Source organism: Alteromonas sp. RW2A1 (genome assembly GCF_001886475.1).
Classification (GTDB): domain Bacteria; phylum Pseudomonadota; class Gammaproteobacteria; order Enterobacterales; family Alteromonadaceae; genus Alteromonas; species Alteromonas hispanica.
This window is the reverse complement of sequence record NZ_CP018031.1, coordinates 2,978,740-3,036,410: the sequence shown is the minus strand read 5'-3', so window position 1 is coordinate 3,036,410 and position 57,671 is coordinate 2,978,740. Positions and strand designations below refer to the sequence as shown.

Sequence of the window (57,671 nt, the reverse complement as noted above, 5' to 3'; positions counted from 1 at the left end):
CATACCCTCGGCTACAGTGGCAATAATGCCCAGTGTGCCAAGACCTCTGAGCACAGATCCGCCGGAAACCGCATTAATTTCATTAATTGTTAAATCAGTCATCGTATTTATTTCCTTATAAGTCATGATTTACCTTTTACAGAGAACGTTTCTATAAAAAGCTTTTTTGAAAGGCTGCTTTAAGATTAAAACGCCTTACAGCAGTGCTGTTGCAGACAGAAGTCTTAACACCAAACACTGTGATAAAAATAGCAGCGGGCTAAACAGCGCGAAACTGTACTACCTATGGTTTTTTTAAGGGGGCAATGCATCTGCCCTCTATTATCGTTAATTGGTCGCTTGTTCCATTGAATACAGACGCGCTTGTTTGTACTTTCGATGACGAAAAGTCCACAAATTAGGCAATAACAATGAAAAAAATCCTTAACGCTGCAGTGGCTGTAACCATGGCACTGTCCAGTGTGCCTGCATTTGCAGATAAATCAGAGACAGACAAGAACGCCCCTTTCAGTAGCAGTACTTTCAAAGCAATGGAAATGAGAAGTATAGGCCCGGCTTACATGTCTGGGCGAATCGCAGACATTGCTATCGATCAGAATGATCCTTCAACTTGGTATACCGCGGTAGGCTCAGGGGGTGTTTGGAAAACCACTAATGCAGGCACCACATGGAAGCCTATTTTCGACGATCAAGCTGTGTACTCTATTGGCGACGTGACCATAGCGCCCAGCAACTCAAACATTATTTGGGTAGGTACTGGTGAGAACAACGGCGGCCGCCACATCAGTTTTGGCGACGGTGTTTATAAATCACTAGATGGCGGTAAGACTTGGAAAAACATGGGGCTTAAAAAGTCGGAGCATGTTTCCGATATCATTATTCACCCTGAAAACCCTGACGTGGTCTGGGTATCAGCGCAAGGGCCATTGTGGTCTGAAGGCGGCGAGCGGGGGCTCTATAAAACTTCAGATGGGGGGGCTACTTGGAAGCAAGTACTTACTCCAGATGATGAATGGACAGGAGTGACGTCTTTACTTATCGACCCAACCAATCCAGATAAGTTATACGCGGCAACATGGTCAAGACAAAGAACGGTGGCTAATTATGTAGGTACAGGTCCTGCTGCTGGCATTCATACGTCCGATGACGGCGGTGAAACTTGGACTGAATTAAAAACCGGCTTGCCCACTGGTAATATGGGTAAAATTGGTATGGCTATCTCGCCCATAGATCCTAGCGTACTCTACGCCACTATTGAAATTGACAACCGCAAAGGTGGTTTTTATCGCTCATCAGATAAAGGTCAAAGCTGGGAAAAAATGTCTGACGAGGTAGGAGGCGGTACTGGTCCTCACTACTACCAAGAGATTTTTGCTGATCAACACCAAATGGATCGTGTTTATATTGCCAGCAATTACAGCAAAGTGTCTGACGATGGCGGAAAAACGTGGACGCCTATAAACACAAAGCGCAAGCACGTAGATGATCACGCCATGGCATTTCACCCCACCGACCCCGACTTTGTTTTAATGGGGTCTGACGGCGGTATTTATATGTCCCATGATCGCATGGCGAACTGGCGGTTCATGGCAAACTTGCCACTAACTCAGTTTTATAAGGTGGCACCAGATGACTCAAAACCCTTCTACAACGTTTATGCTGGTGCTCAAGATAATTCTACGCAGGGTGGTCCATCTCGTACCAACCGTTCCGAAGGCATTAAGAATAAAGACTGGTTTTTAACCTTAGGTGGCGATGGTCATCAGCCTGCGGTTGAGCCGGGCAACCCAGACATAGTGTATTCTCAATGGCAGCAAGGCAACTTGACTAGAATAGATATGACAACGAAGGAAGGGGTGTACATTAAACCTCAGCCTTTGCCTGGCGATCCGGCAGAGCGATTTAACTGGGATGCGCCTATAAATGTGTCTGCTCACGATCCAAAACGCATTTACTTCGCGTCTCAGCGCGTATGGCGTTCAGATGATCGCGGCGATAGTTGGACTGCCTTATCCGGCGACCTCACTAAAAACGGCAATCGTATGCATATGCCTATGATGGGCAGAACCTGGTCGGTAGAGGCTGGCTGGGACTTATACGCCATGTCGGAATACCACACCATTGCTAACTTTGCAGAAAGTCCGGTAGACGAGAATATTCTTTGGGTTGGAACCGACGACGGTATCATTCAGGTAACGACAAATGGCGGCAAGTCTTGGAAAAAAATAGAGCTTGATGATATTCGAGGCGTACCTGCAACAGCCTATGTTAACGATATTCGTGCCGATCTTTTCGACCCGGAAACTGTTTACGTTGCTCTTGATAATCACAAGTACGGCGATTACAAACCGTATTTAATTAAGTCGACCAACTTAGGCAAAAAATGGACATCCATGGCTGATGATTTGCCAGAAAAACATTTGGTTTGGCGTATTGTGCAAGATCACGTGAACAAAGATCTGATGTTCATTGGTACTGAGTTTGGTGTTTTCTTTACCGTTGATGGCGGTGAACAGTGGGTAGAACTTGAAGGCGGTATGCCGACTATTTCAACCCGTGACGTAAAAATTCAGCGACGTGAAAACGACTTAGTAGCGGGGACATTTGGCCGTGGCATTTATATTCTAGACGACTACGCGCCCCTGCGCGGCTTAACTGAAAAATCGATGCAGCAAGATGCTTTACTGTTTGCACCAAGCCGACCTGTAAAGTGGTTCCAATTGGATGACAACCATACTGATTCAGACGGAGACGATCGCTTTGTTGCTGAAAACCCAGAGCATGGTGCCACGCTAACGTACTACCTCAAAGACAGTTTGCTTACTGCTAAAGAAAAGCGTCAAGAAGCTGAGAAAAAACTCATCAAGGACAAAGAGAAGTACCCTAAATATCCTAGCTGGGAAGAGGTCGAAGCTGAAAATCAAGAAGCCGAGCCAGCGGTTTATGTTGAAATAAAAGACGAAGAAGGCGATGTGGTTAAGCGTGTGTCGGGAAGTACCAAAAAAGGTCTACACCGAGTAACGTGGGATATGACTTACGCTAACTTAATGCCGATTACAGGCAAAGAAGGCTCTCGTCGTTCACGAGGCGCACTCGTGGCTTTACCAGGGACGTATTCTGCAACGTTATTTAAGCGAGAGGGCAACACGGTGACAGCACTATCTGAACCCGTTAGCTTTGAACTTGAATCGATTTACGAAGGCGCGCTAGAAGGCGCTACCGATGAGCAAAGAGCTGCCTACGATAATGCTGTAAGTGATGCTCAAAAACGTGCTGTGACCACAACAACAGTGCTAAGTAGTGTAGAAGAAACTATGGAAGCGCTACGCAGTGCAATCGACCGCACGCAGGGGGACATTACTGGTCTAGAAGCTCAGTATGCCGATGTACAGCGTGAAATCAACGCCGTTAATCGAGAGCTTTATGGATTAGAGTCTCGTAATCGCAAAGGCATTAAGCCTGCAAACATTACCAGTCGATTAGGTTATGCTCGTTCAGCAGTAGGCTCGTCTTATGGTCCAACGCAGCAGCATAAAGACCAGTTGCGTTTTGCAAACGAGGGCCTAGATAGCGTGAGCGAGAGAGTGAGTGTTCTGCAGCAAACAACGTTACCTGCGCTTCAAAACGCAGTGGTCAATGCGGGTGGTCCATGGACTATGGGACTACCAGTTATTACCCAATAATAACCCGTTAATGACCCAGTAACGAGCTTTTACAGGCCTTCTACTGTTAACAGACAGTTTATAGGCCTTTAATTTAATAGCTAGAAAAACGGCAGTTTTTACAACTGCCGTTTTATTTTTTTATCTTTTTTATCTGACTTTGCATTTTAAAGCTGTATGTTCCATTTTCAAATATTCGTTCCTTTCTCCTCTCTGCAAATTATTGGCATGGCAGTGCTGTTGTCGCTTGCGTGTCCTCTTTCTGCTAACCCTGCAAAGGGCTCTTCTTCAGAGGAAGAACGAAAGTCTGTAACAGATAAAGCCAATGGAAAGGCGACAGAAAATGCACAGGCCATAGAAAATATAGCGGTAACGGCTAGGCGGCCTTACTACCATGAAACGCTCACCAAAATTTTTCCGCTTTATCAATATGTTCAGCAAAACCTTACTGAGCCTACCACTGTTAACGACGTGTTAGTGCAGTCTCCGGTAGTGAGCTTGAACGGGCAGGGCGGGCAAATTCAAAATATCAGCATTCGTGGTTTTTCGCGCTGGCGCATTCAAACATTGATAAACGGTGTGCCTATAATAAGTGACAGAAGAGCGGGGTCTAGCACAGGCTTTTTGCCGCCGAGGTTCATTAGTAATATCTCAGTAATTCCTGGGGCGGCATCAACCTACTTAGGCTCAGGCGCAATGGGAGGTGCGGTCAATATAAGTCTATCTGAACCAAATGGTCATCAATTCCAAGCGGGCCTTCTTAACAACGCAGCTACGCAGGAAATTGCGTATTCCGGGCATAACATTAACACCGACTGGAAACTGTCATATCGACATGCTAGCAACGCCGAAGATGCCAACAACAATGTGCTTTACGACCAATTTGAGCAAACGGCGTTATTTGTTCGCCATCAATTTGAAAAAACACCAATCACAGAAGCGTGGTCCCTTTACTCGCAAAATAGTAACGTAGGTAAGTCTAGCAGTGACTTTCCTGAAGATAGAGTGACAACATACCCCCAAAATACCCATTGGCTCGGCAAGGTCAGCGCTAATTTGGGTGCAATTACCAGCAATGTATGGTGGCATCAGTCGCAGCTAGATACCGATACTTTGCGCCCTGAACAGCGCTTAAACGAGAGTCGTAGTCGCGCGTTTGATTATGGCGGGGACATGGGAAGTAAAGTACGCTTGGCAAACTGGAACATAAACTGGCAGGCCCAGATACAGGGGCGCAATGGAGTGCGTATTGATGAACGCGAATTAGCATTTAATTCTCAAGCCGCCCCAAATCAATATAACTACAGCGAAGAAACGTATAGCGTTGGGCCTCTTGATGCCAGTGAATTTGCTCTTGCTGGTGTATTTGATGCTTCACGAACCGTGGGAGCGTTTTCGCTTGCAGTAGGAGCACGGTTCGATTGGCAGCGCCAAAGTACTACCGATCAGAATGCTGGTGATCGTAGCATCGCAAATTCGAATATGAGTGGATTTGCTGGAGGAAGCTACTCGATAACGCCCCATTGGAGAGCTAGCATTTATGTCTCGAGCGCTTTTAGAAACCCCTCACTTACCGAACGTTTTTACTCGGGAGAAACACCGCGAGGCACTGTAATAGGCGATGCCGAATTAAACACCGAAAAATCCCTCAATGTGCAGGGCGTAGTGTCGTACGCAAATAAGACAGTGACAGCAAGTGCTGAGGCATTTCATCAGAGCATAAAGCAGTATATTGAACGCATTGCTACTAACGATAACCTGTTACAGTACGTTAATTTAAACAGGGCACAGATTGACGGAATAAGCTATAGCGCGAAGTGGGCGCCCGACACCTCGTTGCTTTCCCTAAAACTAAGCGGAGCTTTGTTGCAAGGTGAAGATTCCACTGGCAGTCCTATCTCTGATATTCCACCAAACAATCATCGACTCGATATAGTTTACGACCTTGGCCGAGTTCGTGCTTTTTCAAGCCTGCTGTATCGCGCAAGTAAAATAAGCGCTGCAGACGGTGAGCGGTCGCTTAGAAGCACACTCAGCTTGGATGTGGGCGTTTCTTGGGAAGTGAATGAAAATGTGACTGCGAAAGTAAGTGCGAACAATCTCACAAATCAGTTATTTTATGTAAGCGCAGATGATAGAGCAGCGTTTGCGCGTGGAAGAAACTTGAATTTCTACTTAAGTGTTTTGCTGTAAACGAGCCTGTCTTTTGCGGTATTTGCTTTTAAGCGTAGTCACTAGCATTACCATTCCCGTAAGCCAAATAATCAACAATAAAATGGCGGCGGGTAGAAAAAGGTAGAGCTTGGCGCCTTCGAAAAACCAACTTCCGTCGTGAATAGACTCTATGGTATCGGCACGTCGATAAGCCGTTTGTAGTACCTCACCCGTGTAGGCGTTCAGTTGAACTTCCCAGTGATTGTTACCCCGTACCTTTATCACGCCTTTATTTGGTCTAATGTCTAGTCTGTCGATATCTTCCCACTGCGACAACTGCGCTTGTGGAGCGGCAGTAACCGACTGCAAAATTTGCTCGGCGCTGATTATTGCGGTTGATGTGTTTGCGGTGACTTTTTGAGTTGGAGGTTGGACCCAATCAACTTCTTTTTTTACTTGTAACAAAAGGCCGCTGCCTATCACAATGACGACAGGTATAAAGACACTGAGCGTTATCCAAAGATGAAGTTGGCGACTGATTTTGCGTAGTTTATTGGGCATTAGTTCACATATTTAACACGGAGTTTAACTATACTGCATAAGGTGTAAGTAGTACAAAATACAGCGAGTTTAGATCTAAAATGAAGACACTAGGTTGCTACCAACCACATCCCCACGCCTACCATTAGCGTACCTGCAATTCGGTTCATAACCTGTACGTTATCACTTTTCATCAACATCGAGCGTAAAGTGCGCCCCCCAGATGCATAAATTAGCAAACAGGTAAATTCAAGTACTAAAATAATGGCAATTAAGCTAACTAACTGACTTGTTAGCGAGCGTGTGGGCTCGATAAAGGGAGGCAATAAGGCAATAAAAAAGGCCCACCCCTTGGGGTTTGCAATTGCGGTAATGAAGCCTTGAGATATTAAAGCAATACGAGAAGCCTGTTGGTTTTCACCACTGTGCTTTAGTGCCATTTTTCCTCGTGAACGCCACATTTGAACACCAATATAAAACAAATATGCTCCACCGATATATTTGAGCGCCGTGAATATATTTGGATAGTTAAGCAATAGCGCTGCAACGCCAATGGAAGAGAGTGTAGCAACTAAACCTACTCCAGCAAGCTCACCTAACATCATCCATAGAGCGCGTTTTACACCAATGCTCATTCCTAGTGTTAGAGCCAGCGTCATACACATACCTGGTGTAATAGATACAAAGAAAAATGTCGGTATAAACAGTGAAAGAGTGGCCCAACTCATAAGTTACGTCCAAAGGTAAAACGATGAGAAAAAACGAGCGGAAAAATGCCAGAAAAAGTACTCGGTAGCAATGAAAAATATAGCCACCTGAGACCAACAGCCCCTGTAAGCGATACATGGGTTGTAGATAAGCGTACTCGCTGTGTAAATCCTACCTGCTTTTTTGAAAATTAAGCCAGTAAATACACTGGTTGTTCTTTCTTTTTTTATAAAATTATTATTTTTATCAGATGGTTAAGTGTTTTTCTTCGAGTGTTTACCTGGTTTGTTTTTTGCACCTGTTTTGCTAGAACCTACGCCTTTACACGAAAAGGGCGTTCTCTACGTATTTTGCCACATATATTAGGAGATTATTAATATGAGTCGTGATCACACCGCAAGCAGTAAAGCAGGTCAAAACAAAAACGGTGAATCTAAAGTCGTTGTTATTACCGGGGCCTCTAGCGGTATTGGTAAGGCAACGGCAACAGCGCTTGTAAATGAAGGCCATCGTGTTGCACTTATTGCTCGAAGCGAAGATAAGCTGAATAAGCTAGTTGACGAGCTGGGTAGCGAAAATGCTTTCTCTGTAGCTGCGGATGTCAGTGAATACGAAGCGCTGGAAAACGCTTTTGAAAAAATTAACACGCATTTTAGCCACATCGATGCGGTTTTCGCTAATGCGGGTAAAGGCGCAAACCAACCAGGTATTGAGCAGGGAAGTGTTAGCGATTGGTCTACCATGTTAGGAGCAAACGTAAACGGGCTTTTATATACCGCCAAAGCAGGGCTTCCGTTTCTTAGAGAGAGCAAAGGACACTTTTTGTTAACGGGGTCTGTTGCAGGAAGAATTGCACTTAAAGGTTCGGTTTACGGTGCAAGTAAATGGTTTGCTTATGGTTTCGGCCTAAACCTCGCCGAGGAAATGCGCGAGTGGGGTGGTAAATGCACCACCATTTGCCCGGGAATGGTGAATACACCGTTTTTCGATGAACCCAAAGAAGACAAACTTGCCCCAGAAGACATTGCCGATGCCGTAATGTATGCCTTATCGAGCAGTGATAAGGCTTGCGTAAGGGAAGTTTACGTAATGCCAACCTCGTAATTTCTAGTTGCCATTAATGAGCCATTATAGCCGTCTGCGTTGCCTGAAAAGTCCGAACTTGATGGCAATGTAGATGGCTATAAAACCTAGATTGAAAAACCAAATCACTGATCAGAAGGCCGTTTTTATTTAAACGCTGAAGTATGCACATCGCTTTTCTAGCGTCTGTGCAGTTGCGGTAAGTTCCGACACTTTTTCATCGGTTTTTGTAGCAGTTATTGATGTCTCCTCGGCAAGTGAGTTTACGCCTACTATCAATTCGTTTATTTCTTTAGCCACCGTCGCTTGTTCTTCAGCCGATGAGGCAATTTGTTGATTCATTGAGTTAATTTGATTAACCGCATTATCTATGGCTTCGAATTCATGCTGAGCCCGTTGTGATGCAGTTTGTGTGGATTGAGCTTCTTGCGAGGTTTCCGCCATTAAACGCACAGCACTGTCAGATTCGCGCTTCAGGCTAATGAGCTTGTTTTGAATGTCGTCAGTGCTTAAAGGCGTCTATTCATACAAATGATACTAGACCGAAAAGTCCTGCCGTTGGTCGGTTTTCAACAAAGTAATGCTGGATAAATTTTGTCCAATCAAGCACCTTGAGTCATGTGTATTTGCCTTTCACTGCAGAGAAAAGTCCAATACGCCAAACTTGAACGACAGATTATTAATAATGAGTTGCTGCCATTTTTCTAAGCCAATAAAGCCCTGTAGGTACAATCTTGGTAGGTAAAAGCTCAATAGATAAAAGCTCAATAGGTAAAGATAATGAAAACAAATGAAGAAACACTAGCCATTCCACAAGAAGCATTCGACTGGTACGACGAATATGCGCATGGCGATATAGACAGGCGCACTTTTTTAACGCGTATCGCGTCATTGTCTATAGCCGGCTTGTCAGCGGGTGTTATAGGCAGCGCGCTTATTCCAAACTATGCCAAAGCTGAGCAAGTATCTTTTAACAACCCGGCAATTAAAGCTACCTATGAAGAGTTTCCATCTGCCCAAGGCCATGGCACAGGCGGTGGGTATTTCGTGGTTCCTACCACGCCAGCTGACGACAAACCCATGCCAGCGGTGCTAGTTGTTCATGAAAACAGGGGGCTAAATCCCTACATAAAAGACGTGGCAAGACGTTTAGCAATGCAAGGCTTTATTGCTTTTGCACCAGATGCGCTTTTTCCATTAGGTGGCTACCCTGGAAATGATGATGAAGGTAGAGCCATGCAGCGAAGTCTCGATAGAGATAAAATTGAGCAAGACTTCATTGCTGCGGCACAATGGCTGAATGCGCATAAAATGACAACCGATAAGCTAGGAGTTGTGGGCTTCTGTTTTGGTGGTTACATCAGTAATTTACTGGCAGCCACACTGCCGAGTACAATAAACGCTGCAGTGCCATTTTACGGCACGCCTGCATCATCAGAATTACAAGGTAAGGTAAAGGGGCCGCTATTGTTACACTTTGGTGAAAACGATAAACGAGTCAATGCGACCTGGCCCGAATACGAAAAAGTGCTTAAAGCCAATAATGCCCAGTATACCGCCCATGTATACAGTAAAGCTCAGCACGGTTTTCATAATGATTCGACAAGTCGCTATAGTCCGAAAGATGCTGAGCTTGCTTGGCAAAGAACAGTCGATTTCTTCAATACCCACCTTAAATAATCCAAAAGCTTAGCGCCTTGCAATGGCGCTAAGCAGGTTTGATGGTTTTAGCTCTGTTAAATGGATGATGGAAGACCGAGATAGCGGTAAATTCGTAATTACGTTAAACTATTACAGTGGCAAACAAGCCCAGTATTTACTCATTCACTAGCACTTCCATCTCTATTTAAGGTTTCCATCCATGTTCCACAACGATGTTTTACGCCGTATTCGCTATGCGCTTGCGATAAACGATACCGCCGCTATCAGTATTTTTAAGCTGGTGGATTACGATATGGACATAGGTTATCTGCATAGCATTATGAAGAAAGAAGACGAAGAAGGTTATTTGCCTTGTAGAGATAAAATTCTTGCGTTGTTTTTAGATGGTTTGATCATCAAAAATCGTGGGAAGCAAGAGGGACAAGCTCCAAAAATATTGGGCCCGAAAGAGCGCTTAAGTAATAACGAAATCTTGAGAAAAATTCGTATAGCAATGAGCTACAAAGACGAAGATATGATCAACGTTTTGCTGTTAGCCGACTTCAGAATAGGCAAGAGTGAACTGTCAGCCCTATTTAGAAAACCGGACCATCGCAACTATAAAGCAGCAGGCGATCAGGTAGTGCGTAACTTGCTTCAAGGTATGGTTATCAAGTATCGCCAAAATATAAAGCCCCGTTCGTCTAGTCAAAACGCATTTGCTTCAAAGAGCAAGGCGGTTAAAAAACCGCAAAAAACGGCTACCAAGACAAGCAATAAGTACAAGGTGGTAAACAAACCATCTGATTCAGTGTGGGGTAAAGGATAGCCTTTGTTTTGAATTGCATGTAATCGAGGGGCGCCAGGTGGCAGGGAAATGTTGTTGAACAACAGTTGAACTCTGGCTGCTCGCTATCATATCTATAAGCATCTTACTTCAATAAGGAAATAGTTCATGAGTAGACATTTTGATAGTGCAGAAGGTCTTTGCGAAGAAAAAAGCGATGCCACACGGGGTTTCGTATTCAATCAAACCATGCTGCGTATTGCTGACCCAAAGCGTACCTTAGATTTCTACACCCGTATTATGGGTATGACGTTAATAAAACGGCTCGACTTTGAAGATATGAAATTTACCCTTTATTTTCTAGCCGCCGGTGATGACTTTTCCGATGTAAGCCAAGATGCTGAAACGCGAACAAAGCAAACCTTTGGCCGCCCTGCTATGTTAGAGCTTACCCATAATTGGGACGATACCCCAGAAACTGTGTCCTATCACAACGGTAACAGTGAGCCTAAGGGGTTTGGACATATTGGGTTTCATGTTCCCGATGCTGAAGCTGCCTGCGAACGATTTGAGACGCTAGGAGTACCTTTTCAGAAGAAACTCAATGATGGGAGTATGAAAGGAATAGCCTTTATAAAAGACCCTGACGGTTATTGGATAGAAATATTCGATGCCAAAAAAGTGGCAGAAACTTGCGCCCCTCATCTAAAAGCCTGAACGGTCGAGCTTGGCGAATAAAGTTCGAGCCTACAAAGCTTTCGGTTGCTTTGGCGACATAGTCTTATTAAACAATAAGTGGAGAAAGAGAAGAGCGTTATTTCTCAGTGAACAACGGTAAAACTTAATTCAGTTGACTCTAAAAACTCACCTAGAATACGAGACTGCTGATTACCTCTGGGCACCATGACATAGCATTTAGGCTTGGGGGATACCTCTGAAAGTTCGTACCACAAGGTGTCTAGAACATCGGTACCATGCTTTAAAAATGTTTCTCCCCACGATGTGTTATAAAGTACGTATACGTCTTCCACCGTGGGCTTTTGGCGCAAGGTAGGGAAGTTCACCAGAGCCATACAGGTTTCAATGCGCTCAGTAGCCAGTAAATTATGCCGAGGTAAAGCCGACACTCGTACTGGAGGAAAGAGTGTGCATAGCTGTTTTAATATATCGTTGAGGTCAAGCTCGCTTATTTCGCAGTAGTTGTAATCGAGAAGAACCTTGGTGTTGGTGTCCATTATGCGGCTTGAGACACACCACACTAACAGCGCAATAGCATTGGACGCTTGGGATATTTTTTGCGACTCGTCGATAATGCCCGACTTACTTAATTTATCGCCTGCGTAAGCGGTCCACACTTCATCTCCATTTTTAAGTGATTTCACCGATATGGTGACGGTGGGGCAGTATAAGCTTTCATCGAATGCTCTGCGTAAAAACTCAACCTTATCCTTTCTCTTGCCATAGAATGTGCTTAGCCGGCGCCCTAGAACGGTCATGTCTTTTTCGTCCATAATTTGGGTTTGACCGTCTAACTGGGTGGATATTCGGCGGTAACACTTGAGTAAAAAGCGATGTATGCGGCGACTTAACTGAACGCGCTCGTTAAAGTTCCAGTTTTGAATGTTGTCTAAATGCGCTAAGCTTTTACGACTCCAACCCCAACTTCTGGCATAAGCAGCTATAATTCTTCGCTTAAAGTCCGGCTTTTCCCCTTCATACAACGACTGGCTCAGCTTACAGCCGCATTTTAAATAAAGGCACTGCTGCAAAATTAGAATATCTTCTGGCTGTCCCTTATCTGTATAGTGTGCAATAAGTTCGTTGAACATTAATGCATAAGGATCTATATCTGGGACTTTGCCAGGAGCATCGGTCCCCAAGTGCACATGTTTTTTAAGCAAGTTACATAAAGGCTGGTCATTTTCTATGTTTGCAAGGTACACCTCTAGCTTTGCCATTTTAAGTAGTGACTTAAACGGCGAATCCATAGCCTTGCCCAACTGCCAAATAGCAGCGCCAAACAATTCTCTGGCGTCTAGTCGTTCTAGGTGACCCAAATCCATAAACCAGTCGAGATCCGGAGAGCCACCTTTCTCAAGACTGTTTAAAATACCTTCGTACTGTTTACTTGTTGCCTTTTCCGGGGTTAGCCACCAAAACGGTGCTTTACCAGCTACAACAATATTAGTGCTGTAAAATTCTGCTTTTAAAAATAATGCTTGTGCTGACCCAGCACTTTCACCGTCGGCAACCCCGAAATCATTGCTTTTTACTTTCTCAATATCAGACAAGAAAAAGTGTACTTCTATGCCGAATTTGTTGTCAGCCCATTGCTCTATTGCCTGGAGTTTTTGCGAGAGTAAATCCATTGATTTTGAGGAAAATTGTTTGCCATCAATGCATACCCAATAGTCGAAATCTGAATCGTCGGTTTGCGCAATAGTGCCAGTGCTTCCCATCAGTACTAATGAGTCGATACAGCGCTGGCGCGGCCACACAGACTTTATATCGGAAAACAGCGCGTGCAAGGAGGGAAAGCAACGATTGAGTGCCCGCTCAATGTCTTTTCTAAAGGAGTAATTATTAATACCAAAAGGAACGCTGTCTGCTTCAGATGCAGATTCAATATACCCAGGTAATTCTGGGTGATTGACGTGGATTAAAAATGGAAGGACATGAAAAAGTGGCCTGTGCTCGTTTGGCAGAAGGCTAAGTGCACGCTCTATTCGTGCTTTGTTATACCGCAATACACGCAGTAGCCTTATTGTAAGGTTTTGCTGCAACGAGAGCGACTTGGGCTCATTCATATCTTATTTAGTGCCTAAATTTTGTAGCAAGTTTTTCTTCTCAAGCGTAGCGTAAGTTTAAAGCATAGCGCTATCAGAACCCGCCTGCCTGTTATTTGTCTTTTATGCTAGGGTAGCTATCGAGTAGCGATAACACCAACTGATTCAACGCTTGTTGAACGGCAATAACATCGTTAGATTCAATTTCGATGCTTCCCGATGCACTGTAAATAACGGTGCTTTTGTTAATCACCTCAATTTGAAGGTTTTGATAGTCGGTGAACTGTTCTCCAACGGGAACACTTAATACACCGCCCAGCATAATGGCTCCAGAGCGACCAAATGTTCCAGTACCAAGCCCAATATTTAATTGAGCTCCACCTTCTTTAGTTTCTGTGTAAGGGAAAAAGCTTACTACTACGTCAGCTAAATTTTCAGTAGTAGAGGAAAGCCCTTTTTCTGACAATGCCGAGGTAATGTCTTGTGCAATACTGTTTTCAAGCGTTGGGTTAACACTGTTAAGCGGTGACTTTACGAAAAAGCTATCAATTTCTTTAAAGTCTTGTGATTTATCTAAAGAGACAGTAGGGCCACTTGCTGCACACCCGCTCAAACTCAGACAAAGAATGAAAAAGCAAAAGATGCGCTGAATTTGTTGCCATCGTCTATCCATAAATACACACTCCCAATGATAATGTGCTCATGATCACGCAAGATAGCGGCAATGTAAACGATAATGTTTTACTCTCAGCCGTATAAATATTAGACAAAATAACAATTGCAGTTAAATGGCGTTTATTAGAACATGAAGACATCTTATTTGCCCTTTTTTGAACCATGTCTAAATTCCCTTTTGTCATTTTCATTTTAAATCTATTTTTAATAAGCAGCATGAATGTAAACGCGGTTGGTTTCTCTGTTGGCGGCGCTCTTACTGTTGAAGCTGAGACTGGTTTTGATGCAAAAAAAAGGGTAAGAGAGAACCAAGAAAAGGGCATAAGTGAAGAGGAACGGCTATCAATCACATGGGCTGTAATCCCTGCACCGCCTTTTTTTATTCTCGAAGGAAAGTATAGGGCTCAGGGAATTTGCGATGCGCTCATTAATCAATTAAAGCCCACTATGTCTGATGTTAAACACGAGACAGTGGTTATGCCTCAGTCTCGGGTTAACTTACATACCGAGGAAAATGAAAACCTTTGTTTTCCGTGCGTAATTCAGCGAGAGCACAATACCACATGGCGCTTTTCCGATGTGACTACCTTGTATCCTCCACTGGGTATTATCGCGCTCCCAAAGACGATTGAGCCATTTTTAGATGAAAATAGGCGCGTGTCTCTGAAAGCACTGGTTAAGAGCAATAAGCTCACGTTTGCACAACCTATCTCGAGAAAATATCCAGATGCGCTTCAAGTTTTGGTCGATAGCCTGAAACAAACACCTCGTTATGCACCTATTGCTGGTACAGAAGCTACTACTCGTGTTCTTCGTCAACTGGAATACGGCCGTGTAGATTTTACTTTGGAGTATCCGTCAATTCTGAAGTATTTCACCTTAACGGAGGGTGATAGCAAGTTGCAATTTTATTACACCTCAGAGTTGGGCGAAGAGAAGATTCCAGGCGCAGTCGGGTGTACCAATAACGCGTGGGGAAAAGAGGCAATAGATCGCATAAACGCAGCATTAGATGAAGTCGTTAATTCTCCTGTCTACAGGGCGTCACAAGAATTCTGGCAGAATTAACTTTCTAGACTCTTTGCCCTTTCAGTGAGCCAAATTGAATGATTTCCTTGAACGGTGTGGTGGCAGGCAAGGTGCCGAACGCCAACCCATGTTGACCTGCTAAGCGACTTTCGCAAAAGCTTTCCGCCAAGATTTTCATATCGACAAGCTCATTGTTTAGTAATACACAGGCTTGCAGGGCCAAGGCTGTTTTCTCTGTTAAGAGTCGGCTTCGTATTTCTATAGAATCAGTGTTGCTAAATTCTTTTATCAAGTCTTCGACGAATACATCGAAATGAGGATTTTTGCCTGCCGCTGTTTTTAATTCTGCAAACAGGGCCTTTTTGGTTGCCGGCTCTTTTGACAATGCGCGCAATACATCCAGACATTGCACATTACCGCTACCTTCCCATATCGAATTCAATGGCGCCTGACGATAAAGGCGGGGCATTGCATTCTCTTCTACGTAACCAATTCCGCCAAGGCACTCTTGTGCCTCATTAACGAAGGTGGCTGTGCGTTTACACACCCAATACTTTCCAATAGCGGTAGTAATGCGGGCAAGTGCAGCTTCGTGAGCATTAGTACCGCTTGCGTCTACGGCTTTCGCAACACGCATGGTAAGTGCAGTTGCCGCCGCACTTTCAATCACTAAATCTGCTACTACATTTTGCATCAGAGGTTGGTTAATCAGCAGCTTACCGAATGCTTCTCTCTCGCCCACATGATGCAGAGCCTGCACGAGGGCTTGTCGCATTAGGGCTGAAGATCCAATCATACAATCTAGACGCGTGAGCGATACCATATCAATGATGACAGGAACGCCGCGCCCCTCTTCGCCAAGTAGGAAAGCGGTTGCTTCTTGAAACTCTACTTCTGATGAAGCGTTGCTCCAATCACCAAGTTTATCTTTAAGTCTTTGAATGCGAACGTGGTTTAAAGCGCCATTCTCTAAGATTCTAGGGAGAAGAAAACAGCTTAGCCCTCCTTCTGCTTGCGCAAGAATAAGGTGTGCGTCGCACATTGGTGCAGAATAGAAAAACTTGTGTCCAGTAATGGCATAACTGCCATCTTCTCGTTTTTCTGCCCGCGTGCTGTTGCGTCTTACGTCGGAACCACCCTGTTTTTCAGTCATCCCCATACCCACGGTTATTCCTTCCTTTTTGAAGGCAGGAAGCTGTCGGGGGTCATACTGTCCGTTTACTAACTTGGTTAACCAATACGAGGGCAAGTTTTTCCCTTGTTGTATGGCGGGTACTGCGGCATGAGTCATGGTTAGTGGGCACGTGGTACCCGCATCGGTTTGACTGTGAATATATAAAAGCGCCGCCCGCACAACGTGGCTGCCCGGTGTATCTAAGTTCTGCCAGGAGTATGAGTGCACCTTATTAGCCATAGCCGAAGACATTAAGGCATGGTAGCTTGGGTGAAATTTCACCTCGTCTATTTGACGTCCATACCGGTCAAACGCGTGTAAAACGGGCTTGTTTTTATTAGCGTCTTCACCGTGCTCAAATTGATCATGGCCAGCGAGGTGCCCAAAACTTTCCAACACAGAAGGTAGCGGCTTATCGCAATGCTGAGAAACAAAGCACTGAAGTAGTTCGTCTGCAAGCCAGAGGTTGTAGGCCGGCAGGGGCAGAGGTTGGTTTTCTACCTCATGAGTTTGAAATTTATTTGGTGATGTCATTTTCTTGCTCGCCTCTGTGAATGATGTCATTAGCCGGTAAAGTCTTACCCACTCTCGCTGACTACTTGTATTTTTATTACCTATATTAGAAATTACACATAAAGGTAAATTAAGTCAAAGTAAGTAATGTTTGTGTAATTTTCAGATTTACGGGTTATAAAAGTAACTATTGCTGCCTTATGAGAGACAGATTCTATAGGTAAGGTGCTGAAACCGTGTCGCAATGAAATCCGCAGTGGTAAAAAAATAACACGCAAAGGTAGGGTAGGTGTTTTGAAACAAACAGGCGCAAAAAAGCCGGTGGCGCGAAAGTTACTACTAAAATTGTTGGGCTCGCGAGACAACGTGCAAATGACGGCAGCCAGTGCCGTGCGTGTAGGCCAGTTGTTTGGAATTTCTGAAAACAATATAAGAGTGACATTAAATCGGCTTCAAAGCACAAAAATGTTGTCATTGCTTGATAGAGGATATTATCAACTGGGCAAAGGTGGAGAAAAGTTTGCTCGTGAGATAAATAGTTGGCGAGATGCTGAATCTTCTTTACTACCTTCTTGGAACGAAAGCTGGATTGCAGTGCAAACCAATATGCTGTCGAAAAGCGACAAAAAGCAAACTCGAGAAAACGAACGCGCTTTAAAAATTGTTGGCTTGAGAAAAGTATTCACTGATATGTACGTGAGGCCTGCGAATATAGCTGGTGGTGCGGCAGTGGTTAGAGAAAAACTCTGTACGTTAGGTTTAAGCAAACAGGCCGTGGTGTATTGCGCTAGTGAGTTTGATCTAAAACTGCAATCTAAAATTCGTAATCTGTGGAACACCGAAGAACTTGAAAAACAGTATAAGCAGGGCATATCTGATGTAGAAGCGTCACTATTGCGGTTACCAAACCTAACGTTAGAAGAGGCGACATTTGAATCATTTCACGTGGGAGATTACGCCCTGCACCAGTTGGTTTTTGACCCTCTTTTACCCTCGCCACTAACAGATGAAGCTTTGCGCAGAGAGTTTTCTGAATTAGTAAAACACTACGATGATGTTGGCGCTCAAATTTGGCATCGCTTTCTATCGTTGGATCAGTAAACAGGAGGGGGGATTTTCTAAAAACTCATAATTTTAATAGCCTCAGTCATGCTGCCAAGAGCTGCATATGTCATCTGAATGCGGGGCTAATATTACACACAGTTTTATGCAACGCATTTAACCATGTGCATTATCATGACAACATGGTAATTGCGTATAAGTACAAGGAAAAGTTATGTCTCCATCTCGCCCATTATTTAAGCATATTCGAAACCACACAGCGCTTTTTTCAGAATTGTCGCAGTATCGAGATAATGCATTGGCCCCATTAGGCGTTGAAAACTATGAGTTTCACAAAGTGCCCAAGTTTGTTACGGCAGATGGGAATAGGCTTACTATAGAGCCAGAACGAAGTATTGTGTTGCCAACTGTCAATATTTTGAAAGGAGTTAAAGCCAAGCTAGAGGCGCAAATTCCATCGTTAAAAATGGTAGAAAACAGCGAAATTGGCTACCGCTACCCTACTGCTGCGCTTGCGGGATTAGATGCACCTTTTATAAAACGAATGCGTTCAGAGTATTTTCATAAGGTTGATGAAGATCGCAGTATCTGCCGTCCAGTGAACCTATCGTACGGCATAAAAAGCCGGGGTAAAGCCGATAATCGTCAAGAGTATGAAGTATGGATGCCAGACGAAGCCCCCAATCAAAATCCACTTCCTTTGCTGATTGAACGTTATGGCGAGGATTTACCTGAAGATGTCCGTCATTTCGTTGAACAACCTTCAAAGGTTCATGGCTGGATGGGCGTAAAAAGAGCAGCTTTTGAGGCGCTTTACTCGAATAAAAAAGAGTGTGGAGACCTAATTATTTGTATTGCTATGAGTGTAGACGCATACAATATTGGGGCAAGGCCAGACTTATCGTTTTCTCCAGAGGCTGATAGCTCAATAGCGGTAAGTAATGCCGAACTTGAGTGGGAAATAGAAGGGTATTATGCACCTCGCGGCTGGCGGTTTTGTCATGACGCTGTGTGGCATGCTATTCAGCATACCCTTGAGGCTGTCAATGAACCACTCGCTGATATGTTTAGCAACGATCTTATTCTAATTGCAGAGAGCAAAACAGAGCGAATACTGTCTACGCTTCACGGTCTTGGTGTCACTCAGGAAGAAATTGACCACCTTAACCTACAGCCCTGGGAATTTTTGCAAACAGAGAGTGAGCATCGCAGAAAACCGAAAGAGCCTCATCATTCTGTCAATTTACTTGGTCGGCTAAACCGGCTTTTCTATCAGCCGCAAAATCCATTGCCATCATTAAATTGGATGCACGACCTGATAAGTGACATATCAATGGTTACCTCTTCTTTTTACCAATAAAAGCCCAGTGAGTTTTTCTGCTGGGCTGTTTGCTTTGTAAACAATTCGAAAACGCTGATCTTTAAATGTAAATTAATTTCATTAATTGCGTTATTTGTAGCTTTTATTACCGCTAATTGTAATTTAATTACATAATTTGCTTTATTTTATGATTTTGTTGGTCATAATATGGACATTGCTCCAGCGAAATCTAATTAAGTTACAACATAGGGTTTATTATGAAACTGTCTACATTTGCTATTGCTCTTATCGCTTCCGTTACGGTTGCTCCATCTTTTGCAAAAAATATCCAGTTGCAACCTGTAACTGAAAATATTGAAACACAAGCGTGTTTAACCGCAGCCAATCAGGGCTATCAAAAAGCAATGCGTTTGGTGCGAGCTAATGGGTTTGATGCTGACGAGTTTAGTGCTTCTGTAAGATGTAATGGTGAATCGCTTAGAACATTTGCTTTCATGTACAGAAATAACGTTGCTTCTACAGATGCTAAGAAAGTTGCACTTGTAGCTAAAAACAAAAATGCAGCGTCGCAAGCCTGTTTAGAAGCTTTATCCATCGGTAAAGACGAAGCATTAGAAAAATATGGTTTAAGCGGTGAGACCGTGATTTGTAATCATAAAGATATCGCAGACTTTGTTCGAGCTTACAAATCTAAGAATGTTGAAGTTCGCATGACTGAAGAATAAAAATTATTTGAGGAGCTCATATCTGATCTCACAGTTTCGATGGATAGGTTTAAACTCCATCTGACAGGCAGCTATGAGGCGTGAATAGGACATTGGCATCTTGATTACTTTATAGTGTCAACGCGAGAATTTCTGACATTTCCACGATTGAAACCAACTTTCTGGTTTAAGTGCCTGTCTGGATACACAGTTTTAGCAGCCTTTCCCCTATATTCAGGAAAACGACGCAATCGCGCGTTTTTGTTTTTAAACACTTTATCCAGATCGCCAATTTCCCATTATGTAGCAATGTGATAACGAGTTTGGAGTTAATAATGAAAGTATAAAATTGAGCGATGCGTTGGCAGAAAAATGCGCAGTTCGCACTATATTAAATTGTTAGTTCTCTTTTCAAAATTATCTAACTTTAACAAAATCTATCTTTACCTTTAAGCAATTCACTGCTATCCTTTAAGTATTGTTTTTTCTTAAAGGATAAGACGTGGTATCTCATAGAGAACGTGGGGTAATGATTAGGCAGCAGATCATTCGGGACGTAAAACATCACCCCAAAGATATAGCAAATCACATTGCTGCAATTTTTAGCATTACTCCTCAAGCGACATATAATCACCTTAAAAAATTAGAGTCTGAGGGTTGGATTTCTACGACAGGTCGAGGAAAAGGCAAAACCTATTCATTAGGGGATAAACGGGAATATAAGCAGTTATTCGAGCTTACAAGTGATTTCGCAGAGGATAAAGTATGGCGCAATCACTATTCATTCATATTCGAAGGTTTGAATGAGAATGTAGTCGATATTTGTCATTACGGTTTTACCGAAATGGTAAACAATGTAATTGACCATTCAAATGGAAAGTCAATTTTTATTTCAGTTAGAAGATCAACTGAAGAAGTTACCATTTTCATAATTGATGATGGTGAAGGGATTTTTAGAAGAATTAAACGACTTTGCGATCTTCCAGATGACCGTCAAGCATTGGTAGAACTGTCAAAAGGTAAGTTAACTACTGATCCGGAAAACCATAGTGGTGAAGGAATATTTTTCACTTCAAGGGTATTTGATCTATTTGAGATTGATTCTAAAGGACTAAAGTTCAGTCATCAGGATAATGTGGATTTTGATTTTTTAGTTGATTCTGATTTCATGATTGATGAGCCTGGTACAATGGTATTTATGAAAATCAATAAAAACGCTTCACGTACTATAAAACAAGTATTTGATGATTACACTGCTGGCCCTGACGACTTTCAATTCAACAAAACGGTAATTCCTGTAAAGCTAGCTGTATATGAAGGTGAGAAGTTAGTATCCCGTTCGCAAGCCAAAAGACTGCTCGGAAGAGTTGAAAAATTCAGCTACGTTGTTTTTGATTTTGATGGTGTAACTTCTGTAGGTCAGGCTTTTGCGGACGAAATATTTAGGGTTTATGCAGCTAAACATAAAGATATTAATTTGATTCCTATGAATATGAATGAGGATGTTACTATGATGGTTAGAAGAGCAACTGCGAAGAACAAGAACTAACAAATTGATTATGGCGTGCGCCAAGGCGCACTGGGGCGCAAACACGCAGGCGGCTTCGCCATTATCGCGCATGCCTGCGCCCCAAATTTGTCGGTAACCAACGTCCGCTTCTGGTCATACACGAGTGTCAGATTTGATTGAGTTCTATTATTCGAATCTGACAGAGCAAGTTGAGACTAATTCACCTCATGCTGTTCACCTCATGCTAATTCACCTCATGCTTGTTCACCTCATGCTTCTCGAAATTACATTCCCATGCAGTGTTCTAATACATCGGAAGTGCTTTATACATCGAAAGTGCTAAAGTTTAGTTTGAAGGGGATGAAATCAAATGAAACTTTGTTTGCCTTCCATCTAGATAAGACACAGACTTTCCGTCAAAAAAAGCATCTTCTTCCAACATTATTCTCACCTCTTTATTCCACTCTTTAACCATTGTTGCTGCATTTAATTCAATGGAATAAACCGTATTTTCATACATGGGATAGTCCCCTTTTACAGGAACGCCTTCCTGAGCATCCCACATGCCAATAGTGGGGCCTGCTGCGTGACCATGAAAACCAAGAGGGTGAGTATAAATTGCCGGCTTAATACCCTCACTAATAGCTTGGTTACGTGAACGCATTAGAATTTCATTGCCCGAGAGTCCTTCGCTAAAATTGCCTGTCAAGATATCTTGAAGTCTATTCGCATTGGCTAAGGCTTTTTTAAGATAACTCGGTGCGTCGGTCTCTCCAGGCTTTAAGATGTAGGCATGTTGCTGCTGGTCGGTATTTAACCGCAGGTAGGTAATGCCAAAATCTACATGAATAAGGTCGCCAGGCTGAATAATATTTTTTTCAGGGCGTTTACTAAATGCCTTAATCTGATCAAACTCTTCAGTATCTGCTCTTTGAATAGACACTGTGGGGTGAAACCAGTTTGTTAATCCTAACGCGGTAGTTTGGTCGCGAAGCCACCAAACCACGTCGTCTGTGGTGGTCACGCCTGGTGTAACTACCTCGTTTGAAAACGCAGTTGCAATAAGATTGTGTCCAATTTGAGTTAAAATTGGATAATACTCCATTTCCATATCACTTCGCGTTTCTAACCAACCAATAGCTAATCTCTCACCGGAAACTACTCGGCTTTCGAATTTATCGGGTAGCGAAGCCATGAACTTACTTTTCTCAGAAGATGACATGCCGTCGGCAAGGGCAAAGTCTTCCGATACATTTATGGCAATTTTCTTAGGATTTCTTTTTTCAATAATATCGGCGAGTGCTTTGAATTGATTTGGCTGTTTTTCTTTATCCCATGCTTTCTCAAAACTATCTGCTACCGCATATCGCGCCACTGCGAGTCGCTCAAGTGGTTTGCCTTCACCTTGGTCGTAAATAACGAGCATAGTATGACGTCTTGCCGATATCCAAGTAGAAGGCAGCATGGTTTTGAGTACAGGGTCTTCGTTATATTCTCGGGACATAATAACCCACATATCGATGTTTTCTCTTCGCATAATATGGGGCAATACGGTTTCAAAACGCTGGGATAACGTTTGGTCAATAATGTCGCTACGGGCTTTCATACTTAAAATTTCGCCCTCTGCATTCGCAGAGGAATATACGTATAAAAACATCATAGAACAGACTAATAACGCTCTCATAAATTTCCTTTTTTGTGGTACGATCTGTAAATTGTTTATCGTTGCAATGTGATCATTGTTTAACCAGTATGCGACATTTTTCAATCCGCCGCAGCGAAAAACTTGTACCTTAATTTTGATTATTGTTTTGCGTTATTATTGCCCATCTGATTTAGGGGCTTTATCCATTTATGAAAAGTGGTTATAGATGAAACAGATAATTTCGATTGTCTTATTAATGTTGTCGACAAGTATCTTTGCACAGCCATCGCCCCAGTTTATTAAGTGGGGCACAGATGTGTGGGCCAATTTTACCGAGCGTGACGGAACCGGGTTTTATCACGAGCTCTTGTCCGAAATTTTCAAAGAATCTCAGTACACAATGTCAGTAGAGTACTTTCCTTGGAAGAGAACGTTAAAAAATCTCGCAACGGGAAACATAGATATGACAGGCGCACTTCCCCAAAACACTGTGTTTTATCAATCAGAATGGCCTTTATTAACCGAGGACGTTTATCTTGTATCGAGAAAAGGTGAATATCTCACTAAAGACGCCTTAGCCAATAAAGTAGGTGCATACAGAGCCGGCTATGAATCAGATATCTTTTATGTTGCGTTACCCCGCAACGCAAAAGGGATCCCAGTGAATGACCCAGAGCAGGCAGTCTCTTTGCTGCAAAAAGGAAAAATTGACTACTATGTAGACATACACAGTATTGTTTCTCCACTGCTCTCAAGCGAAAGTAAGTCAAGCGAAACTAAAGATGCCGATTCGTCTTTTACGACCAGCAAGATTGGCAATTATAAGCTGTATTGGTCTTTTGTTATGAACGAGCGTGGCAAGCAGTTAAAGCGGCACTTTGATAGTCAGTTGAAGACGCTGAAGGATAGTGGCAAATTGTCAACGTTGTACGCAAAATACGCACTTAATATACCGCAACAACAGTAGAAGTGTGCGATTGTTAAGCGTCACAGGTTTACACAGCTATAGGTTTATAAAATGCACCCTCGCAATTATCACAAAGACGGCTATCCTATGGCGGCACTTTGTGAGTCATATCCGGCGCTCAGGCCCCACGTCATAAACGCCAAAAGTGGCAAAAAAAGCATAGACTTTGCAAACCCTGATGCCGTTGTCGCGCTAAATGGCGCTCTTTTGGCACACTATTACAATGTAGAACGTTGGCAGTTACCAAAAGGCTACTTATGCCCGCCTATACCGGGGCGCGCCGATTATATACATGGCATCGCCGATTTATTGGCTGAATCAGCCGTTGATGTGCGCAGTAATGAAAAAGCAGAAGCCGTAAAAGGAGCGCATATCAAGGGGCTCGATGTGGGAGTGGGCGCAAACGCCATCTATCCTATCATTGGCTCGCAAGTTTACGGCTGGTCTTTTGTGGGAAGTGATATCGATAAAAACTCTTGTGACAATGCGTTGAAAATAGTCAAAAGCAACAAAGTTTTACGCCCACTGATCAGCATAAAACAACAGATAAAGCCCGAGCACATATTTAAGAATATTATAGAAAATAACGAGCGCTTCGCGTTTACTATGTGCAACCCTCCTTTTCACAAATCTAAGCGTGATGCACTTGCCGGCAGTACCCGCAAGAGCAAAAACCTCGCAGCAAATAAACTAAAGCGTTCGGGTAAAGGCTCCTCTGCAAGCTCTCGTGAAAGTAACGCTGGTACTAGTTTGAATTTTGCAGGGCAAGCCAACGAACTTTGGTGCGAGGGGGGCGAGCTGGCGTTTATACAACGTATGATAAAAGAAAGTATTGAGGTTAGAGACAATGTGGGTTGGTTTACCTGCTTAGTGTCTAAATCTGAACATTTAGCGCCGATAAAGAAAAGCCTTGAATATTACTCTTATGACAACGATTGCGAATTAGTGCACAAAGTTATCAATATGGGGCAGGGGAATAAATTGAGTCGTTTTATTGCTTGGAGTTTTCAATAGCCTAGTGAGCTAGATAGTTGATAGGTGTTGGGCATACAAACTTAATTAAACGAGATAAAACCCTAATAACTGTGTGAGGTATTGCTAAAGTCAGAGGTCTTGAATCAGAGCTCCACTGCTAAATCAGACCTCGACTATTTGGCATTCTATACTGAGTGTAATCTAGCCTTTCATTTTTTCTATTGTCGCTTTTCTCAGTTGCATTTTTGATTCTGCAAAAGCGGCTCGCGGAAGCATTTTTAATTTTTCTGCATAGCCCATGGCGGTTCGTAACACTTGGTCTTGAGGCACTGCAGCGTCAAGAAATCCCGCCTTAACGGCTTCTTTGCCTTCAAAAATACGAGAGAAAAGTAACGCTTCGGTTTGTGATGTGAGCGAAAGTCTCGCTTTGGCCAATTCCATACCAAATGGTGGGAGTACCATACCTATTGCTGTTTCGTTCAGGCCGTATTTAGTGCCGCCATCTTTGCCAATGCGCAAGTCGGCAGCCATCAACATAATGGCGCCTAATGCGATACTGTGTCCCTCTGCTGCAACAATTACAGGTAGGGGATATCCATATAGACGAACTATGAGATCAGCACCGGCTTGAACCAATTTGTTCTGCTTTTCTTCATCGCCGCTTTTCATAACCGAAAGGTCAAAACCGCCGCAAAACTTGCCCTCGCCACCATGAAAAACTACCGCGTTTGCGTGTTGTTCTGCTTCATCTAGCGCCTTATTAAACTGCTCGATAAGGTTAAAACCGACCGCATTCACTTTACCGTCATCAAACGTAATTAATGCAATGTCGTTTTCTATTTTTAAATCGAAAGCCATAATGAGTGTCCTTTACATAATACGAGCCGCTTAAAACAGGGAGCGTGTACTGGTATTACCAGATGTGTGGCAAAGCATACGTTGCTTTGGTTCACTGATCAAATTCTTCATTTATATAAAGCTCGTTAACGAGATGGGTTACAACCTTTTTCTTATAGCGCCGCTGTCTGCGTCTTGCTTTTGCATTGTTTGCGCGCCAGTGTGCTCGTTTATCTACCACCACGTCTTCTAAATCTGAAGCTGAATGTATTTTACTTGCATCTTTCGGGTAAGTTCGCTGTGGCATGAAAGTCCTCCCAAAATCCTTAATCTAATGGATTGCACGTTATGACTTAAACGTTGCGGTTTAGACGTTATGGTTTAACGACAGTGATCATCCAGTTTAATGTCATTAGCAAGAGCTAAAAAGCGAAGCTGGCCTGCTTTTTTCGCCATGCTTTCGATTTGTTGTTCAGCGTATTTACACACTCTAAGTTACCTGCAATTCGCTCGCACAAGTTTTTTGCTGCGAGTGCCTGCGTCAAAGAAAGGTTTTTATACGCGGGCGAAGGAATAACTTCATACCAGGCTTTTTGACAAACAGTGTCTAATACAACACGCTGAAAGCAATGGTCGTTTTTGATTGGCCAAGCTCTGATTTCACCCTCAGATTGAGCGAGTTCTGGTAACACAACTTTTGTATAGTGCAGATAAATTGTTACCGCTTCCTCTCTCATTTTTTCTTCTGTGACTTTTGTACAGTTGCTAGGTGCTGCAGTAGTTTTAAAAGAATAAGCATTGGCGGAAGGTGAATTCGTCATTGTTGTACATTTGTTTAAAGAGACGTCGTAAGAATACAAAAAAATAGTGAATTAAGGCGTTACATTTGTTTAAGAGTAATGGGTATATCCATGCTTAATCTTGTATTGGCGTTATTATCGACTTGAGTTTTCATTCACATAACTTAAACTTGCGCGCATCAATTGAAAAGGGCTAGCGACAATGAAACTAAGTGATGTGAAGAAGCTGCATCAGAAAAAGTATCGAACTCAGTTCGGGTTTTATCTGGTGGAAGGAGAGCATTTAGTTTTAGAGTTGCTGAAGGCCAATAGGCAGGATGTTAACTTTAATACCATACCCAATGAGACGTTGAGTATTTATGTAACTAACGAATATGAAGTTTGGTTAGAGCACGCCCTGTCTAGAGAGGCCGCGGTGGAAAGCGGGCAATCGAAGATTTCTCCAAATGAGCGTGTGCCTGCTGTCAAGGTCGAGCGCTTAACATCGATACAAATGCAACAGTTAAGCGATACTAAATCGCCTCAGGGAATTATTGCCAGAGTTCCTCTTAAAACAGCATCTTCAAACAAAGATATTAATAGCGTTAGCGACGAAAGCGCAAATAGTCAATTAAACCAACAGCGATACATTTATCTTTATGAAGTACAAGATCCGGGCAACCTTGGTACAATACTTCGCACGCTGGCATGGTTTGGTAACTTTAAACTTTTGTTGAGTCCCAACAGTGTAGATCCGTTTAACTCCAAGGTAGTTCGAGCGAGTATGGGCGCTATTTTCCACGTCGACATGGAGCTCAACGTGACGTTAAAAGATTTAGCATCGCGTTTTTCTCAGTTCGCTTACCTAGATATGCATGGCGATGAGATAAAATCGCAGCATTTTGGCAACTTCCAGTGTTACCTTTTTGGTAATGAGGCAAGGGGCGTCCCCACTGAAGAAATCGCTCGATTAAACGCAACGGCATTTACAATCACTGGCAGCGGTAAAATAGACTCCCTGAATTTAGCCAGCGCTGTTAATATTTGTACTTACGAATTATCTCAATAATTTAGTTCGCTTCCACTTTAATTCAGCAATTGTTGTTCACGCACTTTTTGTTTAAGTATCAATAAAATATAGGATTTACGCATGGCTCTTCAATGGTTTCCAGGTCATATGCACAAGGCACTCAAAGAAATAAAAGAGTCGCTAAGCAAGGTAGACATACTCATCGAAGTTCTCGATGCGCGAATTCCATTTTCGAGCGAAAACCCTGAAATTGCCAAAATACGCGGTGATAAGCCCTGTATTAAAATACTGAATAAATACGACCTGGCAGACCCTGAAATTACCGCTCGATGGCAAGAAAGCTTAGAGAAAGAGCGCGGTGTTAAAACTATCACCACATCAAGCGATAATCCGGGCAACAGTAAACAACTGATGCAGCTTATTCGCAGCATTTGCTCTCACAAAGATGGTCAGGCAAAAGTGATTAAGGCTATGATTACCGGAATTCCGAATGTCGGTAAGTCGACCCTTATTAATATATTAGCCGACAGGATCATAGCTAAAACTGGCAACGAGCCTGCGGTGACAAAAAGTCAGCAACGCATTAATTTGGGCAGTGGTATTATTTTGTTCGACACGCCGGGAGTACTTTGGCCTAAGTTAGAAAATCCTAATTCTATATATCGTTTAGCCTCTTCTGGTGCTGTAAAAAATACAGCTATGGAGTATGACGACGTCGGTTTTTTTGCTGCTGACTATTTAATAAAGGCCTATCCTGATGTTCTCAAAGAGCGATTCAAGCTTGATGACCTCCCCGGCACGGAAATAGAGTTCCTTGAAGCTGCCGCAAAAAGCCGAGGTGCCATAATGGCAGGTGGGCGGGTTAACCTGCATAAGATCTGTGAAATTTTGTTAAAAGAACTGCAGTCAGGAAAGCTAGGGCGGGTTACCCTAGAAACTCCGGAAATGCTGGTTGAAGAAAAAGTTGAGATTGAAGAAGCGGCCGCAAAGAAAGCAGAAGCAAAAGCGAAGCGGAAGCAAAAATTTAAAACTGGCTCGCTCACCCCAGACAAAAAAGATCGAAAGGAAAAGCGCGAAGAAAAAAGGCAAGAACAAAGCCGACGAATGCGAAAATCTAAGTAGCGTGTAAGTTTCAACGGGGAGCATAGGTGAAAACAGTCCAACTATTTGACAGCAAAATGTTCAGCGAGCTAAAAGATAGAGCGTCTAATAGCGAGCGAAGAAGGGCAAATCTCAACATTCATCAGTCTTACAATGACGTTGTGCAACGTTTGTTTATTGCTATGATGCCAGACTCTTACGTAAGACCACATAGGCATGTTCAGGCGTATAAGTGGGAATTCTTTATGGTGCTTGAGGGAGCGTTGGACCTGTTGTTTTTTGATGACCAAGGCGTTGTCATAGAGCGTGTAACCTTAGAACCCGAAGGACAGTGCGTTGGCCTTGAAATACCCCCGAACACTTGGCATGCCACAGTATGCTTTGAGCCCGTTGTTTTTATGGAGGTGAAACAGGGGCCTTACGATGTGAATGAAGATAAGGGGTTCGCTCCTTGGGCTCCCGAAGAGGGAAGCATGGAAGTACCCGAGTTTTTAGCAAAGCTTAAACATACGCCTACAGGTACATCTATCCTGTCTGAATAATTTCATAATAGTTCGACGTTGCCCCACTACTTTCCTTTTCGGAAAGTAATTGTTATTGTCATTTAAAATGATATGTTCAAGCATAGCAAGGATTGTTTCAAATGGTTGTTCCGCCAATTTCTGTCATTGTTGACGACTACATCTGTTAGCGAATACTTTTGTTAAAGACTGCTGTTGCAAATGGATCTCATTAGGGACGACCGAAGTTAACAAATTCTAGAATTGCTAGATAAAAAGACCACGAAAAATGACGCTGCAAAAATTGCACGTTAAAGCCATTAAGAGAAGAATTATGCAAAACGTTTCACAATACAATTTTTATCGAAGCTCACCGAGAAAACTCCGTGATCAGAACGAAGTGATGTCGCGGGGATGAATCGGTGTCACCCCTGCTCTTGAATATATTTTCGTATTGTCTCTGCACTTGCATTTCCTACAGAAGTTGCGAAAGCGCCTAAACAGACTCCGAATACATTAGCGCATAACCAACCCCGTTATCGAAATTAATCATTGCAATAACGAGGCGGACCATACATTTTTGTGCCCATAAATTTGGAATAAGAACATGAAAGAACTAACACTGGGCGATATTAGAAAGCAGCATCGCGTTAAGCAAGAAGTCGTCGCGATGGCGCTTTCGGTAACAGCATCTGGCGTAAGCAAATTAGAGTCGAAGAGAATTCAAGATGTTTCTTTACAGCGTGCTGCTGCTTATTTAGCTGCTGTGGGTGGAAGCTTAACGATTGAAGTAACGTTGCCCGATGGGCTAACCGTTAATGTTTCATGAGAAAGACGGTCGCTGGTTTGAAAATCTTTCGTAACGTTGAGCTAATACAGTTGAGCAATAGGAGCATCGGCGTTTCGCATAAATCGAGACAGAGCGATTCATAACCTTTAGTATAGTGGCAATTAAACAACCCAATTAGGAGCTTCTATGGCCGTTCATGAAATAACTCACCCGCTTATTGCCCACAAACTTGGGTTAATGCGCAACGCAACAATCAGCAGTAAAGATTTTCGTGAATTAGCCTCTGAGGTAGGCAACTTATTAACTTACGAAGCCACAAGAACATTGCCTACAGAACGAGCCTTTATAGAAAGCTGGTCTGGCGATAATGTTGAAGTTAAGCAAATCAAGGGTAAAAAAATAACCGTAGTGCCAATATTGCGCGCAGGTTTAGGGATGTTAGAGGGCGTGCTAGAGCTTATTCCCAACGCTAAAATAAGCGTAGTTGGACTTTATCGAGATGAAGAAACGCTTCAGCCAGTGGCCTACTTCGACAAGGTGGTCAAAAACATTGATGAGCGCACTGCTTTAATTGTCGATCCGATGTTAGCGACGGGAGGAACGTTAATAGCAACGATAGATCTGTTAAAGGAAAAAGGGTGCAAAAATATTATGGGGCTTTTTCTTGTTGCTGCACCAGAAGGTATTCGTTCGGTAGTTGATAAGCACCCCGATGTCGATATTTTCACTGCTGCAATTGATGAGCGTCTTGATGAAAATGGTTATATTTTGCCGGGGTTGGGCGATGCTGGCGATAAGATTTTTGGCACACGATAGACCAGTAGCAAGGTTCAATACGCTCTAATTTAAGGCTTATTTATTGTTTTAAGTTTTCGTTGTTATCGCGTTAATTTTTTGTAGGTTAAACGTTTAAGATAATGTTATTATTGTGCGGAAATTTGTATTGTTCGGCTTGATTAAAGAGTCGGAACAGATATCGATTAAGATTTGCACAGTGAGTTATTACTAAATGAATAAGACCAAGTTAACGCTTAAAGATGTCGCACAACAACTTGGCGTATCAACCGCAACTATATCGAACGCTTTTAACCGCCCCGACCAATTATCCAAAGCAAGAAGGGAAGATATTCTCTTGCAGTGCGAAAGAATAGGGTACTCGGGGCCAAATAAAGCCGCGCAAATTCTGCGTAAAGGAACTTCAAACATTGTAGCTCTCGTACTTGCTGATAGTATTGCCTATATGGTAAGCGACCCGGTAGCGAGTACGTTTATTAAAGGGGTTTCTACTACGCTCCAACAGCAAGGTAAGCACCTTCTTCTTTATGCCGGCGATTCAAAAAGCATTTTAGACGTGGTTGACTTTGTCGATGGCTTCATTTGTTATGGAGCTCCGCGAAACTACAAATTAGCTCGCGAAATTGCCGCACAGCCAAAGCCTGCAATAACCGTTGATTTTGACATCGTCGATGTGCCATCGATCAACATAGACAACGAAGATGCTGCTTACCAGGTTGCCAAAGCTGCCATAGAAAAAGATGATGTGGTTGCAATCCTTGGACTGCGCCTAATAGACTCGCCCTCTACATGTCGAATTTACGATAACCCGCTTATTGATACCGACAGCTCTATTTCTCACCGCCGTCTTGATGGCTATTTGCGGGCTGCTGAAGAGAAAGGAGTGTCAATTCAAAACGAGTGGATATGGCATCTTCCAGAAAGTGATAGAAACTATGCAAGGCAGGCAGCAAAAGAAGTACTTATGAGTTCACCTCGCCCATCTACGGTATTGTGTATGAGTGATATTATTGCATTAGAGCTACTACACAGTGCAATCGCGATGGGTATTGATGTGCCTAATGAGTTAAAAATAACTGGGTTCGACGGTATCGAAGAGGCGGATCGAGCGCGACCCCACCTTACAACCATATGTCAATCTAGCGTATCGAAAGGCGAGGCTGCTGCTAAGGCATTATTGGCAGGAGAAGTAAGAAAACAAATCCTGCCCTTCGACCTAAAGATCGGCGAAACAGTGGGGAAGCGGTAGCGTTTAATAATGAAATTAATCGTTCCAGACTAAAGCTTTAAAGTGTTTACGGCACATCGATTCGTATGTGTCGTTGCCGCCAATTTTTACTTGGTCTCCGCCTTTCACTGCGTTGCCATCTTGGTCGAGCCGGACAACAAAATTGGCTTTGCGACCGCAGTGGCACACTGTTTTTAGTTCGAAAAGTTTATCTGCCCATGCCAAAAGGTAATGGCTTCCCTCGAAGGTTTCACCAAGAAAATCAGTTCGCAGTCCGTAAGCCAATACAGGGACGTCTAATTCATCTACTACTTCAACTAATTGACGAACTTGCTCTTTAGTTAAAAACTGTGCTTCGTCTATAAAAATACAATCAAGTGGTCGTGCTTGTTCATCTGCTTTAATTGATTCAAAAAGGTTGTCTGCAGTCCCGTAGAGCTTTGCATCTGCCTGCAAACCTATGCGAGAGGTAACTTTACCAACGCCAAATCTGTCGTCTATGGCAGCAGTATAAATAATAGAGTGCATACCGCGTTCGCGATAGTTATAGGCAGATTGTAAAAGTGATGTGGATTTTCCTGCGTTCATCGCGGAGTAGTAAAAGTAAAGTTGTGCCATTGTCGTTAATTTTTATCGTTATACCAAGATTTAAGTTCTGCGAGCTCAAGAGGCTTAGCAAAGTAGAACCCTTGTAGGTAGTCTGTACCAAGCTTTGCTAGGTGTTCTCGCTGCTCGTTTGTTTCAATTCCTTCAGCAATCGTCTTGCAGCCAAATTCTTTCGCCATTAATAGTGTTGCTCTTATAATTGTATCACTCTCTTCAGACCCATTCTGTACAAAAGATCTGTCTATTTTAATAAAGTTGAAGGGCATGTTTTGTAATCGAAATAGCGAAGAGAACCCGGTACCAAAATCGTCAATGGATATTTTTACCCCTCTGGTTACCAGTGCTTGCAGCCTTTCAGATACTAACTCTTCATCATTGGCAAAAACACTCTCTGTAATTTCTAATGTAAGACGCTCTGGAGCAACTTGTGTTGTTGCTAATGCGCTATCAAGAATATGGATGAACTCATCATTGAGTAATTGCGCGATAGAAACATTTACAGATATGCAAACTTCACTGGCACCAGACCAATGGGATAAATCGATAAGCGCACGATTAAGCACCCAAGCACCTATTTCTGGCATCATCCCTGATTTTTCGGCAAGAGGGATAAACACACAAGGCGAAATATTTTCACCTTCGCAAGTCCACCTCAACAGCGCCTCTACCGATGAAAGAGTGTTGGTTTTTACGTCGATAATAGGCTGATAGTGAACACAGAGCTCGTCGTTGTCTATGGCATAGCGAAGGTGCTCGCATAAATACTGCTCTCGTTTAACCTGGTTAAAGAGCGTTTGATTAAACACTCCAATTGAACCTCGCTGTTTTCGTTTTTGATCATACATCGTCAAGTCGGCATGCTGAATTAAGTCCATTGAGCTACTGCCGTGCTCGGGAAACATGGCAATGCCAATGGTAGCGTCTAGGGTTATTTGATTTTGGTTTGCCACCACAGGCACGTTTATCCCACTGCGCATGGCTTGCGCTATTGTTTTTGCTGTGTCTACATTGACGTAGGGTATTACGGCTACAAACTCATCACCGCCCCAACGCCCGAGATGATCTTTTTCGCAATACTTGCGCAGTCGCTGCACGGTCTCGGCAAGGATTACATCCCCCACTTTGTGGCCCAAGCTATCGTTCACCTGCTTAAAGCCGTCAAGGTCAATAAAAAGTAGTGCGAAGGTGCCGTTCAGTGCCTTAGCATTATCAAGCAGAGGAGACATCTGTTTAATAAATCCATTTCTATTGAGTAAACCTGTGAGTTGGTCGTGATTAGATAAACGAAAAAGTGCTTCTGTGCGCTTACTCACTTTAATTTCTAAACTTTCATTAACCTCATCTAGCTGCTGATTGGTTTGGCGAAGCAGCGTATTAACCTTTTCCGTTTCTTGCCTCTCTATACTCATTTGTTCCATTAACGCGGTGTTTTTTGTTTTGAGGTGCACCGTATCTACAAAAAAGTTGTTATATCTAAATGCACTGGCAAACATGCCAAACCAAAAAACAATGCCGAATACGCCCAAAACAAAAAACTCATCGTGATATACCAGTGCACACAAAGACATTGGAATAATAAGTGCTGTTGCGTAGATAGCTACAAGCACTTTACTTGGTGAAAGGACAGTGCTGCCACCAGCAGCCATATTGGCGATAACAACCATAGTTACTGCAAGCTCAATAGTTCCCATAGAGTCAAACAGTAATAATGTATAAGAAGCCCAGATGAGTCCTGTGGCAAATAGTCCCATGGAAAAGCGCAAAAATGCAGGGTAGGGGTTGTAGTTTCGACCTCTAAGGTTCCTTCGCCAATAAACAGCATCCAAAAACCGGGCGACTAATACAAAACACATCACAAATAGCAAAGTTAGCTTTTTTGTTTGAAGGATAGGGTCTGCTGGCAGAAAAAATAGTACAAGCCCTGAAAAGCAGAATGCCGTCATGGAAAGGCCAATCAGACAGTTTTCCATGAGCATATTTACAGCATCTCGTTTAATACTCTCTTTTGTTGCTTCACCGTGGTTAAGATGCAAAATACAACGCCTTTTCTTGTCTTTGTGTTAAGTACTAATAAACTTATGGTGGATTCGATTAAGATACGTTAATGACTTTCTAAATCGTTTTCTAACCTTACACTATTTTTTGTGACTAACGTGCAATAGTGATAAGTAATTTGTTAACACAATTCATCAGTAAATTAGTTGATTTAAATTAACAAAAATTACCAAAAGTAAGGCAACCTCATACTATTTCCGTCATTCTTTACTACAATTATCTTAGCAGTAAAGGGTAGGGATGACCGTAATTGCACGTTGTACAAGGCTATTCTTCATTTTTTCTTAAACGTTTTAACTTTATTTGGTGCAAACGTTTATCTTTAAAATCATTTATATACCTGTAAATGAAATGTATGTTAGACGAATTGCTATACCTAATTGTGAAAATTTTCTTCACAGAATCTTTACAAGACAAAAAACTTGGTATACATTCTTAATCGATTAAGCAGCGGGTGCAATCGCTGTGTCAAATTAACACGCTATTTGGATTTCAAGGCTCTAACACACCGCCGGAGAAGACATGAAAAACACACTTAAATACAACACATTGACACTCGCTGTTTGCGCAGCACTTTCTTCAACCGCTTTCGCACAAGAAGCAGCGCCTTCAGATGCTGAGAAAAAAGCAAAAGAGAAGTACGAACAAATTGTCGTCACTGCTGCACCGGGTGGCGCGACTATGCAAGAGGCGAGCGTTTCAGTTAGCTCCTTCGACGAGAATGATATCGTTAAATTAGCGCCTCGTTCTACTGCTGAAGTTTTCCGCGCATTACCAGGTATTCGTGCTGAATCATCAGGCGGTGGCGGTAACGCTAACATCACTATCCGTGGTATTCCTCTAGCGACTGGTGGTTCAAAATTCTTACAAATTCATGAAGACGGCCTTCCAGTTTTAGAATACGGTGACATCAACTTTGGTAACGCTGATAACTTTATTCGTTACGACTGGTCTGTGGCAAATGTAGAAGCCATCCGTGGTGGTTCTGCATCAACATTTGCGAGTAACTCTCCAGGTGGTGTTATCAACATGATCAGCAACACCGGTGAAGTAGGCGGTGGCGCTATTGGAACTTCATTTGGTGTCGATTATGAAGAGTTCCGTTTAGATTTCCGCTACGGTGGTGAAATCAGCGACGACATGTACTACCACATTGCGGGTTTTGCACGTGGCGGCGAAGGTCCTCGTGAGACTGGTTACAATGGTGATCAGGGCGGTCAAATCAAATTCAACATCACTAAGATGCTAGATAACGGTCATATCCGTTTCTATTACAAAAATCTTGATGATAAAGTTTCGACGTACCTTCCTTCTCCAGTATTGGTGAAAGGCGATGGCGAGTATGGTCCTGTTCCAAACTACGATGCAAGTTCACAGGCTCTTAACTCTGCGTACAACACTAACATCTCTACTTTCGATAGCTTCGGTAACCCAGAGAACCGCGATGTGCGCGATGGCATCGAGTCAAAAGTAAGCTCTTTCGGCATCGAAGTTGATTTAGAAGTAGCTGACAACTTATTCCTGTTAAATAAATTCCGTACTTCAGATATCTCTGGTGGCTTTATTGCCCCATTCGTAGACGGTTTCCCTACTGGCCCTGGTGACGTATCTAACTTCGCTGATGCATTATGTGCAGGTGCCCTAGATGGTGACGGCAACGCGCTTAACTGTGATACTACTACAGTAACACTAGCGAATGGCCCAGGTGCGGGTAACGCATACTCTGGTCAAGCGTTTACTAACCTACAGTTCGACACCCGCATTAACGATCTTGGCAACATGATCAATGATTTCAGCTTGCGTAAAGAATTTGATAACGGCGTTGACCTAACTGTTGGTTACTACTACTCAAACCAAGAAATCGCGACTAGCTGGTCAAGCTGGCAGACGTTCATCCAGACTTTGGATGGCTCTAACTCACAAATGCTAAACATCACTAATGGTGACGGTGTAGACCTTGTTTCTAACGGTTTACTGTCTCCTAGCTTCCTTTCATGGGAATGGGATCTTAACTATGTGACAACTGCGCCGTACATGAACGTTGGTTTTGAATTGTCTGACAACATTCTTATCGATGCGTCAGTTCGTTATGACACAGTGGAAGCTTCTGGTGAGCTAATCAACTCTTGCTGTGGTGGTAACACAGATTTTGATATCAACGGCAACGGTGTGATTGAGCAAATCGAAGATGCATCGGCAACTAACAGTGGCTTTATTCGCGGTGGTGTAATTAACCTTAACCGCGCAGGCGCAGCATCACAAATCGTTGATTACGATGCGAACAACACGTCTTACTCGGTGGGTGGTTCATACCTTCTTAGCGATAGCCAAACGTTCTTCGCTCGCTACTCTAAGGGCGGCCGCGCAATAGCAGACCGTTTGTTACAAATCGGCGGAACGCTTAACCAAGACGGAAGTCTTACTAGCACTACATCTGGTTTTGATACGACTAAACAGCTTGAAGTTGGTTATAAGTACGGTACTTCAGACCTAATGATTAACGCTACGTTATTCGATACGGTTACCGAAGATACACAAGCGGAAGTAACTAGCGGTCTTACCTTCATGCGTGAGTACGAAGCAACAGGTCTTGAATTTGAAGGTCGTTGGAATGCCACTGATAACTTCGTAATGGCTGGTAACTTAACGTGGACAGATGCGGAAATTAGCAGTGATGTTAACAATGCAGCAATCGTAGGTAATACACCACGCCGTCAAGCAGACTGGATTTGGACAATTACACCTGAGTACGTAACTGACACTTGGTCTGTAGGTGCGTCACTACAAGGTTCAACTGAATACTACGTGCAAGACAACAACGACCTTAAGCAAGAAGGCTACACGCTAGTTAACTTGTTCGCGACTTACTGGGTTAACGACCAGTTCTCAGTAGCACTTAACGTGAACAACGCAACTGATGAGTTCATCATCACAGAATCTGAAGAAGGTTCTGCAGCAGTAGGCAGCTATGTACGTGCTCGTCCACTGAATGGTCGCACAACTGTACTATCTCTTAAGTATATGTTCGACTAAGAGAAGCCATAACATTAACTTGAGTCACTAGTGTTAATAACGTACTCAAATTAATAGCGAAAAAAATGCCTGCTTTATGCAGGCATTTTTGTTTTTGGGGCTCTATACCATTCCGCATAGATACTTACCCACTCAGCGAGACTTAAAATGTTCGTAATCGCGGCGTGTTACCGCAGGTATAGGGTTCTACATCAAGGTGACACAACAAAGAGTACGGACATTTTAAACTCGCCCTTCGGGAAGGCCTGGCAAGCTTCCTAGCTTCATTCTGGGAATTTGGAAGGAAATAGCCATTACTGCATTCCCACGCTTTGCTAGGAAACTTGCCAGCGCCATCTGAGTGGGCAATTATTTATGCGGACTGGTATTAATGATAGTAGAGCTATTCTGTCGCTTCCTCTTGCCTCATAAAAATTGCTCTATAAAAGCAGCTTAATTCACTTAGCGCTTTCGGCGTTATTCACTTTGCTAATGGCAAGCTGGTGCTCGATAGCTTTCGATAAGGCTGGCTGAAGGTTGAGATGCTTTTTGTTAATCACATGAATTAAGCTATGTTTTACCAGCGGAATATAATTAAAGCCGAGCTCCTCAAATACGTGTAAATCTGAAAAGTCACACTAATACCTATTTGTTTGTACGCCCTTTCTATAAGGGGCTTATAAAATTTATTTACCTGTGGGTGGTTTATATAGCCAACAACAAAATGGGCATCATCGTGGTCGGCATATCCAGAGTTGGGAAATAGTGCGATGGCAGGGCCTAAAAGAGCCAGGCACACTGAAACGGCGCTTTTAGCGTAAGTCGTTTTAAAGGCACGTGCGGGCATTTAGTTTCTATGCTTATAAGGTTCATAATGTTAAGTAAGCGTAGAAAACAATCACATAATATTCCATTATTTTAAAAACAACTGTGCAATTAAGCATGTAAATGAAAAAGCCCTGACAAGTTGTCAGGGCTTTGTTTGTTAGCGTTTGAATATCCGTTAAATTAACAACGTAAATCAACGCAATATTCAATGTTGATGTTTATGCAGCGTTTTTGCCGCCATCAACTGCTTTCAATGTTTGTGACGCTGGCAGTAACTCTAGGTCGAACGTGTATTCATCAACACGTACAGCTAGCTTACGCTTCTCATTGTAGTCATGCAGTTTTGCTGCTTCTTCAGCGTTAATAACACCTTTTTCTTGAAGCTTATTAAGCGCATGCTCAAAAGAGATAAACGGAACCACAGGCTCTTTGCGAAGCGCTTTTTGCACTTTGCTAAGTAAGTGAGCAACGGCGTGTTTCGCTTTAAACGCTTGCTCGTTAATGTCGTTACCATCACCTGGAATTACACGTACTAGGTGGGTTAACTGGTCCTTCACACTGTTGTCTTGCATAGAAGCAAGTGACAATTCACGTACTAGGTCGTCGCTAATACCCTTAACACTGTTTGTGTAAGTGTTAGTTAACAAACGCATTAGGCCGCGCGTTGCTGTATTCGGGAAATTGTTGATAAAGTTAACAATCGCCTGATCAGCCTGCTGTAGAGACCACTGTATCGCGTACTCAAAGTACGGTAGTGCCAGCTTTCTGTCTTCAATGCGTTGCTCGTAGAAGCGAATTGCCGCCATCGCACCGTATAGATAACTCATTACGTCGCCTAAGCGAGCAGACAGAAGCTCTGCTTTCTTAAGGTCGCCGCCAAGCACAGCAAGAGACAAGTCAGCAAGTGGCGCTAGTTTTGCAGCAATGCTGTTCACACGCTTTTCATACTGACGTACTTCTGGCAACGCTGACTCAGACTCGCGTAGGAAAGGTAAGTAACCTTTACCTAAACTGCGGAACGCGTTTTTAACGCTAAATCCGATAGTTTTGCGAAGTACTTTGTTAAATTCTGCATCAGCAGAACTTTCGTTGCTGTGAATTAGGTCAACCATATCTTTAAGGTGTGGGTGACAACGCATTGCACCTTGACCGAAAATCATTAGGTTACGTGTAAGGATGTTGGCACCCTCAACCGTAATGGCAATAGGTAGCGCTGAATAGCCGCCTGCCAACGTGTTTTGAGGACCACGCTGAATGGCCTTACCTGCCTGTACGTCCATTGCCGAGTTTAATACATCACGACCTAGCTCGGTCATGTGATATTTAGCAATAGCAGTTACAACAGAAGGTTTAACACCTAGGCCCAAGCCTTCAGTAGTAAGAACACGCATAGACTCGAGCAGGAATGTTTTACCCGCGATGTCTGCCATCTTCTCTTGAATACCTTCAAAACGACCGATAGGTAAACCAAACTGTTCACGTACAAAAGAATACTCAACGGTGCCTTTAAACGCTGTTTGAGCACTCGCAACGCCCATCGCTGGTAGTGAAATACCGCGACCTGCACCTAAACAGCTCACCAACATCTGCCAACCGCGGCCAATGTTTTTCTGACCACCAATAACGAAATCCATTGGTATAAACACGTCTTGACCACGAGTCGTACCGTTGTAGAAACGAACGCCCATTGGGTCGTGACGATTACCTAACTCAACACCAGGGTGCGACTTAGGTAGCAATGCACAGGTAATACCGTGTTCAAATTTATCGCCAAGAAGTTGGTCTGGATCGAATACTTTAAATGCCAAGCCTAACACAGTTGCGATAGGCGCTAGAGTGATGTAACGCTTGTCCCAGCTTACGCGAAGGCCAAGAACTTCTTCACCGTTGTATTCACCTTTGGTGACGATTGCTGCATCTGGAATAGCGCCCGCATCTGAACCAGCCTCTGGGCTAGTTAGGGCGAAACATGGAATGTCACGACCGTCTGACAGACGAGGCAACCAGTATTCCTGCTGTGCTGTTGTACCGTAATGCATAAGCAGTTCGCCCGGACCTAACGAGTTAGGTACCATTACGGTTACTGCAATTGCGCCGCTTTTCGCTGCAATAGTAGCCACTATGGTAGAGTTTGCGTAAGGGCTAAACTCTAGTCCGCCGAATTTCTTCGGGATTATCATTGAGAAGAAACGATTCTTACCCAAGAAATCTATAATCTCTTGTGGGATATGCTTTTCGTTTCCAAGCTCAAAATCGTCAATCATGCCCAGTAGCTCTTGTACTGGGCCATCTAAGAAGGCTTGCTCATCCGCACTCAGTTTTGCCTGAGGGATGTCGCGAAGTGCCTGCATGTCGGGCTTACCCTGATAAATCGAAGATTCAATCCATACGTCACCCGCGTCCAGCGCTTCTTGCTCTGTCACTGAAATTGGGGGAAGCACTTTTTTTAAGCTAGTTCTAATACTCATGTTTACTCATCCGCTCATCTGACCAGTTGTATTGGTTAATACTACAACAAATTTACAAAAGATCAAAAAAATTCGTCGATTGAGAAGTTAAAATCCTGTAATGTCCATGTAAATCAAGAGGTTAGATGTTCAAACGCTCTTCACCTGACAGTTAATGTAACATCGATTAAATCTAGTCAGACGTTTGGGAGATAAGCGCAGTGTCTTAATGATGGTTAAAGGAGTACACTTTTATCAAAACAAATTATCAAAACAAATGCCAAGGAGTTGTGATGGCTCACAATTCAGAACAGTCGCCATTCTATTTAGCGCACCCAAAAGTATCCTTGCTCATTACCGCTATCGTGATGGTTGTTGCGTTAATTGGCGCGCAAAACCTTTATTTTAGAGGAGATTATAAAGTCTTCTTTGAAGAAAAAGACCCTCAGCGGCTAGCATTCGAAGAGATGCAGGATACCTTTAATAAGTCTGAGAATGTAGCGTTTATGATCGTACCCAAATCTGGGAATGTCTATAACACTCAAACACTCAACCTTGCTTTTGAACTAACGGAAGCTGCATGGCAGATGCCTTTTTCGACCCGGGTTGAGTCTGTATCAAACTATCAAAATACCTACGATCTAGACGGCGACCTAATTGTTGAAGACCTCATACTTGAGAAGATGAGAGCAGGGGAAGCAACTGCACACGTTCAAAAAGTAGTAGAGAGCACTCCTGAACTCATTGGTCGTCTTGCTTCTAGAGACGGAAGAGCACTGGTGGTGAACACCATCATTCAAATGCCCGATGGCGACCAAACTAGACATATACTGGATATTGCAAGTGCTGCTAAGTCATTGAAAGCCGACTTACTGGCGCGGTATCCTAGTCATGACATCTACTTAACTGGCATTGTGATGATGAATGATGCGTTTGCAATTGCTGCAAGTCACGATGTTATGACGTTAATACCAGCGATGTTTCTTCTAATATTTGTTTCCATAGCAATTATTGTTCGCTCGCTTTGGTCTGCAATTTTTACGATGGTAGTGGTGAGTGTGTCTATCGCTATTACCATGGGAGTGACCGGCTGGTTCGGTGTGTTTTTAAGCACGGCCACAGTAAATGTCCCCACCGTTATTACCACGTTGGCCGTTGCAGATTGTATTCATGTAATCGTTGGTATGAGGTATTTCCAGCGAAAAGGGAGGTCGCCTCACGACGCTATTCTTGAAAGTGTAAAAGTGAATAAAAAGCCGATATTTATAACAAGTATCACTACTGCAATCGGCTTTCTTATGCTTAACTTTTCTGCCGTTCCCGTGCTTGCTCACTTAGGAAACATGACTGCCATTGGTGTTATGCTGGCATGCTTATTCTCGCTTACTGCGTTACCGGCCATGTTATCACTAATACCTCAGATACCCAACAATCGTTCTCAGAATGCATTGTTCACAAAATGGGGGCAGTTTGTAATTGTAAATCACAAATTAGCGCTTCTCTTGTCCAGCGCAGTCATTCTGACTATAAGCCTGTTTGCACTTAACAACCGCTTAAACGATATTGCAGTAGAATATTTTGATGAGAGAAGTTCTTTTAGGCAAGCGGTAGAAGTAAACAATAAGATATTTGGTGGAATGTCCAATATAGACTTTGTTCTATTCACGGATATTCCCTATGGCATTACAAAGCATGAGTTTTTAGACGACGTTGAATCGTTTTCAGATTGGTTAGAAAAACGGGATGAAGTCAATCACGTATTGACGTTTACAGATACGCTGAAACGTTTGAATAAAAATATGAATGGCGACATTGAGAGTTTTTATGAAATTCCAAATGACTCTGAGCTAACGTCGCAGTACTTGCTTTTATATGAAATGTCACTGCCTTTTGGGTTAGATCTAGGAAACCAAATAGATATTGATAAGTCAGCGTTGCGAATAGTAGCTGTTACTCAAAATTTAGGCAGCAACGAGCTAACAAAGCTAGAAACCGAAGCAAAAGCATTTTTTCATACCTTAAATAGCAGTTATAGAATAGAGGCGGCGAGCCCGCCCCTCATGTTTGCTCATATCGGCGAGCGAAATATGTCTAATATGGTGTGGGGCAGTATATTTGCTTTAGTACTCATCTCTGGTCTTATCATATTTGCTTTGCGTTCTGTTAAGCTCGGTGTGGTTAGCTTACTTACTAATCTACTACCAGCGGCAGTGGGGTTTGGTATATGGGGAATGTTGTCAGGTGAAATTAATATGGCACTTTCCGTAGTGGTAAGTATGACAATGGGCATAATTGTAGACGATACCGTCCACTTTCTATCAAAATATCAAACTGCACGCATCCAAAACCAAAGTAACGAGCAAAGTATTCTTTTTGCTTTTGATTCCGTTGGCATGGCGTTAACGACCACCACTATAGTTTTGACATTGGGCTTTGCCGTTCTTGCTTCCTCTAGTTTTATGCTTAACGCCCACATGGGCATGTTAACAATAATTATTATTATTGCAGCGCTGCTGGTTGATTTTATTTTTCTTCCTGCATTACTGGCTTGGTTGGGAAACAACGCGCATAATCGTAAAAGTAGAGCAAAATTAGCGCAAACTCAGAGAGGGTAGAATATGAGCGCCACATGGACAAAAGCGTTATTACTTATCACTTTCGCAATAGTCCCACCTAGCACGTTATTAGCAAGCGATAGTACAAAAGCTATTGAAATTGCAACGGAGAGAAAAAAACGTGATTTAGGATGGGAAAGTTCAGAAGCCAGCGTCACAATGCTTCTTCGTAACGCCCAGGGACAAGAAGCAAAGCGGGCTCTTAGCATAAAATCTCTTGAAATTGACGGCGACGGCGATAAAGCCCTAACGGTATTCGACTCACCCCGCGATGTGAAAGGCACCGCATTTTTGAGTTTTTCTCACGCACTAAAGCCTGATGAACAATGGATTTACTTACCCGCGTTGAAGAGAGTAAAAAGAATCTCTTCAAGAAATAAGAGCGGGCCATTCGTAGGAAGTGAGTTTGCGTTTGAAGATATGACATCCTACGAAGTAGAGAAGTTTTCTTATGAGTACATTGGCGAAGAAGAGGTAAATGGCGAAGAGTGCTTTGTTATCAAGCAAGTCCCGCAATATGAATATTCAGGGTATACATCACAAAAAGTGTGGATAGATAAATCGCATTACCGAGTGCAAAAAATTGAATTTTACGACAAAAAAGAAACACTGCTTAAGGTTTTGCATTTGAAAGACTATCAGCTTTATGAAGATAAGTTTTGGCGACCTATGCGAAGTGAAATGCGAAATGTTCAAACTAGAAAGTCGACCTATTTGATCACGGAAAAAATAGATTTTAATACAGAGCTTTCAGACGGTGACTTTGATAAAAACAGGTTGAAAAGAGCGCGATGAAAAAAGGATGGGCGTGTTTTGCGCTATTTGTGGCTAGTAATAGTTATGCCGATATAGAAATTTCAGGCGTTGTGGGGGTGGAGCAACGCTACTTTTTGCAAGATGCACTTTATGAAAATCAGGAGCGAAGCTACAGCTCTGCTTTTCTGATGCCCGAGCTATATAGTGAATGGAATGGCGGTACAGACACGTTAGTAGTGAAACCATTTTATCGTATAGACCAACACGATAATGAAAGAACACATGGCGACATTAGAGAATTTCAATGGGCACATTACGCTGACTCTTGGGAAACAAGAGTAGGAATAGGAAAAGTGTTTTGGGGGCAAACAGAATCGTTGCACCTCGTCGATATCATTAATCAAACTGATACGGTAGAGCAGGTAGATGGCGAAGCTAAGCTTGGCCAACCTATGGTGAATTTTAACTATTTTTCCGACTTCGGTATGTTTTCTATCTATGCAATGCCCTACTTTCGAGAGCGGACGTTTCAGGGAGAAAATGGCAGGCTAAGACCTCCAATCGCAATAGGTGAAGCACTGTACGAATCTGATGACGAAGAGCGAAATATGGATGTCGCTATTAGGTGGCAGTCTTCCATAGATGATTGGGAAGTAGGTTTTTCAGTCTTTTCGGGTACCACACGCGAGCCTGAACTTGTTACTGTTCTGAGCGCAGATGGTGAACCTGAGATTCTGCCTTTTTACGCCCAAATTGACCAAGTTGGCGTCGATCTTTTAAAGGTTTCTGGTGCCTGGCTATTTAAACTTGAATCTATTTATCGTTCTGGTCAAACTGAAAATTTTGCGGCATTAGTCACCGGATTTGAATATACTAAGCAGGGCGTGTTTGGTTCACGGTATGGATTGGGCTTTTTGGCCGAGTATCAATTTGATGAGCGAGAGGACAACTTTTTTGCCGTGGGTCAGAATGATTTAATGGCTGGGCTTCGGGTAATGCTTAATGATATTGCCGAAACCGAAATGCTGTTTGGTTTTGTGCAAGATTTAGAAGAAAAAGGAACCTATTCGGCCTTTGTAGAGGCGTCTAGTCGCTTAACGTCAAACTGGAGTTGGAAACTCAACGGGTATTTCTTCTCATCAGACGATATTGAAGATCCTTATTATTTTTTACGTAGAGACGATCACGTACAATTTTCACTAGAGTATTATTTTTGAGGTTTAGATGAAGCAGTATTTATGGATGGCGGGTGCATTATTAATGGGAACATTGGGTTGTTCGAACGCAGAAGCTGCACCTGAAAACTACGGTGTGATCACGGTAGGTTATACGGATTTTGAATTTAATGACGGGAGCGATCGCGAAGTCGCATACAGTGCAGCATATGGTCATAAAATACATCGCCAATGGTATGCTGAAGCGGGTTACATGAACTTATTCGATTACACTGAGAGTAACGAGAATGGCAGTGTTGACGCGCAAAGTGAAGCCCTTTATCTAGCCGTTCTTGGAAAAGCGAGCAGCACTACTGGCGAACTTTTTTATAAACTTGGTGTAGCGAGAGTAGATGTTTCTGCCACTCTCTCTTGCGGTACAGATGCTGTGCCAGCAACCTGTGGTTACGACGAAGGTCTAGCTGCTGGGTTAGTTGGTTTGGGTTTCGACTATTATGTGTCACAAAATGCCATGATACGTCTTGAATATACATACCTCGGCGGTGAAGATAGCTTTTCTACCAACATGCTGAATTTAGGATTGCGCTATAACTTCAATTGATTGATTTTTCGAGCAATCCAAAGCAAGTCTAAACGAGTATTAATCTTAGGCGGTTATAAAAGGTTAAGAGGATACTAGAAAATGAAAAACGAATTAGACAGCAAGTTTTTACTCCAAGTGTTCGATAAAATTCGCCAGCACGGCGCAAAAGAAGGCGATGAGTATAAGCTGATGGGCATAACCGCGTTCACTGACCACGACGGATACACCTTATTCATAGAAGACGTGAACGTAAAGCTGCAATTCGGCTTCCATAACAAGTACCATTTCGACTACGACTCGAGCGATCACTACAATGCTTTTGAGAAAAAGCTTAAAGAGATTGATAAAACTTACTAGAGCGCTGCAAATTTAAAAAGCTAGCAATTTAAAGAGCTATCCAATTGAGTATTTAAATTTTGCGGTTGCATAGGTGGGCTGTCTAAATAGGCTGGCCCATTAAGTATTAAGCTGCAATCAAACCTCAAACTACAAACCTCAAAACGCAAAACCTCTTCAGGCTTCTGTCCAGTCCCATGTCTTATCAATGCGTGCTTCGCATAGCTGAAAATAAATCCTTCTGGTACAATGCCAACCTTTATATTTATGCAGAATTATACGGATAGTAACTTGGCTGCAGCAATTAAAGCTCCAGAATTTAAACTCTCTTTTCTTGGTCCTCGCTATTGGCCTGTGTGGTTAGCTGTAGGTATTTTGTATCTAATAACTTGGTTACCACTACCAATCATTCGAAAATTGGGTGCCGGAGCGGGCAAGCTCATTGCGTTAATCGTGCCTAAAAGAGCCAAGGTGGCTAAACGAAATATTGAGCTGTGGAATCCATCATTATCTGTTGATGAAGTGGAGAGTCTTTATCGTGAAAATATTCGTCGAACAGGTATGGCGCTATTTGAGACCGCAATGGGGTGGTGGTGGCCTACTTGGCGAATACAGCGTGCGTTTGAAATTGAAGGTGCTGAACATATAGAGGCGGCTAGGGCAGCCGGAAAGGGGGTGTTTGGTATGGCGCTTCACAACATGAACGTTGAGTTTGCTTGTCGAGGTATCGGCTATTCCTATCCTAGCGTCGCTTTTTACCGAAAACATAACAACCCTCTTATAGATTATCTTCAGTATCATGGACGCAATCAGTCAAACAAATATATGATTGATAAGCGCAATGCAAAAGCACTGTTAGCAGCGATGGAAGACAAAGAACTATGCTTATATTTGCCGGACCAGGATTATGGCCCTAAACAGTCTATTTTTGTTCCTTTTGGTGGGGTAAAAGACACTGCAACTACCACGGCAACGTTAATGTTTATTCGTCGCTCTGAAAGTGTTCCTATGTTGATTACTTCGCAATACACGAAGAAAGGCTACAAAATTAAGATTTTTCCGCCGTTGCTTGGCCTAGGTGAAATGGAAGACCATGACGCTTTAACCTTGCTTAATGAGCATATCGATAAAGCAGTGAAAGAACAGCCAGAAAGTTATTTGTGGATGCACAAGCGGTTTAAAACTCGCCCATCGAAGTCATCTCCCTCGCTTTATGATTAGCAAAATGTGCGGAATTTTTTTTAAAGTTCAAAAGTTTTTATTAGGAATAAAGTTTAATGGCGCAAACAGGTTACTCAAGCACATCGTTTTGGGCTAAACAAATTACATTAGCGGTGGTGCTGGTGTTGGCTGCTGGGGCCCTTATCTACTTTTTGCAAACTAAAGAGGCTTCGCCTGTCCCTGAAAGTCGCAAAGAAGAGCGCTCTGTTTCCAAAGGGCTCAGTGAGTTTTACAGCGAATTCAGAATGTCAGCGACAGATCCTCTGAAAGATGAGCAAAGTGATTTTGTTCTCGATATAGCAGGCGTAGATCCAAATCTTGATAACACACTTGAAAAAATGACGAATAAGGCGAGACCTGCAGATTCCGATTGGACAGGTGAAAAAAAATATCGTTCTTTTAGCGAAGGCAATACACTTCGAGAGGCTATTTCTCAGTATGCCCAAGATGAAGGCATGCAGTTAATTTGGAACCTGGAACAAGACTTTGTTATCAAGCATCAGTTTCAGTTAGATAACACCATAGCGGGTTCGCTAGCCAAAATAGCAAGCGCGATAGACAGTAGCTTTGAGGGTGAAGTTAAAGCCTACCTATGCGCCGAACAACGCTCTTTGGTAGTAACGGCAGAAGAAACCGACTTCCTCAAAAATCAGTGCGAGCAGGTGGATTAACAAACAACATTTCCCAGTGTGTTTTAACTTGCTCTCGAATTTCATCCAGTTCTTCTGTTTGGTCTGCAAATTTAGAGTCAGCCAACGTTAGGTGATGATACTGCTCTCTTAGTCTCAAATACGCTTTTTGTAACCCCTTTGCGGTGCTTGGTTCGATAATGTTCTTTTCGACTGCACTTTCCAATATTCGAAGGTTATCGGTATATTGGGTTAGGCCTTTCGTGTCGTGAGAGTAGGCTAGCACCCAGTACTGTGTCATAAACTCAATATCGGTAATGCCACCAACACATTGTTTTAAATCTACCTTTTGCTGAGTTTTAGACAGTAAGTGATCACGCATTTTTGTGCGCATTTTACATACATCGTCTGCCAGAGCGGCTTTGTCTCTTGGTTTTGTTAATATGCGCCTGCGTACATCATTAAACTGATTGAGTAGGGAATGGTCTCCACAAATGGCTCTTGCTCGCACAAGCGCCTGATGCTCCCATGTCCAGGCCTCTTCATTTTGATACTTTTCAAAACCTGTTACATGACAGCATAGCAGGCCGGCATTGCCTGAAGGACGGAGCCTTAAATCGGTTTCGTACAACTGACCAAATAATGTTTTTGTGTTAAGCAAGTGCATAATGCGCTGGGCTAGCTTGATGTAAAACTGCTGGGCCTCAATTTGCTTTTTGCCGTTGGTAGTAATGCCACTTGGCGCGTTGTGCAAAAACACTAAATCTAAATCTGAGCCATAACCTAACTCATAACCGCCTAGCTTACCGTAACCAATTACGCCAAACCCTTTATCGGTTCCCTCTAAGTGAGAGGGCGTGCCGTAGCGTTCGCTCATTTGCATCCAGGCAGCACTGAGAATGTTTTCAAGTATCACTTCTGCCAGCACGGTAAGTTTGTCACTCACATTGGCAATAGGCAGAGAGTCACTAATATCGCTTGCCGCTATTCTTAACTGCTGACAAAGTTTAAACTGACGCCACGCATCCATGAGCAACTCAACATCGTCTTGTTCAATGCGCAACATGGTTTGTCTGAGGTCTTGCTCATACTCTCGCTTGCTGGTAACAATATCGGTATTTTGTTGCCCCAGATATAACGGCGTGAGAAGTTCATCAAGCAAAAGGGGAAAGCGCTTAATTTCTTGTGCTACCCAACCGCTTCGCTCACATAATTTAACCAGTTGTTTAAGTACATCTGGATTTTCTAGCAGCAAGTCGAGGTAAGTTGTACGGCCAGTTATAGCCTCTATAACACCTAATAAACGACTTAAAACCTGAACAGAGTTGTTTGGATGCTGAATAACCAATACATACAATATCTCGGGGAGAAGCTTACTCAGAGTATCCTCTCCACGTTGACCCATTCGATAATTTCGCTGAGTATCTTTAAATTCAACAAGGGTATCGAAAATGCCCATTGCCTCTTTACGAGAAAGATGGTCGCTAAATGCATCTACAAATTCATCGCTTTGAAGCTCTAATTGCCATGCGTCTAAGCAAGCACTAAATAATTCATCTTCTTCACTGTGCGTTTCATGAGACTCTTCCACAAGCTCGTTAAAGTGGCCGTGAATTTGCTCCATTGCTATGTTTAGCTTGGCTAAAAAGTCGTCGTAATGTTTAAAACCTAATACGTTAATGAGCGCTTGTTGCTCCCATTCGCTATCGGGCAGTGTTTGAGTTTGTTTATCTCGGCTTTGTTGCAGCGTATGTTCTATTTTGCGCAAAAATAAATAGTTCTCACTAAGTTGCTCTGTAACGCTACTTTCAACAATGCCTAGCTCGCTAAGGGCATTTAGAGTAGTAAGTAATGACTTACTTTGTAGCTTGGGCTCTCTTCCGCCGTGTATAAGTTGAAAGCTTTGCGCAAAAAACTCAACCTCCCTAATTCCACCGGCCCCCAGCTTAATATTATTGCTTAGCTTTCTGCGCCTGATTTCTGTTGCTATTAATTTTTTCATGTTGCGCAGCGCATCAAGCGTGGTGAAGTCTAAATAACGGCGAAAAGTAAAAGGCTTGAGTATGTCTTTAAGCGTTTGCGTATCGTTAGAACCATCATCATTAATAATGCGTGCTTTAACCATGGCAAACCGTTCCCAGTGTCGCCCTTGGTCTTGGTAGTAATCTTCCATGGCCGCAAAGTGCATGACTAACGGGCCAGAGTCTCCGAAGGGGCGTAAACGCATATCAACGCGATAAACTTGCCCGTGAGTGGTTACCTTATTGAGTGCTTGAATAAGCTTTTGGGCGAGCTTGGTAAAGAACTGCTGGTTTTCAATGCTCTTTCGTCCGCCTTGAGTGTCACCTTTTTCTGGGTAAGCAAATATCAAATCAATGTCGGAGGAGAAGTTTAGCTCCCTGCCTCCTAACTTGCCCATACCCAGTATGTACATTTGCAGCGGGCCATTTTCTCCCATGGGGCTACCATAGCGTTTGCATGCATCTTGGTATAGCCACTTGTAGGCAGCGGTTATAAGGCAATCAGCTAGCGCAGAAACTTGGGCCAAAGATACCGAGATAGTTTGTAGGTTCAGCACATCGGCATAAGTAATTCGCGCCATTTCTTCATTTCTACATTGGCGCAGCGCAACTAATAGCTCGTCTTCTGTTTTAACATTATCCAACCATTCTAAGATACGCTGAGTGTAGAAATCTTCAGCGTTATTGTTGGGTGGGGCAGTAGTTACATTTTCAACACTCTTAAAAGATAAAGACGGTTGTGTAAGAAATTCTGCAAGAAACTCGGAGCTGGCGAGGGCGGTGAGAAGATTGTCCTTATTGCCTTCTAATAATGTAGTTAAATCGTTATTTTCGTTGTTGTTTTCTATTGAAGAAGTGCCACTATGTGACAACAATTGATGCCAGTGTTTTTCAGCTCTTTCAACGTTTGTCATGCTATTTTGTTCGTCTCTTGGCATAATACTCGCATCAACCTTAGGTCAAAATTTATAAATACTCACTTTATCGCGCGTTGAGACCGTGTATTTGAATCATGCAACGCCATATTTAATTACAAACATACACGGTTTGATTGTCAGTCAGCAATACGCAGAAAAATAAAGTGCAAGGAGCAAAGATAGCGTGGAAGCGTTAGTAAAACTAGTACCCTTAACTCGAGAGCTGTTGATTTATCTTGCTATGGATGTAGGCATTGCTCTCGCCTTACTTATGATCATGAAATGGTTAACCGGCGCATTCCGGCGCTTCTCAGTAACTGATGAGCTAGGAGTAAAAGATAACTTTGCATTCGGCATCAGTATTGCCGGGGGCATGCTGTCACTGTGTATTGTACTAAGTTCAGTAGTGGGCCGGCATGTCGGTATGGGTTACCAAGAAGCCGCCATTGGCATGGTTACCTTCGGATTGATAGGTATAGTGCTGGTGAAATTTGGCCGTTTTGCCCACGACAAACTAGTGCTTAATAAAGTCGATACCCCTGAAATGATTGCAGAGCGCAGTGTAAGTGTTGCTCTTGTCGACGCTGCAAGTTTGGTAGCAAGTGCCATCGTGCTTCGCAATATCATGCTGTGGGTAGATGGTAGCGATATGAATGCAATCATCGCCATTGTCACCGGTTTCGCGGTGGTGCTGACCATGTTACTCGTGATGACCCGCATTCTTGAATACAGGTATGCCAGAGATAATCAAAATGATTCGTTCCAAGGGGCTTTAGAAGGTGGGCAAATCGCTTTAGCGGTAGAGCACGCAGGTAATTTGTTAGGCACTGCCATGATAGTCTCTGCGGCAAAAAACTTACTAGTTTACGAGCCTTCGGGCTATGTAAGTAACGTCACTGGCTGGTTAATGGTGAGTGTAGGTTTAACAATTGCGCTTCATCTTTTAGTGTTGGTAAACAAGAAAATTATACTCTATGGCATGAACTTTCGTCAGGAAGTAGACCAGCAGCACAACATTGGTGTGGCAGCCCTTGGCTTTACGCTAAGTATTGGTAACGCAATGATTATAAATGCTGTACTTGGCGGATAGCGCGAAGAGTAGAAGAGGGGCTTGGCTCTTCAGTGCTAGTAAGGGTTAACAAGCCTGTTTGAATAATTTTATTCTTTTGTACTCTACTTAGCTTTTTAATACGGCACTCCAATTTGGCGGCATCGGATTTACTGTTTAATTCAAAAATTGCCCGTAAAGGCTAGCGGGCTTTTGCCCTTTAATGCCTTTGCGCCGCCAGGTTTTTCACCTCGATGCTGTGCAATTCTGCGAGCGGGATCTGTAGTAATACCTGTGTAAAGTTGCCCTAGCTTATTTTCTATTAAATACAAAAACCATCTACCCTCTTTATTCACCTCATTTACATCAGGCTCTTCGTGGGTTTTCACGTTAGTTTTGCATGGCTTATCAGACCGACTTGAATCAACGGTTTTACTTCGCTGGTGGGTATTGGTGAACTTGCCTGTTATACTTGTTGTTTCTTTTTCCACAATTTTTTTCAAAATCGAAAGGGTTGTTTTGCCATGATATTACCAGATTTTAGTAAAGCTAATGTGCTTATTGTCGGCGACCTTATGTTAGACAGATACTACAGTGGTGGTACAGGGCGAATATCTCCCGAAGCGCCCGTACCTGTAGTTAACGTTAACAAAACTGAGGATCGCCCCGGAGGCGCAGCGAACGTAGCGGTAAACGTGGCTACCCTGGGTGCAAAAGTGACGCTATTAGGCATGTGTGGTAACGACGAAAATGCCAATATACTCAAAGACCGTCTGCATTCTCACGATATTAACTGTGAGTTTTTCCCAGTTGATGGCTTCGACACCATTACTAAATTGCGAGTGATGAGCAGAAACCAACAGTTGCTGCGTTTAGATTTTGAAAAAAGTTTTTCGGATACTGATAAATCTGATTTAGAAGAAGCTTTTGATGATGCTCTAGAAGTTTGCGATATCGTTATTTTAAGCGATTACGCAAAAGGGTGTTTAAGTAATCCTCAAGCACTGATTAAAAAAGCATTGGCTAAAGGAAAGCGTGTAGTTGTTGACCCTAAAGGGAGCGACTTTGCTAAATATTCAGGCGCAACATTAATTACACCGAATATGGATGAACTGCAGGGGATCGTTGGTCCTGTGGTATCAGAACGGGAGTTGGTGGAAAAGGCGAGCCAGTTAAAAGACGAACTAAAGCTAGGTGCACTGCTTATTACCCGCTCTGAGGAGGGCATGACGCTTTTTGAAGGGGATAATACTGAATTTCATTTGCCTGCAAAAGCCAAAGAAGTGTATGACGTTACTGGTGCTGGCGATACTGTAGTATCTACCATTGCGGTGGGAATGGCATGTAAGCTCCCTCTTCAAGCATCATGCGTGTTAGCTAATTTGGCCGCGAGTGTTGTGGTGGGCAAGCTAGGCACATCTACAGTGTCGAACACCGAGCTTGCGTTAGCCCTAGGCGAAGAGTCTGTTCACTTAGACGGCGGCGTAATGAACGAAGACCAATTAGCAATTGCTGTAGAAGCAGCGAAAGCCCGTGGCGAGCGAATTGTTATGACCAATGGCTGCTTCGATATTCTGCACGCTGGACACGTGGCTTATCTCGAAGAAGCATCTCAGTTGGGCGATAGGCTGATTGTTGCTGTGAATACAGATACTTCGGTAACTAAACTAAAAGGCCCTGGCAGACCGGTAAATAACGAAAGCCGAAGAATGGCTGTGCTCGCAGGGTTAAGTGCAGTAGATTGGGTTGTACCTTTTAGTGAAGACACGCCACAACGTATTATTTCACGCCTATTGCCCGATGTATTGGTTAAGGGCGGCGATTACAGTGTTGGCCAAATAGCCGGTGGCACTGAAGTTATGGAGAACGGTGGCGAAGTAAAAGTGCTCAGCTTTGCTGATGGGGTTTCCACTACCGGAATTATTGAGCGAATAACTAAAAATAAGCTGGGCTAGGCCAGTCAAAAAGTGTTGTAATAAACATTCAATAGCTAGCTCATCTTAAACGCTAATTTCAAGCGAATTGCAGCCTTCAAACAGGCTGCAATGTGTTTTATTAACGGAACAACTACTCGGTATTTTGCATGTACGAAAGTTACTACGGACTTAACTCGAAACCGTTTCAGCTAACGCCTGATCCCGCGTTTTTCTTTGCCAGTAAGTGGCACAAGCGCGCTATGTCATATCTTCAATACGGTTTATCGCAGGCAGAAGGTTTTATTGTCATAACCGGTGGTATCGGTACAGGAAAAACAACCGTAGCAAATAGCCTGCTTGAAGAGATTGAAGATGATATCGCCGCTGCGCAAATTGTTACACCTAAGCTCTCACCCGATGAATTAGTGAAAATGGTGGCGTCTAAGTTCGATATCGCCACCGAAGGTAGAAGCAAAGCCGATATTTTAAAGGCGTTAGAAATATTCCTCTTTGAATTAAACAGGGCAGGGCGCCGAGCACTGCTTCTTGTCGACGAGGCGCAAAACTTGCCACTAGAGTCTATCGAAGAACTGCGGATGCTAAGTAACTTTCAATTTAACGGAAAGCCGCTTATCCAGAGCTTTTTATTGGGGCAAGAAGAGCTACAGCCTATTTTACGAGCACCTAATATGGAGCAGTTTAGGCAGAGAATAGTTGCATCTTGTCATCTAGCCCCACTTACCATTGAAGAGTGTAGAGAGTATATAGAGTATCGATTGCATCATGCTGGTTGGAACGGCTTACAGCTATTCTCAGATGACGCATATGAGCGCATTCATATGTTTACCCGAGGCATTCCTCGCAAGGTAAACACGCTGATGGATAGAATTATGCTTTACGGTTTTTTGGAAGAGCTAGAAACGTTCAATGCTGAATCGGTAAACGAAGTCATCGAAGAAGTAAGGTCTGAAATGTTCGAGCCCGATAAAACCGGAGCCGAGGTGACTGAGCACATGGGGTTTGCAGACAGCCCAGAAAGCAAAACCATCATGACGCCAAAGGGCAATGTTATCCGCGATACAAAGTACTACTTAGATATGCTGGCAGAATTAGTAGACGCGCTAGATGACGCCATATCGCAAAAAGTCAAAATGACTCAGTATGTTGATAAGCTGATGAAGAAGAAGTTTAAGACTTATGTAAGGCTGAAGAGTGATGATGGGAAAGAGTAATAGCGATATTACTCTTTTGAAATCTATCCTCATTTAACAATGCGAGTAAGCGAAATACGTAGCTTATAGTTAAAAAAGACGTATCGAAATTTACTCGAATATATAGGTTACACCTAGCGTTATGCGACTATCGGTAAAGTTAGCACCAAAGAAACCATTGCCAATTCCAATGCCGCCACCACCGTTTAGCAGGTCTCCACTTCTATCAACATAGTTTAAGTCTGCGTTTACAGTAAGCGACCTACCGAAGGTTCTTTCTAGACCAAGTGAAGCATTCCAGTTTTCACTGTCACCTCCTTCAAAAGTATCGGAGCGTTGGGTTATGTCTGCATAGTTTACGCTGGCATTAATATTGGTGTAGCTGCCTAACTGGTAGGCAAGAGTGGAGCCAACGGAATATGTGCGCGTTAGCCTGTCTTGGTCAATAGCATCGTCTTCGGAATATCGAAAAGACATACCAACCGTTACCCGAGAAAAGTCATACCCCATCTGAAAGTTACTGGCTTTTCGAATAATGATGTCGTCGTTAAATTCTAAGTTTTGGGTAGTAATTTGAACAAACTGTTCATCTGCGTTTGGCACATAACTTAAGCTGTTGGGTTGGAAACAACTAGCAATTGAACCAGAGTTAGCAGGGCATACAAACACCCCTAAATTTTCAGGGTTAGCCAACAACCGAGATACGTTGGTTACATCTTCTGAATATCCAAACGCGGTACGAAAATATTTTGAATTGTAGCTGATATTTGCTGAAGCGGTTTCGCCAAAAAAGCGCCTGCCGTAAGTAGCACTCACTTGCGTGCGGGAACTCAATGCCCACTGCATATCGAGACCTATGAATGTTTCATTGTCGTCTTCTTCTAAGTCTGAGTTAGTGGTGTTGGCCGTTACAGAAATAAAGCGATTTTGACTCTGCCGGTACGTAATACCAGCTCCGTAAGAATCAAATTTACGCACGAGGCTTGAAGTGTCTGTTCGTGCTGATATCTGGTTACCTTCGTGATTTGCAGTAACTCTGACAGCCCAGTTTTGTAAAAAGTGAATATCAGCAAACCCAGAGGCGTTACGTGAAATAAACTCTCCCTGATTTGCTTGCGCCCTATCGGTGTTTTGAAAACCGCCGGTTAGGTTCCAAATAAAGTATTTGGCTTCATCACCGTTCGTTAAAGTGCCGGACAATTGATAAGTGTCGTTATTTAATGCAAACCCGTTGTTCAACGCATTGCGTTCAGAAGCAACATCTGAATAAGAAGCTTGCCCGGTACCGCGGATCCAATCGCCTTGAGATATAGTGGTTGACACTCCAAGTCTATTCGAGCGAGTTTTTGCTAGGGCATCTGCATTTGTAAAAAAATCAGACACTAAAAAGTTACCTGCCTGTGCATTTTGGTAATTTAGCGCTCCTGATGCTTGAAAAACTAACAACTCATCAAATGGTGCCCAGTTAGCGGAGTAGCTGTATTCGCCATAGGTATCTTCGCGACTTAAATCGTTTTGATCACGTTCTAAATGCGTAAGCTTTCCCTGCCAAAGGCCGTTAAACGTGCGCGACTGGTAAGACGCATTTACGCTCGGGTTTATCGACAGAGTTGTAAAAGAAAAGTTTCCATTTTCTTGTGACTCAACGTCTTGAAACACGCTTTCGGCAAAGGCCGTTGCCGTTACCTCTAAGTTGGCAGTGGCGTTGCCACTAAAGGCAAGGGCTACTGCAGACGATAGAGTAGCCGCCACAAGTTTAACTGGGCGCGTGTTAATTGGTTCGCTCGGCATAATAATATCCATAATATCCGCTTCCATCAGTGTCATTATGCACAGACTTATTAACCACAAAGCCAATGGCCATATCGGGATTCAGCCGCTCGACAGACAGCTTTATATCTGCCATTTTGGCTCGGCCTTCTTCAACTACTACTACCGCTTGCCCAGCAAAATTTGCAAGTATGGCACTTTCATTTATACCGATTAAGGGGGGGGTATCGAAGATTACAACTCTGTCGGGGTACCGATTGGCAAATTCGTCAACAGTGTCATGCATTTTTTGGCTTGCTAATAGTTCAGTAGACAAGTGATGAGATCGACCTGCCGGAATAATTTTTAACTTATCAATGTTAGTTGAATAAAGTACGTCAGACACGTCCTCTACATCACCCTTCAAGTACTCCATTAACCCCTGTCTATTTTCAAGGCCTAAGGTGCGAAGCACATTGGGTTTAAGTACGTCAGCATCTACCAGCAATACGGTTTTATCTTGCTCTGAGGCGATACTCATAGCAAGGTT

At 43.1% G+C, this 57,671-nt stretch carries 49 protein-coding genes (2 of these 49 only partly in view); 31 read left to right on the top strand and 18 right to left on the bottom strand.

Features of this window, described 5'->3' with window-relative positions; all coding sequences use genetic code 11:
• Positions 1-102, bottom strand: partial view of a hypothetical protein gene (locus BM528_RS18550; protein WP_156844070.1) — the 5' portion only. It extends 39 nt beyond the left edge of the window; the window shows 102 of its 141 coding nt (coding positions 1-102); it begins with the start codon at positions 100-102; the stop codon falls past the left edge of the window.
• 308 nt (positions 103-410) lie between these two features.
• Between BM528_RS18550 and BM528_RS13555 the strand changes: the two genes are divergently transcribed.
• Positions 411-3,683: a VPS10 domain-containing protein gene (locus BM528_RS13555; protein WP_071980272.1), complete on the top strand. Its 3,273-nt coding sequence runs from the start codon at positions 411-413 to the stop codon at positions 3,681-3,683.
• Between the two features lie 156 nt (positions 3,684-3,839).
• Positions 3,840-5,855, top strand: coding sequence for a TonB-dependent receptor domain-containing protein (locus tag BM528_RS13550; RefSeq protein ID WP_071980271.1), 2,016 nt, complete (start codon positions 3,840-3,842; stop codon positions 5,853-5,855).
• Here the strand turns inward: BM528_RS13550 and BM528_RS13545 are convergent.
• Both BM528_RS13545 and BM528_RS13540 read right to left on the bottom strand, forming a co-directional pair.
• Complete coding sequence (locus BM528_RS13545; protein WP_071980270.1) at positions 5,838-6,377, bottom strand: PepSY-associated TM helix domain-containing protein; 540 nt, start codon at positions 6,375-6,377, stop codon at positions 5,838-5,840. The genes BM528_RS13550 and BM528_RS13545 overlap by 18 nt on opposite strands.
• A gap of 89 nt (positions 6,378-6,466) precedes the next feature.
• Positions 6,467-7,084 carry a LysE family translocator gene (locus tag BM528_RS13540; protein ID WP_071980269.1) on the bottom strand — a complete coding sequence of 206 codons (618 nt, stop codon included), beginning with the start codon at positions 7,082-7,084 and terminating at the stop codon, positions 6,467-6,469.
• 358 nt (positions 7,085-7,442) lie between these two features.
• Between BM528_RS13540 and BM528_RS13535 the strand changes: the two genes are divergently transcribed.
• Positions 7,443-8,168, top strand: a complete 726-nt coding sequence (locus tag BM528_RS13535) for an SDR family oxidoreductase (RefSeq protein WP_071980268.1) — start codon at positions 7,443-7,445, stop codon at positions 8,166-8,168.
• A 129-nt stretch (positions 8,169-8,297) separates the two neighbouring features.
• Here the strand turns inward: BM528_RS13535 and BM528_RS13530 are convergent, their stop codons facing one another.
• Complete coding sequence (locus BM528_RS13530; protein WP_083595292.1) at positions 8,298-8,591, bottom strand: hypothetical protein; 294 nt, start codon at positions 8,589-8,591, stop codon at positions 8,298-8,300.
• Positions 8,592-8,927: 336 nt separating this feature from the next.
• On the opposite strand from BM528_RS13530, the gene BM528_RS13525 reads away from it, so the two are divergent.
• The 4 genes from BM528_RS13525 to gloA all read left to right on the top strand — a co-directional run bounded on the left by BM528_RS13525 (position 8,928) and on the right by gloA (position 11,292).
• On the top strand, positions 8,928-9,827 hold the full coding sequence (locus BM528_RS13525) for a dienelactone hydrolase family protein (RefSeq protein WP_071980266.1): 900 nt from the start codon (positions 8,928-8,930) through the stop codon (positions 9,825-9,827).
• Positions 9,828-9,849: 22 nt separating this feature from the next.
• Positions 9,850-9,978 (top strand): hypothetical protein, encoded by a 129-nt coding sequence (locus BM528_RS18970; RefSeq protein WP_269529636.1) that lies wholly within the window; start codon positions 9,850-9,852, stop codon positions 9,976-9,978.
• A gap of 30 nt (positions 9,979-10,008) precedes the next feature.
• Positions 10,009-10,617: a DUF1456 family protein gene (locus tag BM528_RS13520; protein WP_071980265.1), complete on the top strand. Its 609-nt coding sequence runs from the start codon at positions 10,009-10,011 to the stop codon at positions 10,615-10,617.
• Positions 10,618-10,743: 126 nt separating this feature from the next.
• Positions 10,744-11,292, top strand: a complete 549-nt coding sequence (gene gloA / locus BM528_RS13515; protein WP_071980264.1) for a lactoylglutathione lyase — start codon at positions 10,744-10,746, stop codon at positions 11,290-11,292.
• A 104-nt stretch (positions 11,293-11,396) separates the two neighbouring features.
• On the opposite strand, the gene BM528_RS13510 is transcribed toward gloA, so the two are convergent.
• Positions 11,397-13,382, bottom strand: a complete 1,986-nt coding sequence (locus BM528_RS13510; RefSeq protein WP_071980263.1) for a class I adenylate cyclase — start codon at positions 13,380-13,382, stop codon at positions 11,397-11,399.
• A gap of 91 nt (positions 13,383-13,473) precedes the next feature.
• Positions 13,474-14,034, bottom strand: a complete 561-nt coding sequence (locus BM528_RS13505) for a DUF4136 domain-containing protein (RefSeq protein ID WP_071980262.1) — start codon at positions 14,032-14,034, stop codon at positions 13,474-13,476.
• A gap of 218 nt (positions 14,035-14,252) precedes the next feature.
• Between BM528_RS13505 and BM528_RS13495 the strand changes: the two genes are divergently transcribed.
• A complete protein-coding gene (locus BM528_RS13495; protein ID WP_071980260.1) occupies positions 14,253-15,104 on the top strand; it encodes a hypothetical protein in 852 nt (283 codons plus the stop codon).
• 4 nt (positions 15,105-15,108) lie between these two features.
• On the opposite strand, the gene BM528_RS13490 is transcribed toward BM528_RS13495, so the two are convergent.
• Positions 15,109-16,773 carry an acyl-CoA dehydrogenase family protein gene (locus tag BM528_RS13490; RefSeq protein ID WP_071980259.1) on the bottom strand — a complete coding sequence of 555 codons (1,665 nt, stop codon included), beginning with the start codon at positions 16,771-16,773 and terminating at the stop codon, positions 15,109-15,111.
• A 273-nt stretch (positions 16,774-17,046) separates the two neighbouring features.
• Between BM528_RS13490 and BM528_RS13485 the strand changes: the two genes are divergently transcribed.
• The 4 genes from BM528_RS13485 to BM528_RS13470 all read left to right on the top strand — a co-directional run bounded on the left by BM528_RS13485 (position 17,047) and on the right by BM528_RS13470 (position 21,388).
• Positions 17,047-17,853 carry a PaaX family transcriptional regulator C-terminal domain-containing protein gene (locus tag BM528_RS13485; RefSeq protein WP_071981324.1) on the top strand — a complete coding sequence of 269 codons (807 nt, stop codon included), beginning with the start codon at positions 17,047-17,049 and terminating at the stop codon, positions 17,851-17,853.
• Positions 17,854-18,028: 175 nt separating this feature from the next.
• Entirely contained in the window at positions 18,029-19,174 is a 1,146-nt protein-coding gene (locus tag BM528_RS13480) for a hypothetical protein (RefSeq protein WP_071980258.1), read from the top strand.
• A 218-nt stretch (positions 19,175-19,392) separates the two neighbouring features.
• The gene (locus tag BM528_RS13475) at positions 19,393-19,860 is read left to right on the top strand and encodes a DUF3718 domain-containing protein (RefSeq protein WP_071980257.1); all 468 of its coding nucleotides are present in this window, start codon (positions 19,393-19,395) and stop codon (positions 19,858-19,860) included.
• A gap of 481 nt (positions 19,861-20,341) precedes the next feature.
• Complete coding sequence (locus tag BM528_RS13470; protein ID WP_198033563.1) at positions 20,342-21,388, top strand: STAS-like domain-containing protein; 1,047 nt, start codon at positions 20,342-20,344, stop codon at positions 21,386-21,388.
• A gap of 307 nt (positions 21,389-21,695) precedes the next feature.
• Here the strand turns inward: BM528_RS13470 and BM528_RS13465 are convergent, their stop codons facing one another.
• Entirely contained in the window at positions 21,696-23,033 is a 1,338-nt protein-coding gene (locus BM528_RS13465) for a M24 family metallopeptidase (RefSeq protein ID WP_071980255.1), read from the bottom strand.
• A 187-nt stretch (positions 23,034-23,220) separates the two neighbouring features.
• Between BM528_RS13465 and BM528_RS13460 the strand changes: the two genes are divergently transcribed.
• Together BM528_RS13460 and rlmF are read left to right on the top strand one after the other, a co-directional pair.
• Positions 23,221-23,961, top strand: coding sequence for a substrate-binding periplasmic protein (locus tag BM528_RS13460; protein ID WP_071980254.1), 741 nt, complete (start codon positions 23,221-23,223; stop codon positions 23,959-23,961).
• Positions 23,962-24,012: 51 nt separating this feature from the next.
• Complete coding sequence (gene rlmF / locus BM528_RS13455) at positions 24,013-24,975, top strand: 23S rRNA (adenine(1618)-N(6))-methyltransferase RlmF (protein WP_071980253.1); 963 nt, start codon at positions 24,013-24,015, stop codon at positions 24,973-24,975.
• Between the two features lie 162 nt (positions 24,976-25,137).
• On the opposite strand, the gene BM528_RS13450 is transcribed toward rlmF, so the two are convergent.
• The 3 genes from BM528_RS13450 to BM528_RS13440 all read right to left on the bottom strand — a co-directional run bounded on the left by BM528_RS13450 (position 25,138) and on the right by BM528_RS13440 (position 26,594).
• The gene (locus BM528_RS13450; RefSeq protein WP_071980252.1) at positions 25,138-25,794 is read right to left on the bottom strand and encodes a crotonase/enoyl-CoA hydratase family protein; all 657 of its coding nucleotides are present in this window, start codon (positions 25,792-25,794) and stop codon (positions 25,138-25,140) included.
• A gap of 91 nt (positions 25,795-25,885) precedes the next feature.
• The gene (locus BM528_RS13445; RefSeq protein WP_071980251.1) at positions 25,886-26,080 is read right to left on the bottom strand and encodes a hypothetical protein; all 195 of its coding nucleotides are present in this window, start codon (positions 26,078-26,080) and stop codon (positions 25,886-25,888) included.
• 115 nt (positions 26,081-26,195) lie between these two features.
• Positions 26,196-26,594 carry a hypothetical protein gene (locus BM528_RS13440; RefSeq protein ID WP_198033562.1) on the bottom strand — a complete coding sequence of 133 codons (399 nt, stop codon included), beginning with the start codon at positions 26,592-26,594 and terminating at the stop codon, positions 26,196-26,198.
• A 181-nt stretch (positions 26,595-26,775) separates the two neighbouring features.
• Here BM528_RS13440 and BM528_RS13435 point away from each other — a divergent pair, with 181 nt between their 5' ends.
• From BM528_RS13435 to BM528_RS13410, 6 genes are all read left to right on the top strand, one after another.
• Complete coding sequence (locus BM528_RS13435) at positions 26,776-27,621, top strand: TrmH family RNA methyltransferase (RefSeq protein ID WP_071980250.1); 846 nt, start codon at positions 26,776-26,778, stop codon at positions 27,619-27,621.
• An 81-nt stretch (positions 27,622-27,702) separates the two neighbouring features.
• Complete coding sequence (gene ylqF / locus BM528_RS13430; RefSeq protein WP_071980249.1) at positions 27,703-28,704, top strand: ribosome biogenesis GTPase YlqF; 1,002 nt, start codon at positions 27,703-27,705, stop codon at positions 28,702-28,704.
• Between the two features lie 26 nt (positions 28,705-28,730).
• Positions 28,731-29,225 carry a WbuC family cupin fold metalloprotein gene (locus tag BM528_RS13425; protein WP_232230491.1) on the top strand — a complete coding sequence of 165 codons (495 nt, stop codon included), beginning with the start codon at positions 28,731-28,733 and terminating at the stop codon, positions 29,223-29,225.
• 565 nt (positions 29,226-29,790) lie between these two features.
• A complete protein-coding gene (locus tag BM528_RS13420) occupies positions 29,791-30,012 on the top strand; it encodes an XRE family transcriptional regulator (protein ID WP_071980247.1) in 222 nt (73 codons plus the stop codon).
• A 147-nt stretch (positions 30,013-30,159) separates the two neighbouring features.
• Positions 30,160-30,789 carry a uracil phosphoribosyltransferase gene (gene upp, locus BM528_RS13415; protein ID WP_071980246.1) on the top strand — a complete coding sequence of 210 codons (630 nt, stop codon included), beginning with the start codon at positions 30,160-30,162 and terminating at the stop codon, positions 30,787-30,789.
• 193 nt (positions 30,790-30,982) lie between these two features.
• Positions 30,983-32,017: a LacI family DNA-binding transcriptional regulator gene (locus tag BM528_RS13410; RefSeq protein WP_071980245.1), complete on the top strand. Its 1,035-nt coding sequence runs from the start codon at positions 30,983-30,985 to the stop codon at positions 32,015-32,017.
• 15 nt (positions 32,018-32,032) lie between these two features.
• On the opposite strand, the gene BM528_RS13405 is transcribed toward BM528_RS13410, so the two are convergent.
• Positions 32,033-32,614: a thymidine kinase gene (locus BM528_RS13405; RefSeq protein ID WP_071980244.1), complete on the bottom strand. Its 582-nt coding sequence runs from the start codon at positions 32,612-32,614 to the stop codon at positions 32,033-32,035.
• A 5-nt stretch (positions 32,615-32,619) separates the two neighbouring features.
• The gene (locus BM528_RS13400) at positions 32,620-34,635 is read right to left on the bottom strand and encodes a putative bifunctional diguanylate cyclase/phosphodiesterase (RefSeq protein ID WP_232230490.1); all 2,016 of its coding nucleotides are present in this window, start codon (positions 34,633-34,635) and stop codon (positions 32,620-32,622) included.
• A 544-nt stretch (positions 34,636-35,179) separates the two neighbouring features.
• Between BM528_RS13400 and BM528_RS13395 the strand changes: the two genes are divergently transcribed.
• Positions 35,180-37,690: a TonB-dependent receptor domain-containing protein gene (locus BM528_RS13395; protein WP_071980243.1), complete on the top strand. Its 2,511-nt coding sequence runs from the start codon at positions 35,180-35,182 to the stop codon at positions 37,688-37,690.
• 1,025 nt (positions 37,691-38,715) lie between these two features.
• Here the strand turns inward: BM528_RS13395 and BM528_RS13385 are convergent.
• Positions 38,716-40,965: an acyl-CoA dehydrogenase gene (locus tag BM528_RS13385; protein WP_071980241.1), complete on the bottom strand. Its 2,250-nt coding sequence runs from the start codon at positions 40,963-40,965 to the stop codon at positions 38,716-38,718.
• Between the two features lie 272 nt (positions 40,966-41,237).
• Between BM528_RS13385 and BM528_RS13380 the strand changes: the two genes are divergently transcribed.
• From BM528_RS13380 to BM528_RS13350, 7 genes are all read left to right on the top strand, one after another.
• The gene (locus BM528_RS13380) at positions 41,238-43,559 is read left to right on the top strand and encodes an efflux RND transporter permease subunit (RefSeq protein WP_071980240.1); all 2,322 of its coding nucleotides are present in this window, start codon (positions 41,238-41,240) and stop codon (positions 43,557-43,559) included.
• A 3-nt stretch (positions 43,560-43,562) separates the two neighbouring features.
• Positions 43,563-44,354 (top strand): outer membrane lipoprotein-sorting protein, encoded by a 792-nt coding sequence (locus BM528_RS13375; RefSeq protein WP_071980239.1) that lies wholly within the window; start codon positions 43,563-43,565, stop codon positions 44,352-44,354.
• On the top strand, positions 44,351-45,532 hold the full coding sequence (locus tag BM528_RS13370) for a hypothetical protein (protein ID WP_071980238.1): 1,182 nt from the start codon (positions 44,351-44,353) through the stop codon (positions 45,530-45,532). Before BM528_RS13375 ends, BM528_RS13370 begins: the two co-directional genes overlap by 4 nt.
• Before the next feature lie 7 nt (positions 45,533-45,539).
• Positions 45,540-46,091: an outer membrane beta-barrel protein gene (locus BM528_RS13365; RefSeq protein ID WP_071980237.1), complete on the top strand. Its 552-nt coding sequence runs from the start codon at positions 45,540-45,542 to the stop codon at positions 46,089-46,091.
• An 81-nt stretch (positions 46,092-46,172) separates the two neighbouring features.
• Positions 46,173-46,430 (top strand): DUF3081 domain-containing protein, encoded by a 258-nt coding sequence (locus tag BM528_RS13360; RefSeq protein WP_071980236.1) that lies wholly within the window; start codon positions 46,173-46,175, stop codon positions 46,428-46,430.
• A 270-nt stretch (positions 46,431-46,700) separates the two neighbouring features.
• Complete coding sequence (lpxL, locus tag BM528_RS13355) at positions 46,701-47,630, top strand: LpxL/LpxP family Kdo(2)-lipid IV(A) lauroyl/palmitoleoyl acyltransferase (RefSeq protein ID WP_083595400.1); 930 nt, start codon at positions 46,701-46,703, stop codon at positions 47,628-47,630.
• Positions 47,631-47,686: 56 nt separating this feature from the next.
• On the top strand, positions 47,687-48,301 hold the full coding sequence (locus BM528_RS13350) for a TcpQ domain-containing protein (RefSeq protein ID WP_071980235.1): 615 nt from the start codon (positions 47,687-47,689) through the stop codon (positions 48,299-48,301).
• Here BM528_RS13350 and glnE read toward each other — a convergent pair.
• Entirely contained in the window at positions 48,273-51,194 is a 2,922-nt protein-coding gene (glnE, locus tag BM528_RS13345) for a bifunctional [glutamate--ammonia ligase]-adenylyl-L-tyrosine phosphorylase/[glutamate--ammonia-ligase] adenylyltransferase (RefSeq protein ID WP_442855888.1), read from the bottom strand. The genes BM528_RS13350 and glnE overlap by 29 nt on opposite strands.
• A 187-nt stretch (positions 51,195-51,381) precedes the next feature.
• Between glnE and BM528_RS13340 the strand changes: the two genes are divergently transcribed.
• A complete protein-coding gene (locus BM528_RS13340; RefSeq protein ID WP_071980233.1) occupies positions 51,382-52,287 on the top strand; it encodes a DUF350 domain-containing protein in 906 nt (301 codons plus the stop codon).
• A gap of 140 nt (positions 52,288-52,427) precedes the next feature.
• Here the strand turns inward: BM528_RS13340 and BM528_RS18860 are convergent, their stop codons facing one another.
• Positions 52,428-52,736, bottom strand: a complete 309-nt coding sequence (locus BM528_RS18860) for a GIY-YIG nuclease family protein (RefSeq protein ID WP_232230489.1) — start codon at positions 52,734-52,736, stop codon at positions 52,428-52,430.
• A gap of 33 nt (positions 52,737-52,769) precedes the next feature.
• On the opposite strand from BM528_RS18860, the gene hldE reads away from it, so the two are divergent.
• Entirely contained in the window at positions 52,770-54,200 is a 1,431-nt protein-coding gene (gene hldE / locus BM528_RS13330; protein WP_071980232.1) for a bifunctional D-glycero-beta-D-manno-heptose-7-phosphate kinase/D-glycero-beta-D-manno-heptose 1-phosphate adenylyltransferase HldE, read from the top strand.
• A 128-nt stretch (positions 54,201-54,328) separates the two neighbouring features.
• Positions 54,329-55,393 (top strand): XrtA/PEP-CTERM system-associated ATPase, encoded by a 1,065-nt coding sequence (locus BM528_RS13325; RefSeq protein ID WP_071980231.1) that lies wholly within the window; start codon positions 54,329-54,331, stop codon positions 55,391-55,393.
• A gap of 90 nt (positions 55,394-55,483) precedes the next feature.
• Here BM528_RS13325 and BM528_RS13320 read toward each other — a convergent pair whose 3' ends face one another.
• Both BM528_RS13320 and BM528_RS13315 read right to left on the bottom strand, forming a co-directional pair.
• Complete coding sequence (locus BM528_RS13320; protein WP_071980230.1) at positions 55,484-57,175, bottom strand: hypothetical protein; 1,692 nt, start codon at positions 57,173-57,175, stop codon at positions 55,484-55,486.
• On the bottom strand, positions 57,144-57,671 hold the 3' portion of the coding sequence (locus BM528_RS13315) for an XrtA-associated tyrosine autokinase (protein ID WP_071980229.1). 471 nt of this gene lie beyond the right edge of the window; 528 of the gene's 999 nt are visible here — the last part of the coding sequence; its start codon lies beyond the right edge, outside the window; its stop codon occupies positions 57,144-57,146. Before BM528_RS13315 ends, BM528_RS13320 begins: the two co-directional genes overlap by 32 nt.

What these genes read in the sequence shown, in the direction of transcription:
- BM528_RS13555 (WP_071980272.1), top strand. Translation starts at nt 411, where the DNA reads ATGAAAAAAATCCTTAACGCTGCAGTGGCTGTAACCATGGCACTGTCC.
- BM528_RS13550 (WP_071980271.1), top strand. Translation starts at nt 3,840, where the DNA reads ATGTTCCATTTTCAAATATTCGTTCCTTTCTCCTCTCTGCAAATTATT.
- BM528_RS13545 (WP_071980270.1), bottom strand. Translation starts at nt 6,377, where the DNA reads ATGCCCAATAAACTACGCAAAATCAGTCGCCAACTTCATCTTTGGATA.
- BM528_RS13540 (WP_071980269.1), bottom strand. Translation starts at nt 7,084, where the DNA reads ATGAGTTGGGCCACTCTTTCACTGTTTATACCGACATTTTTCTTTGTA.
- BM528_RS13535 (WP_071980268.1), top strand. Translation starts at nt 7,443, where the DNA reads ATGAGTCGTGATCACACCGCAAGCAGTAAAGCAGGTCAAAACAAAAAC.
- BM528_RS13530 (WP_083595292.1), bottom strand. Translation starts at nt 8,591, where the DNA reads ATGGCGGAAACCTCGCAAGAAGCTCAATCCACACAAACTGCATCACAA.
- BM528_RS13525 (WP_071980266.1), top strand. Translation starts at nt 8,928, where the DNA reads ATGAAAACAAATGAAGAAACACTAGCCATTCCACAAGAAGCATTCGAC.
- BM528_RS18970 (WP_269529636.1), top strand. Translation starts at nt 9,850, where the DNA reads ATGGCGCTAAGCAGGTTTGATGGTTTTAGCTCTGTTAAATGGATGATG.
- BM528_RS13520 (WP_071980265.1), top strand. Translation starts at nt 10,009, where the DNA reads ATGTTCCACAACGATGTTTTACGCCGTATTCGCTATGCGCTTGCGATA.
- gloA (WP_071980264.1), top strand. Translation starts at nt 10,744, where the DNA reads ATGAGTAGACATTTTGATAGTGCAGAAGGTCTTTGCGAAGAAAAAAGC.
- BM528_RS13510 (WP_071980263.1), bottom strand. Translation starts at nt 13,382, where the DNA reads ATGAATGAGCCCAAGTCGCTCTCGTTGCAGCAAAACCTTACAATAAGG.
- BM528_RS13505 (WP_071980262.1), bottom strand. Translation starts at nt 14,034, where the DNA reads ATGGATAGACGATGGCAACAAATTCAGCGCATCTTTTGCTTTTTCATT.
- BM528_RS13495 (WP_071980260.1), top strand. Translation starts at nt 14,253, where the DNA reads ATGAATGTAAACGCGGTTGGTTTCTCTGTTGGCGGCGCTCTTACTGTT.
- BM528_RS13490 (WP_071980259.1), bottom strand. Translation starts at nt 16,773, where the DNA reads ATGACATCACCAAATAAATTTCAAACTCATGAGGTAGAAAACCAACCT.
- BM528_RS13480 (WP_071980258.1), top strand. Translation starts at nt 18,029, where the DNA reads ATGTCTCCATCTCGCCCATTATTTAAGCATATTCGAAACCACACAGCG.
- BM528_RS13475 (WP_071980257.1), top strand. Translation starts at nt 19,393, where the DNA reads ATGAAACTGTCTACATTTGCTATTGCTCTTATCGCTTCCGTTACGGTT.
- BM528_RS13465 (WP_071980255.1), bottom strand. Translation starts at nt 23,033, where the DNA reads ATGAGAGCGTTATTAGTCTGTTCTATGATGTTTTTATACGTATATTCC.
- BM528_RS13460 (WP_071980254.1), top strand. Translation starts at nt 23,221, where the DNA reads ATGAAACAGATAATTTCGATTGTCTTATTAATGTTGTCGACAAGTATC.
- rlmF (WP_071980253.1), top strand. Translation starts at nt 24,013, where the DNA reads ATGCACCCTCGCAATTATCACAAAGACGGCTATCCTATGGCGGCACTT.
- BM528_RS13450 (WP_071980252.1), bottom strand. Translation starts at nt 25,794, where the DNA reads ATGGCTTTCGATTTAAAAATAGAAAACGACATTGCATTAATTACGTTT.
- BM528_RS13445 (WP_071980251.1), bottom strand. Translation starts at nt 26,080, where the DNA reads ATGCCACAGCGAACTTACCCGAAAGATGCAAGTAAAATACATTCAGCT.
- BM528_RS13440 (WP_198033562.1), bottom strand. Translation starts at nt 26,594, where the DNA reads ATGACGAATTCACCTTCCGCCAATGCTTATTCTTTTAAAACTACTGCA.
- BM528_RS13435 (WP_071980250.1), top strand. Translation starts at nt 26,776, where the DNA reads ATGAAACTAAGTGATGTGAAGAAGCTGCATCAGAAAAAGTATCGAACT.
- ylqF (WP_071980249.1), top strand. Translation starts at nt 27,703, where the DNA reads ATGGCTCTTCAATGGTTTCCAGGTCATATGCACAAGGCACTCAAAGAA.
- BM528_RS13420 (WP_071980247.1), top strand. Translation starts at nt 29,791, where the DNA reads ATGAAAGAACTAACACTGGGCGATATTAGAAAGCAGCATCGCGTTAAG.
- upp (WP_071980246.1), top strand. Translation starts at nt 30,160, where the DNA reads ATGGCCGTTCATGAAATAACTCACCCGCTTATTGCCCACAAACTTGGG.
- BM528_RS13410 (WP_071980245.1), top strand. Translation starts at nt 30,983, where the DNA reads ATGAATAAGACCAAGTTAACGCTTAAAGATGTCGCACAACAACTTGGC.
- BM528_RS13405 (WP_071980244.1), bottom strand. Translation starts at nt 32,614, where the DNA reads ATGGCACAACTTTACTTTTACTACTCCGCGATGAACGCAGGAAAATCC.
- BM528_RS13395 (WP_071980243.1), top strand. Translation starts at nt 35,180, where the DNA reads ATGAAAAACACACTTAAATACAACACATTGACACTCGCTGTTTGCGCA.
- BM528_RS13385 (WP_071980241.1), bottom strand. Translation starts at nt 40,965, where the DNA reads ATGAGTATTAGAACTAGCTTAAAAAAAGTGCTTCCCCCAATTTCAGTG.
- BM528_RS13380 (WP_071980240.1), top strand. Translation starts at nt 41,238, where the DNA reads ATGGCTCACAATTCAGAACAGTCGCCATTCTATTTAGCGCACCCAAAA.
- BM528_RS13375 (WP_071980239.1), top strand. Translation starts at nt 43,563, where the DNA reads ATGAGCGCCACATGGACAAAAGCGTTATTACTTATCACTTTCGCAATA.
- BM528_RS13370 (WP_071980238.1), top strand. Translation starts at nt 44,351, where the DNA reads ATGAAAAAAGGATGGGCGTGTTTTGCGCTATTTGTGGCTAGTAATAGT.
- BM528_RS13365 (WP_071980237.1), top strand. Translation starts at nt 45,540, where the DNA reads ATGAAGCAGTATTTATGGATGGCGGGTGCATTATTAATGGGAACATTG.
- BM528_RS13360 (WP_071980236.1), top strand. Translation starts at nt 46,173, where the DNA reads ATGAAAAACGAATTAGACAGCAAGTTTTTACTCCAAGTGTTCGATAAA.
- BM528_RS13350 (WP_071980235.1), top strand. Translation starts at nt 47,687, where the DNA reads ATGGCGCAAACAGGTTACTCAAGCACATCGTTTTGGGCTAAACAAATT.
- glnE (WP_442855888.1), bottom strand. Translation starts at nt 51,194, where the DNA reads ATGACAAACGTTGAAAGAGCTGAAAAACACTGGCATCAATTGTTGTCA.
- hldE (WP_071980232.1), top strand. Translation starts at nt 52,770, where the DNA reads ATGATATTACCAGATTTTAGTAAAGCTAATGTGCTTATTGTCGGCGAC.
- BM528_RS13325 (WP_071980231.1), top strand. Translation starts at nt 54,329, where the DNA reads ATGTACGAAAGTTACTACGGACTTAACTCGAAACCGTTTCAGCTAACG.
- BM528_RS13320 (WP_071980230.1), bottom strand. Translation starts at nt 57,175, where the DNA reads ATGGATATTATTATGCCGAGCGAACCAATTAACACGCGCCCAGTTAAA.